The following is a 57671-nucleotide window of genomic DNA, read 5'->3' on the forward strand; positions in this document are numbered from 1 at the left end:
CCTGGAGAGCGTCCGCCGGTGGGCAGGATGCGGGTCGTTCTGGGCTGAGCGCGCCGTTCCCCGCGCCCCCTAGGGGGCGCCTGGTGGGGCCGTGGAGCCTCGGACTACCAGGTGTACTGGGATGTCGCCCTCGGTGGGGGCGCGGTTGTCCAGGACCGCCAGGAGGGCTTTCATGCCGCGTTCGCCGAAGAGGTCGGCGTCCAGGCGGACTGTCGTCAGTTCGGGGTCCAGGGCCGTGGCAAGGGCCAGGTCGTCGAGGCCGGTGACGGAGAGGTCGCCGGGGATGCGCAGGCCCAGGCGGCGGGCCGCCTTGTAGGCGCCTGCGGCCAGTTTGTCGTCGTCGCAGACCAGGGCCGTGGGGCGGGGGCCCGGGGCGGCCAGGGCGGCCTCGGCGGCGGCCAGGGCGCCCTCGATGGAGATCGGGGCGGGGGCCGTGCGGAGTTCTGTGCCGGGGACTGCCGACAGGCGCTCGGCGAGCTCGCGGGCGCGTACTTCGAAGGTCCAGGACGGGATGTCCGCCGCCAGGTGCAGGAAACGGCGGTGTCCCAGACCGAGCAGGTGCTCCGCGACCTGCCGTACGCCGTCGCGGATGTCGAGGTTGACGGTCGCCGCGCCGGTGCTGCCCGTCGGATCGCTGTCGAGCATCACCAGGGGCAGCTGGTCGCCCCGGATCGCCGTGAGGGCGTCGGCGGCCATGGAGGAGGCGATGACGCCGTCCAGGGCGGCCTGTGCGGAGGCGAACGGGTCCCGGGCCGGGCCGATGCCCTCGGGGGAGGGGTAGAGCACCACTCCGAAGCCGTGCTCGGCCGCAATCCGGGCCGCGCCGGTGTAGACGCCGGCGAAGAACTCGGTCGTCAGGGCGGGGACCACCAGCAGGACCGTACGCGTGGTGCCCAGTCGCAGGTTGCGGGCCGCCAGGTTCGGCCGGTAGCCGAGTTCCCGCGCGGCCTCCCGTACGCGCTCCGCCGTCGGCTCGGAGACCCGCCCGCGCCATTTGTCGCCGAGCACCAGCGAGACGGCCGCCTGGGACACTCCCGCGGCCTGGGCGACGTCACGGCTCGTGGGGCGGGGGCTGCCTGCTGCCACCGTCGACCTGTCTTTCTGCTGGACTCGCGGACAGCGCACATGGTACGTATGACCAGCGAAGTTATACGTAACACTTCGAGCGCTTCCGGCGGCGCGAGTGGGACGACTCGGGCATTCTGGAGCCGAAAGGGGCGGGCCATGGCCATCGGCTATCTGGAGATTCTGCGGGCGAAACACGCGGTGCGGCTGCTTGTCGGCACCCTGGTGGGCCGACTGCCGAACGCGACCTCCGCGATCGCCATCGTGCTGTTCATCCGTGCGGAGGGCGGCAGCTACAGCCTCGCCGGAGCGCTCGCCGGGGTCTACGGAGTGGCCAATGCCGTGGGGCAGCCGCTGCTCGGCCGCCTGGTGGACCTCTACGGGCAGCCGCGGGTGCAGCTGCCCAGCGCGCTCGTCTCCGCCCTCGCCATGACCGTGTTCGCCCTCACCGGCACCGGGACGCTCCCGCTCGCGTACGCCCTCATAGCCGTTGCCGGACTCTTCACGCCGCCCCTGGAGGGCGGTCTGCGGGCGCTGTGGCCCTCTGTCCTCCGTAAGGAGGACCAGGTGCACACGGCGTACGCGATGGACGCCGTGGCGCAGGAAGTCATGTTCACCGTCGGGCCGCTGCTCGTGACGCTGTGCGTGGCCCTGTGGTCCGCGGAGGCCGCGCTGATCATCCTGAACGTCATCGGCGTGCTGGGGGCTCTCTCCGTGGTCGTCTCGCGGCCCTCGCGCGCGTGGCGTTCGGCGCCGCGCGAGGCGCACTGGCTCGGCGCGCTGCGCTCGCCCGGACTCATCGCCCTGCTCGGCGCGTTCCTTTTCGTCGGTCTGGCGCTCGGCGCCATCACGGTCGCGAGCGTGTCGTACGCGGACGACCACGGCGGCGACTCGACGTACGGCTGGCTGATGGCGGCCATCGGGCTCGGCGCGCTCGTCGGCGGCACGGTCTACGGGGCACGGCAGTGGGGCGGCGCGCCGGAGCGGCGGCTGCGCGTGCTCGTCGCCCTCCTCGCGGTCTGCTATCTGCCGCTGATGCTCATGCCGGACGCGGTCGCCATGACGGCGCTGATGGCCCTCGCCGGGGTCTTCCTCGCACCCTGTATCGCCTGCGCGTTCATCCTCGTCGACCGGCACGCGCCGAGGGGCACGGTCACCGAGGCTTTCTCCTGGCTTGTGACGACGTTCACCGTGGGAGCGTCCGTCGGGACGGGCCTCGCGGGACCGGTCGTCGAGTGGGGCGGAGCCGTCCGGGGCTTCGCCGTATCGGGTGTCGCGGGGGGTGTCGCCCTGCTGGTTCTGCTGGCCACGGGGCGGGTCCTCGCAGCTACGGGCGGCGGCACGGTGGTTGAGGGTGGTTCGGAAAATGATCGAAACGGTGCCCCCGAACCCCGTTTCAGCACAGGCCATCAGGCGTAATGTTCAGTCATGGACCGCCGCATTTTCGGGCTGGAGAACGAGTACGGCGTCACGTGTACGTTCAGGGGACAGCGTCGCCTGTCTCCCGACGAGGTGGCGCGGTACCTCTTCCGCCGTGTCGTGTCATGGGGCCGCAGCAGCAATGTCTTTCTGCGAAACGGCGCCCGCCTCTATCTCGACGTGGGATCACATCCGGAATACGCGACACCGGAATGTGACAACGTGACGGAACTGGTCACCCACGACAAGGCCGGCGAGCGCATTCTGGAAGGACTCCTGGTAGATGCCGAACGACGCCTGCACGAGGAAGGAATCGCGGGCGACGTCTACCTCTTCAAGAACAACACCGACTCGGCGGGCAACTCCTACGGCTGCCACGAGAACTATCTGGTGGCCCGTCACGGGGAGTTCTCCCGACTCGCGGACATCCTCATTCCCTTCCTCGTCACGAGGCAGCTTCTCTGCGGTGCCGGCAAGGTGCTGCAGACCCCGCGCGGTGCTGTGTACTGCGTGAGCCAGCGGGCCGAGCACATCTGGGAGGGCGTCTCCTCGGCGACGACCCGCTCCCGGCCGATCATCAACACCCGCGACGAACCGCACGCGGACGCGGAGCGCTACCGCCGGCTGCACGTCATCGTCGGCGACTCGAACATGTCCGAGACGACCATGCTCCTCAAGGTCGGCGCCACCGACCTGGTGCTGCGCATGATCGAGGCGGGCACGGTGATGCGCGACCTGACCCTGGAGAACCCGATCCGGGCCATCCGCGAGGTCAGCCACGACATCACGGGCCGCCGCAAGGTGCGCCTGGCCAGCGGCCGCGAGGCCTCGGCTCTTGACGTACAGCGCGAGTACTACGAGAAGGCCGTGGACTTCGTCGAGCGCCGCGGTATCCGTACCGGCGTCGTCGACCAGGTTCTGGAGCTGTGGGGCCGCACGCTCGACTCGATCGAGGCCGAGGACCTCGACCGGATCGGTACCGAAATCGACTGGGTGATGAAGTACAAGCTCATCGAGCGGTACCGCGCCAAGCACAACATGACCATGTCGAACCCGCGTGTCGCCCAGATAGACCTCGCCTACCACGACATCCACCGTCGCCGGGGTCTCTACTACCTGCTGGAGAAGCGGGGCCAAGCCGCCCGGATCTGCAACGACTTGAAGATCTTCGAGGGCAAGTCCGTACCGCCGCAGACCACTCGGGCCCGGCTGCGCGGCGACTTCATCCGGCGCGCTCAGGAACAGCGCCGCGACTTCACCGTCGACTGGGTCCACCTGAAGCTCAACGACCAGGCACAGCGCACAGTGTTGTGCAAGGACCCGTTCCGTTCCGTCGACGACCGGGTGGAGAAGCTCATCGCCGGAATGTGAGCCAGGACGCGTCCGGAGAGATTCCGGAACGCAACGCGGGGCGCCGTACGTTTTCCGTACGGCGCCCTCTCACGTCGTAGAGTTGCGCGCACGCCATCAACCAAGATCGACCGATACGAGGCCCCCACCGTGCGCCGACGCTCACTTCTTCTTGCCGTCCCCGCTGGACTGGTCACTCTCGCCGGATGCGGTGACGACGACAAGTCGGACGAGGCACAGTCCAGCGACAGCCCGTCCCCTTCGGCCTCGCCCTCGGGCTCGGCGCCCCCGCCGCCGAAGATCGTCGACGGACCGCTGCCGGCCATCACCGCCGGTGAGAAGTTCGGTGAGAAGCCCACCGTCGCCAAGGGCAGCGGTGACCCCTCGAAGGACCTCGCGGTCGAGACGGTCATCGTGGGCACCGGCCAGACGGTCGCGGAGAACGACTTCGTCCAGGCCCACTACCTGGGCCAGATCTGGTCCTCGGGGGAGGTCTTCGACAACTCCTACGACCGCAAGACGCCGCTCATCATCCAGCTCGCCCAGGGCCAGATCATCGACGGCTGGCGCTATGCCCTCGCGGGCAAGAAGACCGGCAGCCGTGTCGAGATGGCGGTCCCCCCGACCTGGGGCTACGGCACGTCGGGCAACTCGCAGGCGGGTATCAAGGGCACCGACACGCTGGTCTTCGTGGTCGACATCCAGAAGACGTTCAACGGCAAGAGCTCCGCGAAGGGCACGTCCGTCGCGCAGGACAACACCGACCTGCCGAAGGTCGGTACCAACACCGACGGCAAGGCCCCCTCCATCGACGTGCCGAAGAAGACCGCGCCGACGAAGCTCGTCGCGAACTACATCCTTGAGGGTGACGGGGACGTGGTCGGCAAGGACGACAGCCTCCTCGTGCAGTACAAGGGCGTGCTGTGGGCGGACGGCAAGGAGTTCGACTCCTCGTACAGCCGCGGACAGCTCACCTCGTTCCCGCTGGCGCAGGTCGTCAAGGGCTGGGCGCAGGGCCTGACCGGCAAGAAGGTCGGCAGCCGGGTCCTCATCGTCGTTCCGCCGGCGCTGGGCTACGGAGACAACCCGCCGCAGGGCAGCTCCATCAAGAAGGACTCGGTGCTGGTCTTCTCCGTCGACATCATCGCGAAGATGTAACCCCTTCGGGGATGTAAGACTGTCCGCGTTGCCTTGTCACACAGAGGCGTCGCAAACATGTGCCGCAAACAAGCAGGAGCCAGAAACGTGAGCATCGACAAGCCCGAGATCGACTTCCCGGGCGGCGAGCCCCCGGCGGACCTCGAGATCAAGGACATCTGGGAGGGCGACGGCCCGGTGGCCAAGGCGGGCGACACCGTCTCCGTCCACTACGTCGGCGTGGCCTTCTCCTCCGGCGAGGAGTTCGATGCCTCCTGGAACCGCGGTACGCCGCTCAAGTTCCAGCTGGGTGCCGGCCAGGTCATCGCCGGCTGGGACCAGGGCGTACAGGGCATGAAGGTCGGCGGCCGCCGTCAGCTGACCATCCCCTCGCACCTCGCCTACGGCGAGCGTGGCGCCGGTGGCGGCCGGATCGCGCCCGGCGAGACGCTGATCTTCGTCTGCGACCTGGTCGGGGTCTGAGTCTCCCCGGAGGGCGTCCGGGGGAGCCCGCGGTGACCGTGTGGGGGAGACCTGCGGTGACCGGCCGGAGCAGACCCACGGTCCGATCTTCGTATGCCGTGTGATCGTGGTTCGACCGGACCCGATCACTTGGGGCCCATGCCTGTGCGGGCATGGGCCCTCGGCTTTTGCCACGGGACCCCGGGGCGGTACGGTCATCGGTCGGAAGCACCATAGGGAAGGGCATCGATGGCCATTGCCAAGGCAGAGCGGCTGATGAACCTGGCGCTGTGTCTGCTCGGGACGCGGCGGCCGCTCAGCAAGCGCGAACTCCGCGAGTCCATCGAGGCCTATCTGGAAGCCAGTTCGGACGACTCCTTCAACCGGATGTTCGAGCGCGACAAGGATGATCTGCGCGAACTCGGCCTGGTCATCGAGACGGTGGAGAACCTCGACGGCGAAGTCGGCTATCTGGCCCGCCGCGACAGCAACCGGCTGCCTCCCATCACCCTCGACGCCGAGGAGGCCGCGGCCCTCGGCCTCGCCGCCAAGGTCTGGCAGCAGGCCCGCCTCGCGGGCGCGGCGAGCGGGGCCCTGCAGAAACTGCGCGCCGCGGGCCTCCCCGAGGACGTCGATCCGTACGAGGCGCATGGCGCACTGGAACCGCGGATCCCCGTGCACGAGGCCGCGTTCGAGCCTTTGATGCTCGCCTGCCGCGACCGGCGGCCCGTCGCCTTCGACTACCGCAAGGCGACCGCGGCCCGGCCCGAGCCCCGCCATGTCGAGCCCTGGGCCCTGGAGTGCTGGCGCGGCCACTGGTACCTGGCCGGCTGGGACCGCGACCGGGGCGCCGAGCGGGTCTTCCGGCTGTCCAGGATCACCGGCAAGGTCCGTACGCGCGCCGGGAAGTACACGGCCCAGGTGCCCGACGTCGTCACCGTGCGGGAGACCGTCGCGAGCTGGGCGGGAGACATCGCCGACCGCTCCGCGCTGATCCGGCTGCGGTCGGGCTCGGGCTACCCGCTGCGCGCCAAGGCCGCCTCCGTACGGGAACTCGGTGGCGGGTGGGACGAGTTGGAGATTCCGTACGGGCACGGTCTGGACGCCTGGCTCGTCGAGTTCGGGCCCGACGTGGTCGTCCTGGAACCGGCCGAGCTGCGGTCCGACGTCGTCGACCGGCTGCGCGCCGTGGCCAAGGGCTGAGGGGGAACGTAAGAAAGTGGCAGGAAAACCGGCCAGGCCGGGAAACGCGATCGACCAGACCCGGCGGATGCTCTCCCTCGTGACCTATCTGCGCGAGCGCCCCGGCGCGCGGATCGAGGACGTCGCGCGGGCCTTCGGGATCACCGAGGACGAGCTGATCTCCGACCTCGACGTGCTGCCGCTGTGCGGGACCAGTTTCCGCGGGGGCGATCTGCTCGACATCGACACCGACGGCGACCGCATCTGGTGGCACAACCCGGACGACGTCGCCGAGCCGCTGCGGATCGCCGCCGACGAGGCGACCGCGCTGCTGGTGGCCGCACGGGCCGTGTCGACGCTGCCCGGACTGCGTGAGGGCGACCGGCAGGCGCTGCTGCGCGCCACCGCGAAGGTGGAGGCCGCCTCGGGCGAGGCCGCGGGAGCCAGCGCCCGGCTGTCGGTCACCTTCGAATCCGAGGGCGGCGTCTTCGCCGATGTCGACCGGGCGATCTCCGAGCGGCGCAGGCTCTGGATCCGCTACTACTCGCCCTCGCGGGACGAGCTCACCGAGCGGGAGATCGACCCGATCCGCCTGGTCAGCGTCGGGCACACGTACGTGGAGGCGTGGTGCCGCCGCTCCGAGGCGCGGCGCACCTTCCGGCTGGACCGGGTCGCCGAGATCAAGATCCTCGACGAGCCGTCCGCGCCGCCCGAGGTCGAGCTGCGGGACCTCTCCGAAGGGCTGGTGCAGCCGGCCGCCGAGGATCCAGAGGTGGTCGTGGAGGTCAGCCCCGGCGGGCGCTGGGTCGCCGAGTACTACCCGCACGACAGCGCCGAGGAGCTCCCGGACGGCGGTCTGCGCATCACCCTGCGCGCCCCCGACCCGGCGTCGCTGCGCCGCCTCGCGCTGCGGCTCGGCCGGGACGGCCGGATCGTCTCGCCGCCGGAGGTCGCGGACAGCGCCCGGCAGGCGGCCCGTGAGGCACTCGCGGCGTACGACGGACCGCGGGGAGCCCACGACGGCGGGGACCGGCCGCAGGGCGCTCCCGGTGCGCCGTCTCGCGAAGGCGGCCCCGCCGCTCCGGCCGACGGCGGTGAGGGAGCACGGCTCCACGGTGGTGAGGGAGCGCTCGGCGGCGGTGACGGAGTACTCGGCCGTGGTGACGGAGTACTCGACCGCGGCGAGGGAGCGCAGCGCCCGGACGACGGGCCGCACGGAGTTCATGACGGGCTGTACGGCAGGCAGGAGCAAGGGCTTTGAGCGGGTCGGCGATGTCTGGTATCAGTGAAATGTCCGTAGCATCCGCATTTTCTGGGATGACGAGGGTCGACCCCGTGGTGTTCAAGGCCGCGTGCCCCGACTGCCGGGCCGGCTTCGAACTCTCCGCGAACGCCCTGCGCCTGGTCATCGGCGCCACACATCGGACCACTTTCTACTCCTTCACCTGCCCCGAGTGCGGTGCGGGGGTGCGCAAGCCGGCCGGGGAGCGCATCGTCGAACTCCTCACCGGCGGAGGGGTGCGGGCCCTGCGGCTGCACGCGACGGTTCAGGGGGCTTAGGGTCGAGCCATGTTCTGGCCGATGTTCGCGATCGCTGTGGGTTTCCTGGGAATCGCCGTCCTCGGCGTACTCGCCGTCCGCGTCTTCCTGGAGGCGGAACGGCTGGGCAGGCAGGTCACCGAGTCCGCACGCAGGATCAATCGCGCGGCCGAGGACCTGGAGCACGCCACCGCCGGTGCGGCCCGCGCCGCGGACGCCTTCTGAGCCCTCCTGTGCGCACGCTTTGAGTCACTCTCACCTGTCGACCTCGCAGATTCGGCAGGTACGCTGCTGGTCGTGGCCCGGAGAGCGAGGCGCGGGCCGCAAACTGGGAGTACGCACAGGGATTGCCCCGCGTTTACCCCTGAGCGTTACGATCGCTGCCAGCACGGCTCTCGGACAAACGTCCGACCGGCCGGGCAGCAACCCAACCACGCCGCCTCGGTGAGAAGGTAAAAGCTTATGTTCGGAAGGCTCGGCGCTCCCGAGATCATTCTCATCCTCGTCGTCATCATCCTGCTGTTCGGCGCGAAGAAGCTTCCGGACATGGCCCGCTCGCTGGGCAAGTCCGCCCGCATCCTCAAGAGCGAGGCCAAGGCGATGAAGACGGAGGGCAAGGACGACAGTGCCACTCCCGCCGCCCCGCCGCACGACGACCAGCAGTCCCCGGTCCAGCGCACCATCCAGGCCGCACCCGGCGACGTGACCAGCTCGCGCCCGGTCACCGAGCCGACGGACACCACCAAGCGCTGACGCAGGGCCGGTGACCTCCGGCCCCCTGCACGAGATGGGAACGTGGGTTGCTGAAGTCCGCCCGCAAGCAGGAGAAGGATCCCGATGGGCGGATGCCCCTCGTGGAACACCTTCGCGAGCTGCGCAACCGGTTGGCGAAAGCGCTGCTGGCGATCGTCGTCATCACCATCGGTGCTGCCTTCTTCTACAAGGACATCATCGAGTTCTTCACGAACCCGATCCTCGATGCGGTGGGGTGCGACTCCACCTTCTCCGAGTTGGCGCAGCAGAAGAGCGGGACCTGTGCCCGTATCGTGCTGAACGGTCTGCTGACGCCGTTCACACTCGCGTTGAAGGTCTCGCTGATGGCGGGTGTCATCTTCGCCTCGCCGGTCTGGCTGTACCAGCTCTGGGCCTTTGTGGCTCCTGGTCTGCACCGGCACGAGAGGAAGTACGCGTACGCGTTCGTCGCCACGGGCGTTCCGCTCTTCCTCGGCGGCGCCTTCTTCGCGTACAAGACGCTGCCGACGATGGCGAAAGTGCTCATGGAGTTCTCGCCGGCGGATCTGGACAACCAGCTGCCACTGGACGACCTCCTGGACCTGATCGTCCGTATGGTGCTGGTCTTCGGCCTCTCCTTCGAGCTGCCCCTGCTGCTGGTGATGCTCAATCTCACCGGAATTCTCACCGGCAGGCGAATGCTCGGCTGGTGGCGCGGCATGATCATGGGCATCACTGTCTTCGCGGCCGTGGCCACGCCCAGCACCGATCCGCTGACGATGTTGGCACTGGCCGGGCCCATCTGGGTCCTGTACTTCCTGGCGACGTTCTTCTCGCTGGCCAACGACGGGCGCAGAAAGCGGCGTGACGCCGCGGGACCGGACGACGACGAAGCCTCCGAGCTCGATCTCACGCCCGAGGACATCGGCGAGATCGAGTCCGTGTCGGCGAGCCGCTCGCTTCCGGCACAGGCCGACGCCGAGCGCGACCGGATCAACGGCTACGACGACGTGACGTGACCTTGACCTGACTGAGGTGCCGGACGACCGCCGAGGACGCCCTCACGCGCGCGTGAGGGCGTCGACGACGGCCCGGGCGGACGTTCGTGAGCTGGTCGGACACCGGATCCACAACCTCCGATCGGATATTGATCGTCCTGTTGTCAGTGGTGGCCGGTAGTCTCGAAAGCACGATGACAGAGGACCTCTCACCGGCCGAGCGGTACGCGGCAGCCCGTAAGCGTGCTGTCGAGCAGGCCACCGCGCTCGCGGACTTCCGCGAGATGTACGAATTCGGCCTCGACCCCTTCCAGATCGAGGCCTGCCAGGCTCTTGAGGCCGGCAAGGGTGTGCTCGTGGCCGCGCCCACCGGCTCGGGCAAGACGATCGTCGGCGAGTTCGCCGTCCACCTCGCCCTCCAGCAGGGCAAGAAGTGCTTCTACACCACACCCATCAAGGCACTGTCGAACCAGAAGTACGCGGACCTGTGCCGCCGCTACGGCGCGGACAAGGTCGGCCTGCTGACCGGCGACAACAGCGTCAACTCCGAGGCACCGGTGGTCGTGATGACCACCGAGGTCCTCCGGAACATGCTGTACGCGGGCTCGCAGACCCTCCTCGGCCTCGGGTACGTCGTCATGGACGAGGTCCACTACCTCTCGGACCGCTTCCGCGGCGCCGTCTGGGAGGAAGTGATCATCCACCTCCCCGAGTCGGTGACCCTGGTCTCCCTGTCGGCGACCGTGTCGAACGCGGAGGAGTTCGGCGACTGGCTCGACACCGTCCGCGGCGACACCCAGGTGATCGTCTCCGAGCACCGGCCCGTGCCGCTGTTCCAGCACGTGCTCGCCGGGCGCCGGATGTACGACCTCTTCGAGGAGGGCGAGGGCCACAAGAAGGCCGTCAACCCCGACCTCACGCGCCTGGCGCGCATGGAGGCCAGCCGCCCGTCGTACCAGGACCGCAAGCGGGGCCGCGCCATGCGCGAGGCCGACCGCGAGCGCGAGCGGCGGCAGAGATCCCGGGTGTGGACACCGGGCCGGCCCGAGGTCATCGAGCGGCTCGACGCCGAAGGGCTGCTGCCCGCCATCACGTTCATCTTCAGCCGCGCCGCCTGCGAGGCCGCCGTCCAGCAGTGCATGTACGCGGGGCTGCGGCTGAACGACGAGGAGGCCAGGGAGAAGGTCCGCTCCCTCGTCGAGGAGCGCACGGCCTCCATCCCGACCGAGGACCTCCACGTCCTCGGCTACTACGAGTGGCTGGAAGGCCTGGAGCGCGGCATCGCGGCCCACCACGCGGGCATGCTGCCGACGTTCAAGGAAGTCGTCGAGGAACTCTTCGTACGCGGCCTGGTGAAGGCCGTGTTCGCCACCGAGACCCTCGCACTCGGCATCAACATGCCCGCCCGCTCGGTGGTGTTGGAGAAGCTCGTCAAGTGGAACGGCGAGCAGCACGCCGACATCACCCCCGGCGAGTACACCCAGCTCACCGGCCGGGCCGGCCGCCGCGGCATCGATGTCGAGGGCCACGCCGTCGTGCTGTGGCAGCGCGGTATCAACCCCGACCACCTAGCGGGACTCGCCGGCACACGCACGTACCCGCTGCGTTCCAGCTTCAAGCCGTCGTACAACATGGCGGTGAACCTCGTCGAGCAGTTCGGGCGGCACCGCTCGCGCGAACTCCTTGAGACGTCCTTCGCGCAGTTCCAGGCCGACAAGTCGGTCGTCGGGATCTCCCGCCAGGTACAGCGCAACGAGGAGGGTCTGGAGGGCTACAAGGAGTCCATGACCTGCCACTTGGGGGACTTCGAGGAGTACGCGCGGCTGCGCCGCGACCTCAAGGACCGCGAGACCGAGCTGGCCAAGCAGGGCGCGACGCAGCGGCGCGCCGAAGCGGCCGTCTCCCTGGAGAAGCTCAAGCCGGGTGACGTCATCCACGTCCCGACCGGAAAGTTCGCCGGACTCGCCCTCGTCCTCGACCCGGGGCTGCCCGCCGGGCGGTCCAACGGACACCGGGGCTTCGAGCACCACGACGGGCCGCGCCCCCTCGTGCTCACCGCCGAGCGCCAGGTCAAGCGGCTCAACACGACCGACTTCCCGGTGCCCGTCGAGGCGCTGGAGCGGATGCGCATCCCGAAGTCGTTCAACGCGCGCTCGCCGCAGTCGCGCCGCGACCTCGCCTCGGCGCTGCGCACCAAGGCCGGGCACATCGTGCCCGAGCGGCATCGCAAGCGGCGTGCCGAGGCCGCCGACGACCGTGAGATCGCCCAGCTGCGCACGGCGATCCGGGCCCACCCCTGCCACGGATGCACCGACCGCGAGGACCACGCCCGCTGGGCCGAGCGCTACCACCGGCTGCGGCGGGACACCGCACAGCTGGAGAACCGCATCGAGGGCCGGACGAACACCATCGCCCGCACCTTCGACCGCATCGTCGCGCTCCTCACCGAGCTGGACTACCTGCGCGGCGACGAGGTCACCGAGCACGGCAAACGGCTCGCCCGGCTGTACGGCGAGATGGACCTGCTCTCCAGCGAATGTCTGCGCGAAGGGGTCTGGGAGGGCCTCGGACCGGCCGAACTGGCCGCGTGCGTCTCGGCGCTGGTGTACGAGTCCAGGGTCGGCGACGACGCGATGGCCCCGAAGCTGCCGTCGGGCAAGGCGAAGGCCGCGCTCGGTGAGATGGTCCGCATCTGGGGCCGGCTCGACGCCCTGGAGGAGGACTTCCGCATCACGCAGACCGAGGGCGTCGGCCAGCGCGAGCCCGACCTGGGCTTCGCCTGGGCGGCGTACGAATGGGCGTCAGGCAAGGGCCTCGACGAGGTGCTGCGCGAGGCGGAGATGCCCGCCGGTGACTTCGTGCGCTGGTGCAAGCAGGTCATCGACGTGCTGGGACAGATCTCCGCGGCGGCGCCGGTTTCGTCCGGGGTGAGTCCGACGGTGGCGAAGAACGCGCGCAAGGCGGTTGATCAACTGCTGCGGGGAGTGGTGGCGTACTCGTCGGTGGGGTGAGTCGGCAGGTCGGGCCTCGGCTGCGGCTGCGGCTGTGGGGAGGAGGCGGTTGTCGGCCGCCTCCGGTGCCGTCGGGGTGACGGCGGTGGCCTCGGCGGAGTGCAGCGGTGCCTCGGTGGGGCGGTGAGGGCGGCAGGCATGGCGGGGCGGGGACTTCGGGGACGGCCTCGGTAGGTATCTCTGTGAATGTGCCGGGCCTTGCCCGCCCGGCCGTCGGTCGCTGACCGCGGTGACGACGAAGTCGGTGAACTGGGTGAACTGGGTGAACTGGGTGAACTCGGCGATGTCTGCGAAGTCGGCGAATCCGGCGATGTTGGCGATGCCGGCGATTTCTGCGGTGTCATCGGCCCTGCCCTCCTGGACGGTCGCTCTCGCGAAAGACGATCGTCTGGTGAGGGGCTAAAGGGTCGGCTGGGTTGAGGGCAGGGGCCGTGTCATCGCGCGGGCTAGGGCGACAGCACAGGTCGTGGCACTCGTGTCGGCCGCGTTGAGGCGAGGCCGTGGCGTCGCGTCGGCCCGGCTGACAGCAGAGGTTGTGGCACTCGTCGGCCGGTTGCGTCAGGGAGGCGTGTCACTCGTCGGGGGAGTTCAGGTACGCGCGCCATCCTCCGTACGCCGTGATGTCCCGCGCGCCGTCCAGGGCGCCCGGCTCGCACAGGAATCCGGGTACGTCGTCGCCGTCGGCCAGCGCTACCCTGCCCAGCGCCATCGGCCGGGGCAGCGCGGCGAGCAGTCGGCCGAGCCCCTCGGCGGGCAGCCGCCACACCTCGACCTCGATCGCGGCTCCGCCCTCGCCCACGTGGACGAGACCCGGCTTGGCGGGTTCGGTCGGCAGGGCGTGCAGCCGGTAGACGGGGGCGGTCCTGGTCGTACGGTCCAACTGGGCTCCCAGTGAGAGGAGTTGGCCGTTCAGCGGCTGGCCCGACAGGTGGGCGCCGACCACGGCGATCCGGGCCGTCGGGGCCTCCAGCGTGCGGGCGATCACGGCGAGGCGTTCATCGGTGAACGCCGGGCCGATCAGCATCACGCCGAACGGCAGGCCCGCCACCTCGCCCGCCGGGACGGCCACGGCCGCCAGGTCGAAGAGGTTCGTGGAGTTGGTGAAGCGGCCGAGCCGGGCGTTGGCGCCGAGCGGGTCGGCGGCGACCTCGGCGAGCGTGGGGTGGCCGGGGGCCGTCGGGAGGAGCAGGGCGTCCGCGTCGCCGAGCTCCGCCAGCGCGCGGGTGCGCAGGGCCGCCAGGCGGTCCTGGTCGGCGAAGAGCTGGTGGGCCGGGACATCACGGGCGCGGGTGATGATGCCGGCGACCGTCGGGTCGAGGCCCGCGCCGCCCCCGGAGAGCAACTTGTCGACAAAGCCCCCTACGGCGGTGTAGCGCTCGGCCACGAAGGCGCTCTCGTAGAGCATCGCGGCGGCCTCGGTGAAGGGGGCGAGGTCAATGGCGCGCAACTCGGCTCCCGCGGCGCGGAGTTGGCCGACTGCCTCCTCGTACGCCGCCGCCCAGCCTTCGTCCAGCTCGCCGAGCTGCTCGCGGGGCGGGACGGCGATGCGCCAGGGACCCGGGGTGCGCGGGGAGAGGGGCGGGAGGTCGCGGGCGGGTGGGAAGGCCATGTGGGCCAGGGCCTGTTCCGCCTCCTGGAGGGTGCGGGCGAAGACCGTCACGCAGTCGAGGGTGGCGCAGGCCGGGACCACGCCGTCCGTGGGGACGAGGCCTCGGGTCGGCTTGAGGCCGACGATGCCGTTGAAGGCCGCGGGGACGCGGCCGCTGCCCGCGGTGTCCGTGCCGAGGGATAGGTCCACGATGCCGAGGGCTACCGCTACGGCGCTTCCCGAGCTGGAGCCGCCGCTGATTCTCTCGGGGTCGATGGCGTTGCGGACCGCGCCGTGCGGGGAGCGGGTGCCGACCAGGCCCGTCGCGAACTGGTCCAGGTTGGTGGTGCCGAGGGCGATCGCGCCTGCCGCGCGGAGGCGGGCGACGACCGGGGCGTCCGCCTCCGGCCGGTATGCGTAGGCGGGGCAGCCGGCGGTGGTGGGGAGGCCTGCCACGTCGATGTTGCCCTTCGCCGCGAAGAGCTTGCCCGCGAGGGGGAGGTGTTCGCCTGCGGCGAGGCGGGTGTCGATGGCTCGGGCCTCCTCCTCGACCTCGGCCTGGGGGCGCAGGTCGATCCAGACCTCGGGGCGGGCTGTGGCCTCGATACGGGCGTAGGCCGCGCGAACGCGGGCCACTGCGTGGGGCTGAGGCTGGGTCTGGGGCGACATCGCTGCTCCTTGCTGGGGTTTCGTAGTCGGCTGCCGGCCGGTGGGTTGTCTGTGCCCACCCGTTCCGCCCTGCGGAACGCCTGCCCACAGACAGGCGGGCCTTTCGCTCAAGTCGTGGCGGGCCCCACCACCGCCAACGCCGTCCCCGCCTCCACCTGGTCGCCGGGCCTGGCCAGGAGTTCGAGGACCACGCCGTCCATGGGGGAGGGGACCCGGGACTCCATCTTCATGGCCTCCAGGGCCAGTAGGGGCTGGCCCCGGACGACCGTGTCGCCCGGGTTGACGTTCAGCTGCCATACCGAGGCGGCGAACTCGGCTTCCACCAGGCGGGCGCCCGGTGGCACCGTCACCTCCGCGGGGGCGGCGGCCGGAGCCGACGCCGCCTCCGCGCGGGTGAACTCGCCCGCCGCCTCCCAGGCGTCGCGCTCCGCGGAGAAGGCCGCGCCCTGCCGGGTGCGGAACTCCTCGATCGCCTCGGCGTTCTCCGTAAGGAAGGCCTCGTACGAGGCGAGGGAGAACGTGCCCTCCTCGATCCTCGGGACGAAACGGCCCGAGGTGATGTCGGAGCGCAGGTCCAGCAGTTGGTCCGCGTCCACCGGGTACCACTTGATCCGGTCGAAGAAGCGCAACAGCCAGGGCGACCCTGACTCGAACGCACCGCGTTGCTGCCACCCCGACCACACCTGCGTCGTACGGCCGACGAACTGGTAGCCGCCGGGCCCCTCCATCCCGTAGATGCAGAGGTACGCGCCGCCGATGCCCACCGAGTTCTCGGCCGTCCACGTACGCGCCGGGTTGTACTTCGTCGTGACGAGACGGTGCCGGGGGTCGAGCGGCGTCGCCACCGGCGCCCCCAGATAGACATCGCCGAGGCCCAGGACCAGGTACTCGGCGTCGAAGACCGTCCGGTACACGTCCTCGACCGAGTCGAGACCGTTGACGCGGCGGATGAACTCGATGTTCCACGGGCACCAGGGCGCGTCGTCGCGCACGCCCGCCATATAGCGGGCGATGGCCTCGCGCGTCGCCGGATCGTCCCAGGAGAGCGGGAGGTGGACGGTGCGGGACGGCACGACGAGCCGGTCGGCGGGCGGGAGGGAGGTCACGATCTCCCTTACCAGGGACAGGAGTTCGGGCTGCGGGAGCTCGTCCGGGTCCGTCTGGATCTGCAGCGAACGGATGCCGGGCGTGATGCCCCTGATCCCGGGCAGCCCGGCCGCCGACACTGCCTCCATCAGCGCGTGCACCCGCATCCGTAGCGCCAGGTCGAGCTGCATGGGCCCGAATTCGACGAGCAGATTGTCGTCGCCGCTGCGCCGGTACGTCACGTCGGCGTCCCGGGCCAGTACGCCGCCGTCGGCGATCTCCGTACGGTCGGCGACCGGTGCGGCAGCCGGTGTGCTCCGCAGCCGCGCGGCCTCGGGCACCGTCACCGGCACGAACCGCACCGTGTCCCCCGGCCGCAGCTGCCCCAGCTTCCAGCGCTGCCCCTTCGCGACCGTCGCCGGGCAGACGAACCCGCCGAGCGAGGGACCGTCCGGGCCGAGCAGCACGGGCATGTCGCCCGTGTAGTCGACCGCGCCGACCGAGTAGGGCGTGTCATGGATATTGGAGGGGTGCAGGCCCGCCTCGCCGCCGTCCGTACGCGCCCAGCGGGGCTTGGGCCCGACCAGCCGTACCCCCGTACGCGCCGAGTTGAAGTGCACCTTCCACTCGGCCGCGTAGAAGTCGCGGATGTCCTCCTCGGTGAAGAACTCCGGTGCGGCGTGCGGCCCTTCGAGCGCACCCACCCGCCACTCGGAACCGAACACAGGCCGCTCGCCGACAGGAACAGGGCCGCCGGCAAAACCACCACCAGGTACAGGTCCAGGAACCGGTTCACCGGTCGAAGACCCCGCGGCGTCACCAGCCACCACAGCACCCCCGTGCAGCACATCGCCGGTCCGCAGCGCCCGTCCGCCGTGCCCCCCGAACCGGCCCAGCGTGAACGTCGAGGCGCTCCCCAGGAAGGCCGGCACGTCAAGACCGCCGTCGGCGACGAGTACGTACGTCCGAAGCCCGTGTTCCGAGGGTGCTCCCACTTCCAGCACACCGCCCGCGGGCACCGTCACCGGCTCCCATTGCGGGACCGCCGTCCCGTCGACCGTCACAAGCGCGGGCGCACCCGTGACACACACGGTCGTCGGATGCGAGAACCTCAACGTCGGTCCCTGCAGGGTGCATTCGAGCCCGGGAGCGCCCTCGTCGTTGCCGAGCGCCCGGTTGCCGAGCCGGAACGACAGGTCGTCCATCGGCCCGCACGGCGGCACGCCCACCTGCCAGTAGCCGGTCCGCCCCGGCCAGTCCTGGACCGTCGTCAGCATTCCGCCGGAGACGACCTCGATCCGCGGTGTCGGATCGCTCAACGCGGCGAGCGTTGCCGTGGAGTGCGCGGCCGTCCGGAAGGCCGGGTCCGCCAATGCGGCCCGCACCAGGCCGAGGTTCGTCTCGATACCGTCCACCCGCGTCCTGGCCAGCGCCTCGTCCAGCCGCTCCAGCGCGTGCGCCCGGTCGGAGCCGTACGCGACGACCTTCGCGAGCATCGGGTCGTACGCGGTGGTGACCTCGGTCCCCGTCTCGATCCAGCCGTCCACGCGGACACCCCGCGGGAACTCGACCCGCGTCAACAGGCCCGCGCTGGGCCGGTGTTCGCGCGAGGGGTCCTCGGCGTACACCCGCGCCTCGACGGCGTGACCGCGCGGCGCCCCGGGATCGCGTACGACATCGGAGTCGCCGCGGGCCAGCCGCAGCATCCACGCGACGAGGTCGACGCCGTAGATCTCCTCGGTGACCGGATGTTCCACCTGGAGGCGGGTGTTGACCTCCAGGAAGTACGCCTCCTCGCGGGCCGCGTCGTAGACGAACTCGACCGTGCCGGCCGAGCGGTAGCCGACGCTCGCGCACAAGTCCCGTGCGGAGGTCACGAGTTGCTCCCGGACTCGGGACGGAAGACCAGGCGCCGGAGCCTCCTCCACGACTTTCTGGTTGCGGCGCTGGAGCGAGCAGTCGCGGTCGCCGAAGGTGACGACCCTGCCCTCGCCGTCGCCGAAGACCTGCACCTCGACATGACGGGCGTGCTCGACGAGCCGTTCGAGGAAGACCCCGGCCGAGGAGAAGGAGGCCGCGGCGACGCGCTGCACGCGCTCCCAGGCGTCACGGAGATCCGCCGCCGAGCGGCACGCGGACATGCCGATGCCGCCTCCGCCGCCGGTCGCCTTGAGCATCACCGGGTAGCCGATGGCGTCGGCCCGGCGCAGGGCCTCGTCGACGTCCGCGAGCAGGCCCGTCCCCGGTGCCAGCGGTACCCCGGCCGCCTCCGCGGCGGCCCGGGCCGTGTGCTTCGCCCCGAACAGCTCCAGCTGCTCCGGCGTGGGCCCCACGAACACGATGCCCGCGTCCCGGCAGCGCCGCGCGAAGGACGCGTCCTCGGAGAGGAAGCCGTAGCCCGGGTGGACCGCCCCGGCTCCGGTGTCCTTCGCCGCCCTCAGGACGAGATCCGCGTCGAGATACGACTCCTTGGCGGGCGCGGGCCCGAGGCGTACGGCCTCGTCGGCGAGCCGCACATGGGGCGCCGAACGGTCGGGGTCGGAGTACACCGCGACCGTGCGCAGCCCCAACTCCCGTGCCGTTCGGATGATCCGGACCGCGATCTCGCCCCGGTTGGCGACGAGGAGAGTGTCGAAGACCGTCCCTCCGTCGCCGCCCTCCGCGCCTTCGCCCGTTCCCCCGTCGCTCATTCAGGAGCCCCGATCGTCATCTCCACGGCGGTCGGCTCGAAGCCGTTGCAAGGGTTGTTGATCTGGGGGCAGTTGGAGACCAGCACGAGTACGTCGCGCTCGGCGCGCAGGGTCAGTGAGAGGCCCGGTGCCGAGATGCCGTCGACGATGCCGAGGGTGCCGTCCTTCTCGACCGGCACGTTCATGTACCAGTTGATGTTGGAGACCAGGTCGCGCTTGCCGAGGCCGTAACGGGCGCCCTCCGCCAGGAAGTTGTCCACGCAGGCGTGCTGGGACCAGGTGTGGTGCCCGTACCGCAGCGAGTTGGACTCCTTGGAGCAGGCACCGCCGACCGTGTCGTGCCGGCCCACGTCGTCCGAGACGACCGTCATCAGCGGGGTGTGCTCGTTCGACATGAGCACACTGCCCGTGGTCAGGAAGATGTTCCCCTGCGCCTGGATCGTGTCGGGCGCGCTGTAGCGCACGGCCGTGTCCTCGGCGTCGTACACGAGGAAGTCGACGGCCTGGTTGCCGTGCAGGTCGGTGATCGTGAGCGTGGCGCCCGCGCGGACGACGGCCGACCAGGCGGCCCGGGCCGAAACGGTGGTCTTCTGGACGGCCTGCTCGCTCATGCGATCCCCCTCGCGGCAAGGAACTCGGCGGTGTTGAGGAAGGCGCGGTGGCCCTCGGGCGTGGCCTCCCAGAGCGGATCGCCTGATCGGGTGGCCTCGGCACGCCAGGCCAGTACCTCCAGCGGGGTGCTCGTGTAGGCCTCGCGCGGGTCGGCCGGGTGCGGCACGTTGGCCAGCAGCACGGTGACGTCCTGCTCGGCGCGCAGCGTCACGCTCAGGCCGGGACCGGCCGAACCGGTGAAGTCCAGCGAGCCGTCGTCGCGTACCTCCACGCCCTGGAAGAAGGAGAGGGACGGCGGCAGATCACGCGGCGCCAGCCCGTTCTTGGCGGCCGCGAGCTTGAACAGCTCACGCCCGGCGGGCGATTCGGACTGCGGCGTGCCGTCCCCGTACCGCTCCGTGTTCCGTACGAGGCCGGAGGTGCCGCACAGCGCGTCGTGCCGCCCGGAGGTGTCGGCGATCACCGAGGCGAGGACGCGGCCCTGGTCGGAGAGGAGCAGCCGGCCCTCGCCGAGGTAGGCGTTCCACTGGACCTTGACCGTGTCGGCCACGTTCAGGCGTTCCCACGGCCGGTCGGCGGCGAAGAGGAGCAGATGGGCGCAGGCGTCGCCCCTCAGGTCGGTCAGCCGCAGCTCCGTGCCGCGGGCCAGCACCTTGTGCGTGTAGTTGCCGCCGGCCACCGTCTCCGCCCACACGAGGTGGCCCGCCTCGCACGGTGGCGCGGGCCAGGTATTCGCCGGGACGACGGGCATGGCCTCGGCGCGGGTGCCCTCCTGGGCGCGAGCGTGCGCGCGGGCTCCGTAAGTGGTCGCTGTCGCCATCGCGGGACCTCCGGCTCGGCAGTGGTCGGTCAGGGGTGCGGTGGAGCGGGTGCTCGTATTTCTGTCGCCCGACAGAAATTAGGAGCCGGGCGGGTCGCCGCCGTTGCCCGTGCGTTGCGGCCCCGTTACCGATCCCTCACCGAGATCGCCTGATGGGGCGGTGTGCGAGGATCGAACGCATGGGTTCCAGTGGACGACGGGTGGGCAGACCGCGCGCCGAGCAGCGGCCGGACAGCGGCCTCTCGCCGCGCGACGAACTGCTCGCAGCCGCCGCTGAGCTGTTCACGACGCGCGGGTACGCGGCCACGACCACCCGGGCCGTCGCCGAGCGGGCGGGCATGCGCCAGGCGTCCATGTACCACTACGTGTCCGGCAAGGAGGAGCTGCTCGCCGCGCTCCTGGAGTCCACCGTCACGCCCTCGCTGGTCTTCGCCCGGCAGCTCCTCGCCGAGGACGACACCCCCGCCGAGGACCGGCTCTGGGATCTGTGCCGCACGGACGTCGAGTTGCTCTGCGGCGGCTCGCACAACCTCGGCGGGCTCTATCTGCTGCCCGAGGTCACCTCGGAGCGCTTCGCCGGCTTCCATGCCGTACGGGCCGAACTCAAGGACGCCTACCGGCAGTTGCTCGCCGCGACCGAGGCGGGCGGTGTCCTCGCCAAGAGTGAGCTGGACCTCCGCACCGATCTCGTCTTCGGTCTCATCGAAGGGGTGATCCTCGTGCACCGCTCCGATCCGGAGCGGCCCGTCTCGGCCTTCGCCGAAGCCACCGCGGACGCGGCCCTGCGCATCGCCGGAATCTGAGCGAGTCCGGACTCGAAGCGGTGTCTCACCCCTTCTGATGAGGGGTTTTCGTACGCCCGTACGCCATCACGTACCGTGTTCGAATGATAGCGCAGCGTGTAAATGGGGCAGAGCGTACTCCTGTCGCGAGGGTGGTTTCAGGTGGTTGCTGAATATGACACGGCGATGATCCGGTCGGACTAAGCTCGCCCGCAGCGCACCGAGTTGAGGTGTATTCGTGCGCTTGTTCCCCAATGTTCTGTAGATCTAGATACCTCCCCCCCCCCGACCTCCAGTCGACTTGTCTCAGAGGGCATACATGGTGAGTGTTCAATCGCCTCCCGGTGGCCGAAAAGTTCCATACGCGCGCGTACTGCTGCTGCCGGCGATACTGATGGCCGCGGTGACCGGGACCGGCGTCGCCCTGGCGACGGGGTCGGCCCGGATCGCCGTCGGCTTGTGCGGAGCCGGCGCGACACTCCTGGTGATCGCGGTCGCGGCCGTCGCGGTGCGCCGCGGCCACATGATCCGTGACCTGCGGGTCGAGCAGGCTCAGCGGACCGCCTACCTGGAGCAGCGGATCGCTGCCCACGACGAGGAGTTCACCCGGCTGGGCGCGGAGATCCTGCCCGCCGCGCTGGACCACCTGCACGCCGGAGAATCCCCTGGCGAGGTGATTCGTCAAGACTTCCGAGGTGACGGCGAGTGGAGCCAACTCCCCAAGTCGCAGCGTGACTTGGTGCACATGGTGCTCGACATCGTCGACCGCGAGGAAGCGCTGCGCGACTCCTCGCAGCGGTCCTTCGTCAACATCGCCCGGCGTGTCCAGGCGATCGTCCACCAGCAGAACAACGAACTCCGGGAGATGGAGGAGGACCACGGGCGCAACCCCGAGGTCTTCGACGACCTCCTGCGCATCGACCACGGCACCGCGCTGATCGGCCGCCTCGCCGACTCCATCGCCGTCCTCGGCGGCGGCCGCCCCGGACGTGTGTGGCCCAAGCCCGTGCCGCTGTACAGCGTGCTGCGCGGCGCGATGTCGCGCATCCTGGACTACCGGCGCATCGAACTGCACTCGATCGCCAAGGCCAACGTCAACGGCGTCTCCGTCGAACCGGTCATCCACGCCTGCGCCGAACTCCTCGACAACGCCACGCGCTACTCGCCGCCGCACACCAAGGTGCACGTCACCGCCGTCGAGGTACAGACCGGCATCGCCATCGAGATCGAGGACGGCGGCGTCAGCCTCAGCGAGGAGTCCCGCGCCAAGGTCGAGGACATGCTCGCCAAGGCCCAGGCAGCCGTCGACATGCAGGAACTCGGCGACAGCCCGCGTCTCGGCCTCGCCGTCGTCGGCCGTCTGTCGACGATGTACAAGATGCACATCGCGCTCAGGCAGTCCGCGTACGGCGGGGTCCGCGCCGTGGTCGTCGTACCGCGCGACATGCTCACCGCCGATCCCGCCCCGGGGCTCGCCCACGGCATCGGCATCGCCGCCGTACCCACCATGGACACCGACGGTGTCGAGGGCCCCGAGCGCAAGCTCAAGCGGCGCCGCCCGACCACCGGACCGCGGGTCCCGAGCTCCTCGGAGGAGATGGACCTGGAGCTGGGCATGGGTGCGGGCATGGACATGGGCATGGAGGACGACGTCCCCGTCGTCACCGAGTGGACGCCGAACGGCCTGCCGCAGCGCCGCAGCCGGATGAAGGTCCCGCTCAGTCAGCGCATGGCCGAGGCCGCCGCCGCCGAGGCCGCCGCCGAGGCCGCCATGGCCGCCGCGCCCGTGTGGCAGCCCGAGCCCGAACCGGCGAAGGAGCTGCCCCCGCCCGGCATGTGGGTCGAGGCGTTCATGGCCGGACTCAAGCGTGACCCGGACCCGAACGCCTTCACCCGGAACCCGAACGACCCGACGGCGTCCACCGCTTCCGCCGCTTCCGCCGTGAACAACGAGCCGGCCCGCACCGACGCCGACGACGAGGGAGATCTCAAGTGATCCAGCAGCGAGCCAACTTCGACTGGATGCTCAAGGATCTGGCCGACGGCGTACCAGGCATCCAGCAGATCGTCGTGCTCTCCGCCGACGGCCTGCGGATCGCCCGCTACGGCGGCGATCCGGACACCGCCGACCGCGTCGCCGCGGCCTGCGCGGGACTGCAGAGCCTGGCCGGGGCCGTCGCCGGCGAGATCCCGCAGAGCGACGGCCAGATGCGGATGGTCATCATCGAGATCAACGGCGGCTACTTCTACCTGATGGCCGCGGGGTCCAACGCCTATCTCGCGGTGCTCGCCAACGAGACCGCCGAGCCCGGGCTGATGAGCAACCGCATGCGCGACCTCGTCGACCGGATCGGCTCCCACCTCACCAGTCCGCCGCGGCGGAACGGGCAGACCGTATGACGCCTCCGCGACGCCAGCGGCGCAAACCCAAACAGGAGCCGCCCTCCCCGCCGGCCGTGGAAGGGCCCAAGGACGGTACGGGGGAGCGGCCACCCGAGCGGCTGTACATCCTCACCGGCGCGGACTGCGAGCGGGCCCCCATCGACCTCGTCACGTTAATCGTGGCGCGCGCCGACCCGCCCCACTCCGCCGCACCGGAGCAGTCGGCGCTGCTCCGGATCTGCCAGGCCCCCCTGTCCGTGGCCGAGATCTCGGCTTATCTCAAACTGCCGATCAGCGTGGTGACCGTCCTGCTCACCGAGCTGCTGACGGCCGAACTCGTACAGGCGCGCGCACCGGTCGTCAGGCAGGCGCGGGCCGACCGTTCCCTCCTCGAAGCGGTGATGCATGGACTTCAAAAGCTCTGACACCATCACGGGTCCACGGACCGAGGACCACCTGCCGCGCACCGCGCAGGCCGCCGTGAAGATCGTGATCGTGGGCGGTTTCGGCGTCGGCAAGACGACCATGGTGGGCTCCGTCAGCGAGATCAGGCCGCTGACGACCGAGGAGACCATGACGCAGGCCGGCATCGGAGTCGACGACAACTTCGGCTCCAAGTCCAAGACGGCCACCACCGTGGCCATGGACTTCGGCCGCATCAGCGTCACGGACGAGCTGGTGCTCTACCTGTTCGGCACCCCCGGCCAGGAGCGCTTCTGGTTCCTGTGGAACGGGCTGTTCGAGGGCGCGCTCGGCGCGGTCGTCCTGATCGACACCCGTCGGCTGGAGGTCAGCTTCGACGTCATGGGACGCCTGGAGGAGCGCGGTGTGCCCTTCGTCGTCGCGGTCAACGACTTCCCGGACGCACCCCGATACGCCGTCGAGGACCTGCGCCAGGCGCTCGACCTGTCCGAGGAGATCCCGATCATCCGCTGCGACGTGCGACGCCGGGCCTCCAGCCGGGACGTCCTGATGACCCTCATGCGCTTCCTGCACTCCCTGACGATGACGGGGGCGTCGACATGAGCCCGGTACCAGTTCCACCACTTCCACCAGTTCTCTGAACCGCACGCTGTACGAGTCCCCAGGGCCGGGAGCCGTGTCGTCCCGCACGTCAGTCCCCTCCCGGTCCTCACCAACTCCCCAGACACCGGATCCACTTCAGCTCGGAGCGATCATCGTGACGCCTGAATCCCACTCCCTGACCGGTACGGACGACCCCTCGCTCGGTCCTCCCCCCGGTTGCCCCGCCCACGGCAAGGGCCCCGGCGGCGTGCGCCGGCTGTACGGCCCCGAGGCGGAGGACCTGGGAGCCGTGTACGAGAAACTCCGCGCCGAACACGGCACGGTGGCCCCCGCGCTGCTCCACGAGGACGTGCCGATCTGGGTCGTGCTCGGCCACAGCGAGAACATGCACATGGTGCGCACCCCCTCGCAGTACACCCGTGACACCCGGTTGTGGACCGCCAAGCAGGACGGCACCATCAAGCCCGATCACCCGCTCAGTCCGCACATCACCTGGCAGCCCATCTGCTGCCACGCCGAGGGTGACGAGCACCTGCGGCTGCGCGGCGCGGTCACCGGCGCCATGTCGACCATCGACCACCGGGGCATCCGCCGCCACATCAACCGCGCGACCCAGCACCTTGTCAACCAGTTCTGCGAGGAGGGCAGAGCCGACCTGGTCAGCCAGTTCGCCGAGCACCTGCCGATGATGGTGATGTGCGAGATCCTCGGCATGCCCGACGAATACAACGACCGGATCGTGCAGGCCGCCCGCGACATGCCCACGGGCACCGAGACCGCCATCGCCAGCAACGCGTACATCATGGATGTCCTGATGCGGCTCACCGCCCGCCGCCGGGCCGCGCCCAAGGACGACTTCACCAGCCACCTCATCAACCACCCGGCGCGGCTCACCGACGAGGAGGTCGGCCAGCATTTGCGCGTCGTCCTGATCGTCGCGTACGAGAGCACCGCCAACCTCCTCGCCAACGTACTGCGGGTGGTGTTCACCGACCCAGGGTTCCGCGCCCAGCTCAACGGCGGCCAGATGACGGTGCCCCAGGCGGTCGAGCAATCCCTGTGGGACGAGCCGCCGTTCAGCACCATCCTGGGCTACTTCGCCAAGCAGGAGACCGAGTTGGGCGGCCAGCGCATCCGCAAGGGCGACGGCCTCATCCTGGGCATCGCGCCGGGCAACGTCGACCCGCTCGTCCGTCCCGACCTCAAGGCCAACATGCAGGGCAACCGCTCCCACCTCGCCTTCAGCGGCGGTCCCCACGAGTGCCCGGGCCAGGACATCGGCCGCGCCATCGCCGACGTCGGCGTCGACGCGCTGCTGACCCGCCTTCCGGACATCCACCTCGCCTGCGCAGAGGACGAGTTGCGCTGGCGGGCGTCCATCTCGAACCGGCACTTGGTGGAACTGCCGGCGAGGTTCGCGCCCAAGCCCCAGCAGGACGTCAAGGCGCGGCCCGCGCACCAGGTGCCGTCACAGCGTCCGAGCAACTGGCAGGTCGGCAGGCCACAGCCGCAGACAGCGGCTCCGGAGCCCGCCGCTCCGGTCGCTGCCCCGACGTCGGCGCCGGCACCGACGCCCGAACCGGCCCCCCGACCGGGCGTGTTCCGGCGCATCCAGCGCTGGTGGCGCGGCAATTGAGCCGACCGGGCACCGGGGCTATCCGGCCCACTCCTCGTACGACGACCAGGCCCGCAGCACGCGCGGGCTGATGAACCGATGCTCGCGCCCCGTGACCGGATCGGTGAACTCCAGTACTCGCGCCAGCAGTTGGAGCGGACGCCGGAAGTCTCCGCTCGCCACGGGGCCGGTCACCACGGGGTAGAGGGGATCGCCGAGGATCGGCACCCCCAAGGCGCTCATGTGTACCCGAAGTTGGTGTGTCTGCCCGGTACTCGGCATCAGCCGGTACCGGGCACGCCCGTTCCGGTGCTCCAGCAACTCGACCCGGCTGACGGCGTTGGGCTCGCCCTCGACCTCGCGGGCCGCCACCACCCCGCGCTCCTTGACGATCCTGCTGCGTACGGTGCGCGGCAGGGCCAGCGAGGGGTTGTACGGGGCCACTGCCTCGTACTCCTTCGCCACTCGCTTGTCGCGGAACAATGACTGGTACGCGCCGCGCTCCTCGGGCCGCACGGTGAAAAGCACCAGCCCGGCCGTCAGCCGGTCCAGCCGGTGCGCCGCACTCAGCGTCGGGACGTCCAGCTCCCGTCGCAGCCGCGCCAGGGCCGTCTCGGCGACATGGCTGCCGCGTGGCGTGGTGGCCAGGAAGTGCGGCTTGTCGGCCACCACCACGTGCTCGTCCCGGTAGAGGACGTCGACTGCGAACGGCACCCGCTCCTCGTCGGGCAGCTCCCGGTGGAACCACAAGAACATCCCCGGCACGTACGCCATGTCCCGCGGCACCGGACGCCCGGCGGCGTCCACGATCTGCCCAGCGTCCAGCATCCCGTCGATCACCTCGGCCCCAGCCGCGAGCCGCGCCACGAGATGGTCCCGCACGGTCGCCCACGCGTCCCCGGCGGGCAACCGCACGCGCACCGGATCAACCCCGTTGCGCTGCGGCAGGGGAGGGGGCGGGGATGGGGTACGGCGTCTCATCACGATCAAGCCTACGAGGGGGCGCTTACAGCGAGGGGACAAGTGGGTACACCCGGAAGGCGTTGCGCCCCCCTGCGCCCCCTCGGCAGGATGCCGAGCATGCCTTACCTCAACAGCGCGGCCCACTCCGAGGACGAGGTACGTGGCTGGATCGACGCGTACTGGACAGTTGCGGCGGCCCGAGGGTAGAGCGTCGCCGCACGCGCGATGCCGCCCTCAGCCGCTGGGCCCTGGACGAGATCGGCTTCGACCGGCCCCGAAATCCTGGACGCTGTCGGCCATGTGGCTCCTGCCACGTTGCAGCATTGGCCGGGGTGGCCAAGGCCGGAGGGCTGCCGGGATCTCTGATGTCCCGGCGCTGAGAGCACAGGCGCAGTGTCATTTCGGAGGGGCGTGTAAGGGGGGCGATGTGCCGATGTGAGCGTCCCGCGGGAGTACGTACAAAGTGCGGTCTTCTTCGGGGGCGCACGTCGTACGCATCTACGCATCAGTGTGTAGATGCGTGCGCCTCCCCCTCCAAAGGCTTGTGGCTGGCACAGTTGGAGAGCTTGTTCAGGTCTTACAAGCGGCCTTGGAGCGGGTGCTCTTCCTGTGGGCCGGGCACGTGGGGTGATGTCTGTGGACCAGGGACCAACTGCGGGCCAGGCGCTGTCGGCGATGTGCGCGCCAACCGCGGTGAAGGCATTACCCGCGGAGCGGCTTGTCGAACTGGCACCCGAGATCCGGGAGAATCCGGTGGCCAAGGTGTGCGCCGTGGGCGGGTATCGAGGCCCGAGCCTGGGCGTGGTCGGGCTTGCCTGTTCCAAGGCTGCCAAGTGCACGATCGAACGCCAGATGATCGCCCGGAGACACGACGCCGTCCTGGCCCTCCTCAACACCCTCACGTCCCGGCCCCCGGCCCCCGTCCCGCACCTGAGGCGTCTGGAGGACAGCACCACACGGAGGGCTTCATGACCCCATCGGGCAAACGCGTGTTGCTGGCCGCCCCCGCGGTTTCTGTGCTGGCGTCGTCCGCGTCATCCAGACCGTGGAGCGGACCCTGGAATGGCACGGGCCGCGCGTGGGAGCGGTCTCCGATGAGGAGATCGACCGGGTTCCCGCTGGGGCGGTCGTCGTCTTCTCTGCCTATGGTGCCGCTCGGGTCAGCAGCAGAGTGCAGCAAAGGAAGGTACGCAGTGACCGACAGTCCACGGCAGGGAAAGTCGTCCTGATCACTGGGGCCGGCTCGGACATCAGTGCCGCGAAGGGCCGCAACGGAAGAGAACTTCGATCGCGTTCTGGCCGTCCATCTCGAAGGTGTGTTTGGCTGTGTCTCAAGTACGAGACTGCCCACATGCTGCAGCGAGGGCACAGGCCCGTCGACGGTAGTTGGACCGCCGGCTGGCCCACCGCCGAGACCCCACCTACACAGCGGAGCGACCTCACCCTTACCGCCAGCCCATGCGCCAAGTCCTTGACCAGCAAGGGGTAATCCGGCTTTCAGTACCCGCTCTCAGGTTCTCTTGGAGATGATGGTGAATACCGCATATGACCTGTGGGATGCGAGGGGCGCAGGCCTTGTTACGCGTGAGACTGACGCCCTGTTGTCCAACGTGCACACGGTCGTCAACGATGACCGCCCAGCTGGGGACGGTGCGGCAACCTATCTGGTTCGCCAACCCGAGTACCGGCCGTACATAGACACGGAGGTGCCGTGCGACCGTGAGGGATTACGCATGGCTGCACATGGCCTGCAGATAGTCCGCTCACCGCATGTACAAGCCAGCCTTCAAGCCAGCCCGGCGGGCGTCACATTACGCCGGGTCACCACGAGGCAGGCCACCCTCTGGGCCCCGGAGGGGATACCCGCCGCGCGGCAGATGGCGCGGATAGGCGCGGCATCTCCGCGTAAGGGCAATGAAGCGAAACGGCTGTGGGCGGAGTACCTCAGGCGTAACCCGAACTCGGCCGACCTCGTCATGACCATGCGAGAGTACCTTGGCGCTGTCTTCTCCTGGACATTCCAACGAGGTACTGGCATTGAGCTCCGGGACCTGTTCGGATCGATGCTGACCTTCACGCTGGCCGCCGACTTCGTGGGCGCGGCCGACGGGTCCGGCGTGGACAAGGAGCATACCTATCTCATGGCGGCCAGCGAGGGGTATGCCTGTCTCTCGGGAAAGGCCGCCAATCGTATGGCGCGGGAGATGGCTCTGGGGGCCGGCCTCACGTTTGCGAAGAACGCATTTCGATCCGCCGCCGAAGAAGCCGAAAGCACCAGCGGCGACGAAGCCACGGTCACCCCAGCCCAGTTCGCCGTGGCCCGCTGGTGGGAGGGATTCTTCCCGCCGCTGTTGCGCGTGACCTTCGGGACCGCCCCCTACCGGCACCTCACCGACGACGCCGGCACGTATGTCCCCGCCCTGGAATGCCAGGCCATCGCCCGCGTTCTCGGCAATGTCCTGCGCTACAACGATGTCATCGACGCCATACCGGACTACGTCAACCATGAGACCGCCAACGAGTTCCTGCTCGCTCTCGCCTACGGCTCCACCGAAAGCACACTCGGGTTCGCTGACGCCCTCGCCGAGGCGACTGACGCCGCCCTGGCCTGTGAGTGCGGACAGCCCGGTCACGACGAAGCAGCCGAGCACACCATGGGCTTCACCTTGTTCTATCTCCTCGTCCCCCGCTACAACGCCCGCAGGCAACTCGTCGCGCTCACCGGCGCGGGAGGCGACATCCGCCGCGCGTTCACCCCGCCTCGCCCTGGCGAACGGCTGCGCTCCACCCAGTACAAGCTCGACCCCGGTCTTGCCCTGCACACCCCTGACTGGCAGCCGCAGTGGCAGCCCGGGACACGCAGCATCGACGAAACAGCCTTGAGGGCCGCTCGGCGCGCCCTCATCGGACCCACAAGCAGTTCATGCATCAAGGCAGCCGCCGATGTGCTGTCCCGCTGTGACCGCGTCGACAGCGCCGAATCGCTCAACTGCCTCGCCGAAGGATGGCAACGCCTGTTTGACACCGCACTCGCCACCAACGGCATCAGTCACCTTACGTACGCGGCACCGCTGCGTGATCTCGTCGGCCGCATCTGGCGGCACACCATCCTCGACTCCCAAACCGATCAGGACGCACTGCTGTTCATCGATACGGATATCGCCATCCGCAACACTTTCAGCCTTTCCGCCGATCATGGACTACGGCTGCGCCGCGCTTTCTTCGGCGTCACCACCAGCGCCGTCGAGTACTCCGGCTTCAGCCCTTACCGGCGTCTGGCCAACGGCATCAGCGCTCTGTGCCGATCAGAGGAATGAAACAGAACAGGACATGCGGCGCTCCGTCTCCCCTCAGCAGAATCGGAGTGATCATGAAGGAATTGCGTTCGATCCCCGTAGCCTCCAGCGCCCTTCCGGTGGCCGGTCATCTGGTGCCGCTGATACGTGACCCGCTGGTGTTCCTCAACTCACTACCCGTCTGCGGAAAGCTGGTCCGTATTCGTATGGGTCCCCTCACCGTGGTGGTGATCTGCGATCCCGAACTCACCCGTCAGGCTTTGCTTGACGATCGCGTCTTCGACAAGGGCGGCCCGCTTTTCGATCGCGTACGGGAGGCAATAGGGGACGGTCTCACCAGCTGCCCGCACAGCTCGCATCGTCGACTGCGGCGACTGGCCCAGCCGGCTTTTCACCCTGGTCGGCTCCCTGGCTACGCGCAGGCCATGACCTTATGCATCGACCAGGTGACCGGTTCCTGGCGAGAGGGACAGACCATCGACGTTCCCGCCGAGACGATGACGATCACCTCCAAGGGCACGGCCGCCACGCTGTTCTCGAACACGCTGCCCCCAGCCCGGCTCGGTCAACTCCTCAACGACGTCACCACTATCTTCGACGGCTTCTACCAGCGCATGCTCCTCATCCCCCCGCTGGACCGGCTCCCCGTCCCAGGCAACCGCGCGTACCTGAGGGCTCGCGCCCGCTTGCGCGACACCTGCGACCAGATCATCGCCCAACGTCGCGCCGACGGCGCTGACCATGGTGACCTGCTGTCGGCCCTGATCGCGGCGTGCGATCCCGAAGACGGCGGCCGCGGTATGACCGACGCAGAAATCAGCGACGCGATCCTTGCCTTCTTCCTGGCCGGGACGGAAACCACAGCCAGCGTCCTGGCCTGGGCACTGGACTTGCTCGCCCGGCACCCCGAGATCGAGCAGCGGCTCCACGCCGAGGTCGACACCGTCCTGGGCGGTGCCCCCGCCACCCACGTCGACCTGCCCCGCCTGACACTGACCGCACGCATCATCACCGAAACACTCCGGTTCAGTTCACCGGCCTGGTTGCTCACGCGCACGGTCACCGTCGACACCCGCCTGGGCGGGCACCTGTTGCCCGCCGGGACCAGCATCGCCTACAGCCCCTACCTCATACATCACAGGCCCGATCTCTACGATCAGCCCGAAACCTTCGACCCCGACCGGTGGGACGGAAAACGCTCCCAACCGCCCCGCCCCGCCTTCATCCCCTTCGGTACCGGCGCCCGCAAATGCATCGGCGACACGTTCGCCATGACCCAGGCCATCCTCGCCCTCGCCACCATCACTGCCCGATGGCGCCTGCAACACCTGCCCCGCCAGCAGGTCCGACCTGCCTTGGGCGCGGTGTTGAGGCCCCGCGAACTACGTATGCGGGCGACGCCTCGCACCGTGACGCACACGCCTGCCGCAGAGGTCCCCAAGCCCGCCCCTTAGAAGGGGACTTGGCATGCCGCCATGGAGCGTGGCAAACCCGCGCACAGCGGCCGCCATCGAGGCCGCCTGGGCGGAGCCGACGGCGACCGCCGAGAACGACCGTAGGGGCCATCAGACGGATTGTGTGGGAACTGCCGAAGCAGTGTGGCCCCGTTGTCCCCTCACAGCTCGGTACAGAAAGCCGAGTAGCAGTGTGGTCAGCAGAAATATGGCGGTGAACCACTGGAAGTACCAATGCCCGCCCGCCGGGTCGTACACGTCCGCCCGGGGCCAGGCCAGGTTGACGGCCATGAACAGGCCGTAGAGCAGGGCGAGTACGTTGACGGGGACGCCCCAGCGGCCGAGGGAGAAGAGGGGCTTGCCGGTCTCGTCGGTGCCCTCGACCGTGAAGTTGCCGCGCAGGCGCTGCCACAACAGGGGTCCGGTCACCATCGCGTACGCGAGGTACAGCATCACGATGCAGGTGGTGCCGATGGCCAGAAACGCTTCCGGCGACGCGAAGTTGAGGAGCAGCAGGGCCGCGGCGAGGACGCCGACGACCAGGGCCGGGGCGCTCGGCATACCGGTGCGCGGGTTGACCTTCGCGAGGCGTCCGGCGAACGGCAGCTGGCCGTCGCGGGCCATCGAGAACAGCATGCGGCAGGCGGACGTCTGGATCGCGAGGGTCGCCACCGCGATGGCGATCACCACGTCCGCGAGCAGCGCCCGGCCCACGCCGTCGCCCAGGCTGCTGGTCAGGACGTAACTCAGGCCCTCGACGCCCAGCCGGCCGTCGGTGAGGCTGGGCGCGGCGAGCAGACCGCCGAGGATGATCAGGCCGCCGAGCAGACCCGCGGCACCGAGCGCGGTGAGGATCGTGCGGGGCGCCGTGCGCCGGGGGTTGCGCGTCTCCTCGCTCATCTCGCCCGCGCTGTCGAAGCCGATCATCACGTACGCCGCCGTGAACGACCCCACAAGCAGCGCCCCGACCAGGCCCGACTCGGCGGCCGTACCGGTGTGGAAGGTGATGCCCGGGGTGCGCTCGGAGTGGGTGAACAGGAGCACGATGATCAGGGCGGCGCCGATGATCTCGGCGGTCACACCGACGCGGTTGACCAGGGACAGCACGCGGTTGTCCATGACGTTCACGACGGTTGTCAGGACCAGCAGGAGTACGCCCAGGACCGCCGCGTTGGCCGCGCCGCTCGCCGACGTCGGTGCCGGGTCGTCGCCGATCAGCTGGAAGCCGGACCAGATCGCGGGCATGACCACCTGCAGCGCGAGCGCCGCGGCGGCGACGACCACGATCTGGCCGATCACCATGATCCAGCCGGCGAACCAGCCGAAGGTGAGGCTGGAGAGCCGGGACGACCACTGGTAGATGGCGCCGGAGATCGGGTAGCGCGCGGCCAGCTCGGCGAAGCACGCGGCGACCAGCAACTGGCCGATCAGCACGGCCGGCCAGGCCCAGAAGAAGACGGGGCCGCCGAACGCGTACCCGAAGGCGAAGAACTGGAAGACGGTCGTCAGGACCGAGATGAAGGAGAAACCGGCGGCGAACGAGGCGTACCGGCCCAGGCTGCGGTGCAGTTCCTGGCGGTAGCCGAACTCCGCGAGGGAGCGGTCGCCGGACGACTCCGGCGGGTCGGGGCGTACGTCGGAGGGGGCGGTAGTGGTCACGGCGGCACCTGCCTTCGGCGCAGGGGAGCGGGATCCTGGCGGCGACCGCCGAATCCCGAAGCTGAATTCCTGTCGGGTGACAGAAATTAGGGAGAGCCTGTTTCGCCCGCGTGACGCGGCCATGTCGAGGCCGGGCCTAAGTCCTCACGCCCTTGCGCCGAAAGTGAAAACGCGATACATCGTGTATGTTGACGGCCTCCGTTGAGACGCGATATGTTCGGTCGCGGATATTCGTGGACGAGGGTATGGCGAGGTGATCCCGATGGCGACCAAGCGCCGCAAGCTCGGCAATCCGCTGGCGCTGGCCGTCATGGTGCTGCTCACCGAGCGGCCGATGCATCCGTACGAGATCGCCCAGACCCTGCGCAGCCGCGGCAAGGACACGAGCCTGAAGATCAACTACGGCTCGCTCTACACGGTCGTGCAGAACCTGGAGAAGTACGGATTCGTCGAGGTCGCCGAGGTGCAGCGGCAGGGCAACCGTCCGGAGCGCACCCTCTACGGCATCACGGACGCCGGACGCGAGGAGGCGACGGAGTGGCTGTCGGACCTGCTCGCCGTCCCGGCGCGGGAGTTCCCGATCTTCGAGGCCGCGCTGTCGCTGATGGGGGTGATCCACCCCGATGAGGTGGCGCGCCTGTTGACGGAGCGGCTGAAGATGCTGGACGTGCAGGCGGCGAGCGCACGCGGTGGTCTCGCGAAGCTCCGTGAGACGCTGCCGCGGATCTTCCTCGTCGAGAGCGAGTACCAACTGCACATGGTCGAGGCGCAGGCCGAGTGGGTCCGCGGGTTTCTGCGGGAGCTCCACTCCGGCACGCTCGACGGGGCCAAGGCGTGGCGGAGTTTCCATGAAACCGGGGAAGTGCCGCCGGAATTCGAGGAGTTGGAGGCCCGTCACCTCGAGAAGGAATAAGGCAGGAGCAAGAAGAACAGACCCCGGCAGAGCTGTTGGAGCAGCTCCGCCAGGGTCTCGAACCCCGAGCCGACTCCGCGGTGAGGCAGGCCAGGCGATCGAGGTGCGGCACACCCAGGATAGCCATGGCGCTCTTCACGCGGATCGGCCGTCATCCGCTCACCCCAGGAGAGCATCGTCATGAGCACCCGTGCGCCCGCAGTGCAGGCGCGTCAGCTGATCAAGACCTACCCCGGTGAGGTCACCGCCCTCAGCGGCATGGACCTTACCGTCGAGCCGGGCACCGTCTTCGGACTCCTCGGCCCGAACGGCGCCGGCAAGTCCACCACCGTCAAGATCCTCACCACCCTCGCCCGCCCCGACTCGGGCACCGCCACGGTCGCGGGCCACGACGTCCTGCGCCACCCGGACCGGGTGCGCCGCGCGATCGGCGTGGTCGCCCAGAAGTCCGGCGCCGACCCGGTGGCCACCGGCCGCGAGAACCTCCAACTCCAGGGCAGGCTCTACGGGTTGAGGGGCGCGGCCCTCCGCGACCGGGTGGACGAACTGCTGGCCCGCTTCCGCCTCGCGGACGCGGCGGGCCGCCCGGTCAAGGGCTACTCCGGAGGCATGCAGCGCCGTCTCGACGTGGCGCTCGGCCTGGTCCACCGGCCCGAGATCCTCTTCCTCGACGAGCCGACCACCGGCCTCGACCCCGAGGCGCGCACCGCGATGTGGGACGAGATCGCCCGCCTGGCCGGCGACGAGGGCCTGACCATCCTGCTCACCACGCACTACCTCGAAGAGGCCGACCGCCTCGCCGGGCACATCGCGATCGTCGACCGCGGCCGAGTCGTCGTCGAGGGAACCCCGGACGCCCTCAAGGGCGAACTCCGCGGCGACGCCGTCCATGTGGAACTGCGCCACCCGGCGGGCGAGGCCGGTCGTACGCTCCTGGCGGGCGCCCTCACCGCCCTGCCCGGCGTGTACGAGGCGCTCTTCGACGGCCGCCGTATCAGCGTCCGCGCCGAGGACGGGGCCGCGGCCGTGCCCGCCCTGCTAGCCACCCTGGAGCGCGCCGGGGTCGCCGTCGCCGCCGCCACCGTCGCCCGCCCGTCGCTCGACGACGTCTATCTGCGCTACGCGGGCCGCCGCTACGCCGAAGCCGAGGCGGCGGCCGCGGTTACGGCGGAGTCGGCCGACGACCTCGCGCTGACGGGAGGCGCGCGATGAGCACCAACGCCCTCACCCAGACCTGGTACATGACGCAGCGTCAGCTGACAGCGGTGCTGCGCCAGCCCGCGTACGTCGTGATGATGCTGATCCAGCCCGCGATCTGGCTGTTCCTGTTCGGCAACCTCTTCAAGGAGGTCGTCGAGCTCGGCGGCTTCGGCACGAGCAGCTATCTCGACTACCTCGTGCCGGGCATCGTCGTGATGAGCGCGCTCAGCTCCAACATGTGGGCGGGCATGGGCACATTGGAGGAGATCGAGCGCGGCACGCTCAACCGGTTCCTCACCACTCCGGTCAGCCGTGGCGCCCTGATGAACGCCAACGTCGTACAGCAGGCGCTCACCACGGCCGTGCAGTCCGCGCTGATCATCCTGCTCGGCAAGCTCGGCGGCGCGGACTATCCCGGCGGGGCCGCGGGACTCGTCGTGCTCGTTGTCGCGGCCTCGCTGCTCGGGACGGTCTTCGGCGCGTTCTCGAACGCGCTCGGCATGCTGGTGCGCCAGCGGGAGTCGATCATCGGCATCAACACCTTCCTGCTGCTGCCGCTGACCTTCCTCTCCTCGGCCTTCATGGCCCCGTCCCAGATGCCCGGCTGGATGCGCCACATCGCCGACTACAACCCGCTCGACTGGGCGATGGTGGCGGGCCGTTCGGCGATGTCGGACAACCCGGACTGGTCCGTCGTACTGACCAGGGGCGGCGCACTCCTCGCGCTGGCGGTGACAGCGGTGTGGCTGTCGATCCGCACGTTCAGGTCATACCAACGGTCGGTATAGCCGCCAAGGGGCGCGGGGCGGTGACATTTTGCGGCTCCTCCCCCACTCTCGGCTTCGCTCGAGCGGGGGGACCCCCATCGTGGGCGCGACCAGCTACAACGAACCCGCAGACTACGCACCGGCCTCCTGCGGAGCAACGGGCGGAGCAGTCGGCGGAGCCTCCTGCTCCGCCTCCACCCGCGCGTTCCAGTCCCGCTTCGCGGCCTGCCACCCGTCCTCGTTGTGCCCCAGCCGCCAGTACCCGGAGATGGAGAGATCCTCACGGGCGACCTCGTGCTCGACGCGGAGCAGTCCGCGAAGCTCCTTCACGAACGCGGCCTCACCGTGCACGAACGCGTGCACCCGGCCCTCGGGGAACGAAAGGCCCCGCACGGCCTCGACCAGCGCCTCGCCGATCGGCCGGTCACCGCGGTGCAGCCAGACGACCTCCACATCGGAGTCGATCTTCTGCTCCTCCTCCGGCCCCGAGACCTCCACGAAGGCGTGCACCAGCGCGCCGTCGGGCATCGACTCCAGCGAGGCGGCGATCGCGGGCAGCGCGCTCTCGTCACCGGCCAGCAGATGCCAGTCGGCCTCGGGATCGGGGGCGTACGCCCCGCCGGGGCCGAGGAACCGGACGACCTCGCCCGCCTGGACGCGCGTCGCCCACGGTCCGGCGAGACCCTCGTCGCCGTGGATCACGAAGTCGAGCGTCAGCTCCAGCAGTTCGGGATCCCAGGCGCGCACTGTGTACGTGCGCGTCACGGGCCACTGGTCGCGCGGGAACTCCTCGCGGATCCGGGACATGTCGAAGGGCTCCGGATAGGTCACGCCCTCGGCGCCGAACAGCAGCTTGACGTAGTGGTCGGTGCTTGTGCCCGCGGTGAATTCGGCGAGGCCGTCGCCGCCGAGGACCACACGCTGCATGTGGGGCGTGAGCCGCTCCGTGCGGACCACGCTCGCGGTGTGGGACTTCGGAGCCCTGCGGGCCGGACGCTCTGCCATGACAGCCTCCCGATTTAACTTAGGCTAGCCTAAGTTAGCATCTCGCCGGCCACTCGCGCCCCCTCTTGAGGAACCCGATCACCCTTTCTCGGGATCGAGTCACTGATTCACCTGCCGAGTGTCGACAGCAGTCGCGTCAGTGAGCCACCCAGGCCCCACTGTGTCGCGAGCTCCTCCAGAGCTGCCGGATCGCGCGGCGCGTGGGGCAGCGCGGTGGTCACGTCCGGCAAGGGTACGTCTCCGGCCACCCGGACGACCTTGGGGGCGACGGCGAGGTACGGCCGGGACTCGTCGAGACGCTTGCGCTGCGACGGCGTGAGCCTGGCCTTCGGGTCGTCGACCGCGGCCATGATCCCGGCCAGGTCGCCGAACTCGGCCAGCAGTTTCGCCGCCGTCTTCTCACCGATGCCCGGCACGCCCGGCAGGCCGTCGCTCGGGTCGCCGCGCAGCAGCGCCAGATCCGCGTACCCCGCGCCGTCGACGCCGTACTTCTCGCGCAGCCAGGTCTCGTCCGTGAGCTGGAGCATGCCGACGCCCTTGAGCGGGTACAGCACGCGCACCTCCCGCTTGTCGTCGACCAGTTGGTACAGGTCGCGGTCGCCGGTGACGATGTCGACCGGGCCCGTGGCGCGGCCGGCGAACGTCCCGATCACGTCGTCCGCCTCGTACCCCTCCACGCCCACGCGCGCGATGCCCAGCGCGTCCAGGACCGCCTCGATGACCGGCACCTGGGGCGAGAGCGTGTCGGGCACCTCCTCCTCGTCCGGCCCGGTCTCGGTCTCCTGGGCGACACGATGCGCCTTGTACGAGGGGATCAGGTCGACCCGCCACTGCGGCCGCCAGTCCGCGTCCATGCAGGCGACCAGGTCGTCCGGGCGGTGGTCCTTCACCAGGCGGTCGATGAATTCGAGCAGGCCCCGCACGGCGTTCACCGGTGTGCCGTCCGGGGCCCGCACGGAATCCGGGACCCCGAAGTAGGCCCGGAAGTACAGGGAAGCGGTGTCGAGGAGCATGGTTCGCCGGGGCTGCTGCGTCTGCTGCGTCACGCTTCGCATCATGCCGTACGCCACTGACAGTCACCGTCCGGCGCGGAGAGCGGGCGGAAGCGGATGCCCCGGCCTGTCGGATGTAAACGCCTTGTGAACTGGGACACGGTCGCGTTTGCGCCATCGGGGCGGGGGCAGGCGCCGGGGCGGAGCGAACCCGGTCGCATTTTCAACCACACCTGACATATGCGCACCGGACGAGCGGGCGGAACCCGCATCGCTCCACGGCCCGCCGGCGGGGGAGGCGGGCCGTCTTCGTTCTACCCGAGAGGTACTTGTGTCATCCAGGCTGCAGGCGGAACAGCTCTACAAAGTGTTCGGCAGACGACCCGGCGAGGCGGTCGAGCGACTGCGCGGGGGAGCCGACCGTGAGGAACTGCGCGCCGACGGCACCACCGCCGCGGTGATCGACGCGTCCTTCACGGTGGAACCGGGCCAGACCTTCGTCGTCATGGGTCTGTCCGGATCCGGCAAGTCCACGCTGCTGCGCATGCTCAACGGGCTCCTGGAGCCCACCGCGGGTCACGTGCGCTTCGACGGCCAGGACCTGACCGCGCTGAGCGCGCGTGAACTGCGCGAGGTCCGCTCGAAGAAGATCAGCATGGTCTTCCAGCACTTCGCGCTCTTCCCGCACCGCAGCGTCCTGGAGAACGCCGCGTACGGCCTGGAGGTACAGGGCGTGCCGCGCGCCGAGCGCCAGGAGCGTGCCGCCAAGGCCCTGGAGCTTGCGGGCCTCGCCGGCTGGGAGAAGTCCTGGCCCGACGAGCTGTCCGGCGGCATGCAGCAGCGGGTGGGCCTCGCCCGGGCGCTCGCCACCGACGCCGACCTGCTGCTGATGGACGAGTCCTTCAGTGCGCTCGACCCGCTGATCCGCCGCGACATGCAGGACCAGCTGATCGAGCTCCAGAAGAAGCTCAAGAAGACCATCGTCTTCATCACCCACGACCTCAACGAGGCCATGCGCCTGGGTGACCGCATCGCCGTCATGCGCGACGGCCGCATCGTCCAGATCGGCACCGCCGAGGACATCCTCGTCCGCCCCGCCGACGACTACGTCGCCTCCTTCACCCAGGACGTCGACCGGTCCCGCGTACTGACCGCCGCCTCCGTCATGGACGCGCAGACGCGCGGCGACGAGGCGGACTGCGGCTGCCCGACCGCCGCGCCCGGAACGTCCTTCGGCGAGCTGTGCGCCATCAGCGCCCGCATCACGCATCCCGTCGCCGTCGTCGACAAGGAGGGCACGCTCGTCGGTGTCGTGCCCCGGCAGCGGCTCGTCGGCTTCCTCGGTGACGAACAGGGCGAACCCGCACCGTGCGACACGCCCCGCGACAAGGTTGTCAAGGCGGTGAAGGCCGGTGCCTAGGGTCCCCTTCGGCGACTGGGTCAACGACACGGTCGACTGGCTGCTCAACCACATGGCGTGGCTCTTCGACTTCCTCAAGACCGTCTTCCTGGGGGCCTACGACGGCATCAACGCCGTACTCCAGGCCCCTGAGCCACTCCTCCTCGCGGGCATCTTCGCGGTCGTCGCGTTCTGGCTGCGCGGCACGTCCGCCGGTGTCCTCACCTTCGTGGGATTCGCCTTCATCGACTCCCTCGAACTGTGGGAGAACGCGATGGTGACCCTGTCGCTCGTCCTCGTGGCGACGATCATCGCGCTCGTCATCTCCGTGCCCGTGGGCATCTGGGCGGCGCGCTCGGACCGGGTCAGCAGCATCGTCCGCCCCGTACTCGACTTCATGCAGACGCTGCCCGCGATGATCTACCTCATCCCGGCCATCCTGTTCTTCGGCACCGGTGCCCCCGCGGGCATCGTGGCCACCCTGATCTTCGCCCTCGCCCCCGGCGTCCGCATGACGGAACTGGGCATCCGCCAGGTCGACAAGGAGCTGGTCGAGGCCGCCGACGCGTTCGGCACCACCCCCGGCAACACCCTGCTGCGCGTCCAGCTGCCGCTCGCGCTGCCCACCGTCATGGCCGGCGTCAACCAGGTCATCATGCTGGGCCTGTCGATGGCCGCCATCGCGGGCATGGTCGGCACCGGCGGCCTCGGCGGCGACGTGAACGAGGCCATCGGCCAGCTCAACGTCGGCCTCGGCTCCGAGGCGGGCGTCGCCATCGTCATCCTCGCCATCTACCTGGACCGCATGACCAGCGCCCTGGGCACCCAGGTCTCGCCCCTCGGCCGCCGCACCGCCGCCAAGCTGCGCGCCACACAGGGCCTGAAGATCTGGTCCTACCGGCCCCGGCCCTCCGTGGCCGTCATCGGGGTCGTCGTGCTCGCGCTCGTCGCGGGCGGCATGGGCATCTTCGGCTCCGGCGACAGCGAGACCACCGCGTCCGACGCCGGGAACGTCGGCCAGGGCAAGAAGATCAGCATCGGCTACATCCCCTGGGACGAGGGAGTCGCCTCCACCTTCCTCTGGAAGGAGATCCTGGAGCAGCGCGGCTTCGAGGTCGACGCCAAGCAGTTCGACGCCGGCCCGCTCTACACCTCGCTCGCCCAGGGCGACATCGACTTCGAGACCGACTCCTGGCTGCCGACCACGCACGAGCAGTACTGGAAGAAGTACGGCAAGCAGCTCGACGACCTGGGCTCCTGGTACGGCCCGACGTCCCTGGAGCTGAGCGTGCCCGCCTACATGACGGGCATCGACTCCCTGGAGGACCTCAAGGGCAAGGCGGGCGAGTTCGACGGCAAGATCACCGGCATCGAGTCCAGCGCCGGAATGATGGCCATGCTCAAGACCAAGGTCCTCAAGGAGTACGGGCTCGACAAGGAGTACAAGGTCGTCGACAGCTCCACGCCCGCCATGCTGGCCGAGCTGAAGCGCGCGTACGCCAAGAAAGAGCCGTTCGTCGGCACGCTCTGGTCGCCGCACTGGGCGTACAGCGAGTACAAGCTGAAGAAGCTCAAGGACCCCAAGGTCGCCTGGGGCAAGGGCGACGGCGTGCACACGCTCTCCCGCAAGGGCTTCGCCCAGGACAATCCGGTCGTCGGCAAGTGGCTCAAGAGCTTCAGGATGACCGAGAAGCAGCTGACCAGCCTTGAGGCCGAGATCAACAAAGCCGGCAAGGGCAAGCAGCAGGACGCCGTACGCACCTGGCTGAAGAGCAACCCCGGTGTCGTCGACAAGCTGGCCCCCGTCGAGGGCTCCTCGGCCGGCACCCCGGCCGAGGCGAAGCGCACGGTGGACGTCGCCTGGTTCCCCTGGGACGAGGACGTCGCCGTCACCTACCTGTGGAAGAACGTGCTGGCCCGGCGCGGCTACAAGCTGAACCTGAAGCAGATGGACGTCGGCCCGGTCTACACCGGCCTGGCCACCGGCGACATCGACCTCAACTTCGACGCCTGGCTGCCGTACGCGCAGGCGAACTACTGGGACAAGCACAAGAACAACCTGCGAGACCTCGGCACCTGGTACGAGCCGACGTCCCTGGAGATCGCCGTTCCCTCGTACGTGAAGGACGTCAAGTCCCTCGCGGACCTCAAGGGCAAGGCCGGCACCTTCGACGGGAAGATCATCGGCATCGAGCCCGGCACCGGCGAGATGAACCTCCTCAAGACGAAGGTCCTGCCGGGCTACGGCCTGGACAAGGAGTACGAGGTCGTCGACGGCTCCACGCCCGCGATGCTGGCCGAGCTGAAGCGCGCGTACGCCAAGAAGGAGCCCGTCGCCGTCGTCCTGTGGTCCCCGCACTGGGCCTACAGCGAGTACGAGCTCACCAAGCTCTCGGACGAGAAGAAGCTGTTCGGCGAGGGCAACACGATCCGGACGATCTCCAGCAAGACGTTCCCCGAGCAGTACCCGCAGCTCACGAAGTGGATCAAGAACTTCAAGATGAGCGAGGACGAACTCGGCAGCCTGGAGAGCGAGATCAAGGACCGCGGCCAGGGCCACGAGGAGGAGGCCGTCGCCGCGTGGCTCAAGGAGCACCCGGACATGGTGGAACGGATGACTCCGCAGTAAACACGTCTCCTGTGGGGGCCCATTTCCGAAAACGGGCCCCCACGCGCGCGTGACGTGACGATCACGCGCGGACGAGCCACCGCGAGGGGTGGGCAGCGCCATACGGCGAGGCCCACCCCTCGCTGCGTACCTGTGCATACGACCCGGGCAATGTCCACGCAGACCTTTCGGTACCGTGCACCCGCCGCGACGGCCGCGCCGGCTCTCCCACCGGCCCGAACCGTGTCGGTCGCTCACGCGATCGGTGCGGCGATGTTTACAGCGATGTGACGGGCGCATGAAACGGTTTGCCGAACACCCGTAGGGTGCAGACAAGACATCAAGAACTCGCGAGAAATTGGCGTGTGGACACAAGACAACGCCGCCGCCGCACCGTATGCACCGAGCAGCGCACCGACGACGCACAGGGGGGAGCCGAAGCGATGGACGAGAACAAGGAAACCCTTCGGGTGGGCGCGGCCGTCCGGCGGCGGCGCCGGGCACTGGAGCTCACACTCGCCGTTGTCGCCGAGCGCAGCGGCCTGTCGGTGCCCTTCCTGAGTCAGGTCGAGAACGAGCGGGCGCGGCCCAGCATGCGTTCCCTCCAACGGGTCGCCGACGCCCTGCACACCACCTGCGTCGAGCTCCTCGCCGCCGCCGACCCGGCGCGCAGCGTCGACGTGGTGCGCGCCGACGACTCCGAGTTCACCCACGAGCCCCGAGTGCGCCCCCTGGTGCGCGGTCACCACCAACTGCACGCCATGGAGTTCTCCGGCGACCACGACGCGGGCCGCGAATTCCAGCACCGCAACGACGAGTTGATGTACGTCGCCGACGGCGCCGTCGAGGTCGAGGCGGAGGGCCGCGCGTACCGCCTGGGACGCGGCGACACGCTGCATCTGACGGGCGGCGTACGGCACCGGTGGCGGGCGACCGACGCGGACACCCGCGTACTGATCGTCGCGGTCGCCGACCACATCGAGGCCGTGGAGGACGATCCACGCCGATGACCGGCATCCGGAGTGCTCGGCCATGAGGGTGGTGTCCCTGGTCCCGTCGCTCACCGAGGCTGTCGCCGTGTCCGCGCCGGGGGTCCTGCTCGGGGCGACCGACTGGTGCAGCCATCCGGCCGGCCTCGATGTCGTACGCGTCGGGGGCACCAAGAATCCGGACGTCGAGCGGATCGTCGGCCTCGCGCCCGATCTGGTGATCGCCAACGAGGAGGAGAACCGCGAGCCCGACCTGACCGCCCTGCGGAAAGCGGGGATCGAGGTGCTCGTCACCGAGGTACGGGACGTGCCGGGGGCCTTCCGGGAACTGGAGCGGGTGGTGCGCGCGTGCGGGCTCCGGAGGCGGCCACGGTGGCTGGACGAGGCCGAGGAGGCGTGGCGGGACCTGCCCCGCCCGACGAGGCGGCTGCGCGCCGCCGTGCCGATCTGGCGGCGACCCTGGATGGTGCTGGGGCGGGACACCTTCGCCGGGGACGTACTGGCGCGGCTGGGCGTCGACAACGCGTACGCGAGCCATGCCGAACGCTATCCGCGCGTCCCGGTCGAGGAACTGCGCGCCGCCGACCTCGATCTGGTCGTGCTGCCCGATGAGCCGTACCGCTTCACGAGCGACGACGGCCCGGAGGCGTTCCCGGGCGTGCCCTGCGCGCTGGTCGGCGGGCGCCATCTCACGTGGTACGGACCGTCGTTGACGGAAGCTCCGCGCGTGCTCGGCGAGGCGCTGCGAGCAGCCGTCCGCTGACCAGGCCGCGAGCCGTGTGGACGGCGGCCACCGCCCAGGCCGCGAGGAGCAGGGTGTACAGGGCGACCGTGAGCCCGTCGTAGACCACGAGCCCGGTGTGCCGCGCCAGCCCCTCGGCGCCCGTCACACACGTACCGACCGGGAAGGTGAACGCCCACCAGGTCATGCTGAAGGCCATGCCCCGGCGGCGGGCTCGCAGCACCAGGGCGGCGGCCAGCGCCAGCCAGAGCAGCGCGAAACCCATCACCGGGACGCCGTAGAGCACCGCCAGGACGGCGAAGCCCTGGTCGTACGGGGCGGGCACCACCCCCGGGGCGGCGACGGCGAACTTGTCGACGGCCGTCGTGGACTGGCCCAGCGGGCCCAGGACCAGGAACAGGGTCGGGGTGAGCGCGAGCGGCAGCGGACCGCCCGTGACGAGCCGGGCGAAGATCATCGGCAGCATCACGAGCGTGGCCAGCAGGCTCAGCCCGAACATCGCGAAGCAGGCGAGCAGCAGGGTCGCGCGGGCCTGGCCGGCCGGGAGATGCGGTACGAGCAGCGGGCCGAGCGCGGCGGAGACCATCGGCGCGACGAGGGGGAGCAGCCACACCGGGGTGGCCTGGGACGGGTCCCTGCGGTGACGTACGACCATCAGGTACGGGACGGCCACGGCCGCCGCCAGGCCGACCAGGGTGCCGGTGGAGAAGAGCACGGCGTCCAGGGCGACCGCCGCGGGTGTGCCGATCCAGTCCTGCCCGACGACGAGGGCGCCGCCGCCCACGGCAAGCAGGGCCATGGAGAGGCAGCCGTAGAAGGGCGCCATCGCCGGGTCCAGGAGGTGGGCCCGGGCCTGGTCCCGGTGGTGGGTCCAGTGGGCCGTCCGGGCGGCGAGCAGGACGACGAGCAGGGTCAGGGCGAGCGCCCACGTCGCGGTGCAGAGCGTGCGCAGGCCAGGGATGTCCACGGGGAGGCCGGCCCCGGCCGTGGCCACGATCGCCGTACCCATCACCGGGGCGTACCAGTTGGGACCGAGGTGACGGACGGGCGACGCCTTTGCCTTTGTGGGGCGGGCGTGGTGCGTGGTGGCGAGCGGGTGGGCCGGGTGGGCCGGGTGGACCGGGTGGGCTGCGGTGGCCATGGTTTCACCGTGCCTCGGTGGACGGGGGCTCGCCAGGGAGTGCCGGTCTATGAGGACATAAGGTGGGCTTATGAGCCGCGATGACCGGACGGATGACTGGACCGATGGCGGGACCGGTGACCAGGGGGGTCGCGAGACGGCCTCCGCAGTGGGGGCGGCGTCCACGCCGGGCGGCGGGCTGTCGCACCGGGTGCCCGATCTGGGTGCGCTGGAGCTGCTGCTCGCCGTGGCGCGGCTCGGGAGTCTGGGGCGGGCGGCCCGGGAGGTCGGGATCACGCAGCCGGCCGCCAGCAGCCGGATCCGGTCCATGGAACGGCAGTTGGGGGTCGCCCTGGTGGACCGGTCGCCCAGGGGGTCGCAGCTGACCGACGCCGGGGCGCTCGTGACGGACTGGGCGCGGCGGGTGGTGGAGGCGGCGGAGGCGTTCGACGCGGGGGCGCAGGCGTTGCGGGACCGGCGGGACTCTCGGCTGCGGGTCGCCGCGAGCATGACGATCGCGGAGTATCTGTTGCCCGGGTGGTTGATCGCGCTGCGCGCGCAGCGGCCGGACACGGCGGTGTCGCTGATCGCCGGGAACTCGACGGTGGTGGCCGAACGGGTGCTCGTGGGTGAGGCGGACCTCGGGTTCGTGGAGGGGGTGTCCGTGCCGAGCGGGCTCGACTCCGTGGTGATCGCGCACGACCGGCTGATCGTGGTGACCGCGCCCGGGCATGCGTGGGCGCGGAGGCGGCGGGCTCTCGATGCGGGGGAGTTGGCGGGGACGCCGTTGATTCTGCGGGAGAAGGGGTCGGGGACGCGGCAGGTGCTGGATGCGGCGCTTGGCGGGCTGGCCCGCCCTCTGATCGAGCTGTCCTCGACCACGGCGGTCAAGGCGTCCGCGGCGTCCGGGGCGGGGCCGGCGGTGCTGAGTGAGCTGGCGCTCGGGGAGGAGCTGTCCGCTCGTCGGCTTGTGGAGATTCCTGTGGAGGGTGTTCTGCTGAGCCGGGATTTGCGGGCTGTGTGGCCTGTGGGGCATCGGCCTACTGGGCCTGCGCGGGATTTGTTGGCCTTGACTCGGGGGTAGGGCGAGGTTCGTTTTCGGGTGCGGGTTCGTTGTGGCTGGTCGCGCCCACGATGGGGGTCCCCCCGCTCGAGCGAAGCCGAGAGTGGGGGAGGAGCCGCACAATGTGACAGCCCCGCGCCCCTGGGTTGGTGGGGGCTCGGGCTCGTCTCTCGGGTGCGGGGACGCGGCGGGACGTGCGTCCGCAGCCGGTGACGTAAAGCGCGGTTGCCGCACGGGAACTGCCCACTTGTGTCGTCGTACGCTGCGGACACACATCCCGCCGCGTCCCCTCGGCCGGGTGGTGGGTCACCGTTCCGACCGGGCGAGGGCCGCGGGGATCGGCGGAGCTCCCTCGGACGACGCGCACGCGATGAGGTCAAAGGGGGGACTGTGCGATCAGCCCCCACTCAGCCGCGCTCGATACGTGGCCGGAGGCGCCCCCCCCGTGGCACCCGTGGTGGTTAATGCGGTGGCGATGGGGCGCGTCCGGGGCGGACGATGTGGGGCATGTCGATGAGCGCACCACCGGCGACAGGTATCCGCACCCCGTGGGGAGAGGTCCCCGAGCCGGTGAGGCACGCTGTGGCGGAGTTGCTTGGCTCCCCTGTCGTAGAGGCGGTCACGCAGACCGGCGGATTCTCGCCGGGGCCGGCCGCGCGAGTGAGGACCGCGGAGGGCCGACGGGGATTCGTCAAGGCGGTGAGCGGCGAGGCGAACCCGGACAGCCCGACCATGCACCGGCGCGAAGGAAGGAACGCTGCCGCTCTGCCCGCCGAAGTCCCCGCACCGAGGTTTCTCGGAATGTACGACGACGGGAACTGGGTGGCGCTGGTTTTCGAGGACGTCGACGGGCGTCAGCCTCATGTGCCGTGGGACAGGAGGGAGTTGGCAGGCGTTCTGGACGCCGTCGGGCAGCTGAGCCGCACGCTCACGCCGTCACCCGTGGACGTCCCGCCGGTCGGCGAGGGCCTCGCGGAGGACTTCCGGGGCTGGCTGGAGATGCTGGACGAGGGGGACAGGGGCGAGGGCCTGGACCCCTGGACCGTACGGAATCTCCCCGCGCTCGCCGAACTCGCCGCACCCTGGGCCGAGTTCGCCTCGGGGGACACGCTTGCCCATGGTGACCTCCGCGCCGACAACATCCTCCTCACGGGACCCGAGCGCGGACCGCACCGCGTGCTCTTCGTCGACTGGCCCCACGCCCGCCTGGCCGCCCCCTGGTTCGACCTCATGGTGATGCTGCCGTGCGTCCGCGCACAGGGCGGCGCCGACCTCGAAGTGCTGTTCACCGAGCACCCGTTGGGGAGGGAAGCGGATCCGGCCGGAGTGACGGCCACCCTGGCGGCGCTGGCGGGGTACTTCGTCAGACAGTCGCGGCAGCCTTCGCCGCCCGGCCTGCCGACGCTCCGGGCGTTTCAGCGGGTCCAGGGCGACGCCGCCCTCGAATGGCTCAGGCAGAGGCTCGGATCAAGCCCGACATGACGCGTGTGTCCTCGGCCATCTCGGGGTGCCACTGGACGCCCAACACCCAGGTGGGGCCCGGGAGTTCGATGGCCTCGATCGTGCCGTCCGTTGCGTGGGCGGAAGGGGTGAGGTTCTTGCCCAGGCGGTCCACTGACTGGTGGTGGTAGGTCGGTACGGATGTTTCCTCGGGGATCAAGTCGGCGTAGCGGGAGCCCGGGACCGGCTTGACCGTGTGGTGGCCGAAGACGCCCACTGTTTGGGCGTGTCCGTCGATGTGCTGGACGAGTGTTCCGCCGAGCGCGACGTTCAGGAGTTGCATTCCGCGGCAGATTCCGAGGAGTGGGGTGCCGGAGGCCAGCGCGGCGTCTATCAGGGCCAGTTCCCAGCTGTCGCGGGCGCGGGCCTCGGGGCCGCATCGTGGGTCGCGGGCGGCGTTGTAGCGCGACGGGTCCACGTCGGGGCCGCCCGCGATCACCAGGCCGTCGAGCCGGGCCACGGTCTCGGCGGCGCGGGCCGGGGCGTCCGGCGGCAGCATCGCGGCCAGGCCGCCCGCCGACTGGACCAGTCGTGGGTAGCCGGCCGGTAGCAGCGTCGCCTCCAGCTCCCATGCGCCCCAGCGTGCGGACTCCAGGTATGTGCTGACTCCGATGAGTGGCCTGCCTGTCATCCCCCACGCTCCCTGTGTGTCGTGCGTCCCTCGGGAGAGGTCGTTGAGACCCTCGGGAGAGGTCGTTGAGATGAGGCTAATAGATCGGTCCCATACCTTTACAGGGTGCCCTGATCTTTACGGAAGGTGCCTTGTGTGGCTTTGTGGCGTGCCTCGTGGATTCCTATGCCAGGAAGCCGCGCAGCAGCGCCGCCGTGCCCGCGCAGTGTTCGCGCATCATTTCGCGGGCTCCGTCCGCGTCTCCGTCCAGTACCGCCTCGATCAGTGCCTCGTGCTGGCGCTGCGAGTGTTCCAGGTTCCGGACCAGCAGCGGGATGCAGTCGAGCAGGTCGTTCACCGTGGCGCGGACGGCCGCGTACTGGGCCGTGAGGGTCGGTGAACCGCACAGCTCGGCGAGGGTCAGGTGGAGGAGGGTGTCCAGGCGTCTGTAGTCCGCCAGCGGGGCGTCCTGGGTGTGGGTCAGGGCCTCGCGCAGGCGGGTCGACTGGGCGGGGGACAGGCCGTGTGTCGCGCAGAGGCCCGCCGCGCCCACCTCCAGGACCTCGCGGAAGCGCAGGACGTCCTCGATGTCCACCTCGTCGATTCGGCGGCGCAGCTCCGCCTCGCCGGGGGCGTCGGTCCGGGGGAGGACGAACGTGCCGCCGTAGCGGCCGCGTCTCGACTCGACCAGGCCCTGGTCCTGGAGGACCTTCAGGACCTCGCGCAGCGTCACCCGGCTGATCCCGAGCCGGTCCGCCAACTCCCGTTCGGCGGGCAGCCGTTCGCCCCCGGGCACCAGACCGAGTCGGACGACCTGGAGGATCTGCTCCAGGGCCTCCTCGAAGCCGTTGCCCGCGCGCACCGGACGCAGGACCGGCGTCAACCGGTCGTTCGGGTCGTGTGGATCCGGCTGCGACATCTGGCGGTACCCCCTTCCCAAGCAATGGTTCTCGGCAATACCTTATGGCTCTCGGCTGACCGAAGGAGGCCTTTCCCGTGGCAGACCGCACACCACCGCTCAGCGTCGAGGAATTGCACGCACTCGTCGCGGGCGGCGAGATCGACACGGTCGTCCTGGCTTTCCCGGACATGCAGGGTCGGCTCCAGGGCAAGCGGTTCGCCGCGCGCTTCTTCCTCGACGAGGTCCTGCACCACGGTACGGAGGGCTGCAACTACCTCCTCGCGGTCGACACCGACATGAACACCGTCGACGGGTACGAGATGTCGTCCTGGGAGCGGGGGTACGGCGACTTCGCCATGCACCCGGATGTGAGTACGTTGCGTCGGGTTCCGTGGAACGCGGGTACTGCGATGCTCGTCGCTGACCTGGCGTGGGGCGACGGCTCGCCTGTCGTGGCCGCGCCTCGGCAGATCCTTCGGCGGCAGCTGGAGCGGCTCGCCGAGCACGGGTTCACCGCGCAGGTGGGGACCGAGCTGGAGTTCATCGTCTTCAAGGACACGTACGAGCAGGCCTGGGACGCGAACTATCGCGGGCTGACGCCGGCGAATCAGTACAACATTGACTATTCGGTTCTCGGGACCGGGCGGATCGAGCCCCTGTTGCGGCGTATTCGCAATGAGATGGGCGCCGCCGGGCTGATCGTCGAGTCCGCCAAGGGCGAGTGCAATCCCGGTCAGCACGAGATCGCGTTCAAGTACGACGAGGCTCTGGTCACCTGCGACCAGCACGCCATCTACAAGACCGGGGCCAAGGAGATCGCCTCCCAGGAGGGCGTCTCGCTGACCTTCATGGCCAAGTACAACGAGCGCGAGGGCAACTCCTGTCACATCCACCTCTCGCTCGCGGACGCCGACGGCACCAATGCGATGGCGGGCGACGGGGTGGGCGGGATGTCGCAGGTCATGCGGTACTTCCTCGCCGGGCAGCTCGCCGCGCTCCGGGACTTCTCGCTGCTCTACGCGCCCAACATCAACTCGTACAAGCGGTTCCAGCCGGGGTCGTTCGCGCCGACCGCTGTGGCCTGGGGGTACGACAACCGGACGTGCGCGCTGCGGGTCGTCGGGCATGGGCGCTCGATGCGGTTCGAGAACCGGCTTCCGGGTGGTGACGTCAATCCGTATCTCGCCGTCGCGGGGCTCGTCGCGGCCGGGCTGTACGGCGTCGAGCACAAGCTGGAGCTGCCGGAGGCCTGTGCCGGGAACGCGTACACCTCGGGGTACGAGCATGTGCCCACGACGCTGCGCGAGGCCGCCGAGATCTGGGAGAACAGCGCCATCGCCAAGGCCGCCTTCGGTGATGAGGTGGTGGCGCACTACCGCAACATGGCGCGCGTCGAGCTGGACGCGTTCGATGCCGCGGTGACCGACTGGGAGCTCCGCCGCTCCTTCGAACGCATGTGAGAGGTTCTTCGTTGTCGCACACGCCTTCTCAGGCCGCTGAGCATGAGCTCCTGGTGCTCAATCCGGCCACCGAAGAGGTCATCGCCACTGTGCAGGGTGCCGGCGTCGCGGACGTCGACGCGGCCGTCGTACGGGGCGCGAAGGCGCAGGTTCGGTGGGCCGCCCTCGCGCCCGGCGAGCGGGCGCGGTTGTTGCGCCGGTTCGCCGTCGTCGTCGATGAACATCTGGAAGAGCTCGCCCAGTTGGAGGTCCGGGAAGCCGGGCACGTCGTCGGCAACGCCCGCTGGGAGGCGGGCAATGTCAGGGATCTGCTCGACTATGCGGCCGGGGGTGTGGAGCGGCTCACCGGGCGGCAGATTCCGGTGGCGGGTGGTCTCGATGTGACCATTCTCGAACCGTTGGGCGTGGTGGGGATCATCGCGCCCTGGAATTTCCCGATGCCCATCGCGGCCTGGGGTACGGCTCCGGCGCTCGCGGCCGGCAACGCCGTCATCCTGAAGCCCGCCGAGACGACCCCGTTGACGGCCCTGCGGCTGGCCGAACTCGCCCTGGAGGCGGGGCTGCCGGAGCATCTCTTCCAGGTGCTCCCGGGGGCGGGCCAGGTCACCGGAAACGCGCTGGTCGAGCATCCCGGAGTCGCGAAGATCGTCTTCACGGGGTCAACAGGCGTGGGCAAACAGGTGTTGGCGAAGGGGGCGGCGCTCCTCAAGCCCGTCACCCTCGAACTCGGCGGCAAGAGCCCCAACATCGTCTTCGCCGACGCCGACATCGAGGCCGCCGCGGTCGCCACCCCCATGTCCTTCCTCGACAACTCCGGTCAGGACTGCTGCGCCCGCAGTCGTGTTCTCGTCCAGCGGTCCGTCTACGACCGATTTCTCGAACTCCTCGCCCCGGCGATCGAGTCCGTCGTCGTCGGTGACCCGGCCGACGAGAAGACCGCGATGGGACCGCTGATCTCCAAGGCCCAGCTGGTGCGCGTACGGTCGTACGTCACCGATGCCACCGACAGTGCGGTCGGCATCCGGGGCACCGCCCCCGAAGGCCCCGGCTTCTGGTTCCCGCCCACCGTCCTGACCGGAATCGAGCCCCACGCGCGCGTGGCCGTCGAGGAGGTCTTCGGTCCCGTCGCCGTGGTCCTCCCCTTCGAGGACGAGGCCGACGCGATCCGCCTCGCCAACGCCACCGAGTACGGCCTGTCCGGTTCCATCTGGACCCGGGACGTGGGCCGCGCCCTGCGCGTGTCGAGCGCCGTCCGCGCCGGGAACCTCTCCGTCAACTCCCACTCCAGCGTCCGCTACTGGACCCCGTTCGGCGGCTTCAAGCAGTCGGGCATCGGCCGCGAACTCGGCCCGGACGCCCTGGCCGCCTTCACCGAAACCAAGAACGTCTTCATCAGCACGGAGGGCCCCGCACAGTGAGCGCATCGACCGACGACATCATCTGCCGCCGCCTGGTCGGCCGTACCGCCGTCATCACCGGTGCCGGCAGCGGCATCGGCCTCGCCACCGCGCGCCGGCTCGCCTCCGAGGGCGCCCACGTCGTCTGCGGTGACGTCGACGAGCCCCGGGGCAAGGCCGCCGCCGAGGAGATCGGCGGCGTCTTCGTGAAGGTCGACGTCACCGACCCCGAGCAGGTCGACGCGCTGTTCAAGACCGCGTACGACACCTACGGGTCCGTCGACATCGCCTTCAACAACGCGGGCATCTCACCGCCCGACGACGACTCGATCCTGGAGACGGGCCTGGAGGCCTGGAAGCGCGTCCAGGAGGTCAACCTCACGTCGGTGTACCTGTGTTGCAAGGCCGCGATCCCCTACATGCGGCAACAGGGCAGGGGCTCCATCATCAACACCGCGTCGTTCGTGGCCAGGATGGGTGCCGCGACCTCGCAGATCTCGTACACCGCCTCCAAGGGCGGCGTGCTCGCCATGTCCCGTGAGCTGGGCGTGCAGTTCGCCCGCGAGGGCATCCGCGTGAACGCCCTGTGCCCCGGGCCGGTCGACACCCCCCTCCTCCAGGAACTGTTCGCCACGGATCCGGAGCGGGCCGCGCGCCGCCTCGTGCACATCCCGCTCGGGCGCTTCGCGAAGGCCGAGGAGATCGCCGCGGCGGTCGCGTTCCTCGCCAGCGACGACTCCTCGTTCGTCAACGCCACGGACTTCCTGGTGGACGGCGGAATCTCGGGCGCGTACGTGACGCCCCTGTAGGTCTGTTGAGGAGGCGGCCATGTGCCGGGCGCCGGGCGGCGCCTAGAGTGCCTGGATGAGCATGACGCCCCCGCCCGGCTGGTACCGGGACCCCTCCGCCCCGCACGTGGAGCGCTGGTGGGACGGGACCGCCTGGACCGAACACCGGCGCACCCCCGAGGCACCGACCCCGCAACAGCCGTACAGCCAGCCGCAGTTCGCGCCTTCGACGCCGACGGTGCCACTCGGGACCGGCGGCTTCGGCGGCCCCGGCGGCGGCTCCGGCGGTGGCTCCGGCCGTGCGAAGGCGATCGTCCTCACCACGGCGGCGGTCGTCCTGGTCGCCGCGATCGTCACGGGCGCCGTCGTCCTGAGCGGGGATGACGGCGACCCGCAGACGCGGACCGCGCCGACGTCCGCGCCCACGAGCGACTCGCCCGCACCCTCGGAGTCCGCCTCGGAACCGTCCGCCGACGACCCCTCCGTCGTCGTGGACGAGCTCAACGGCATCACCCTGCCCCTCCTCGACGGCTGGGCCAGAGCCGAGAACGTCACCGAGACCGACATCATGATGACCACGCCGGGGACGTACGACTGCCCGGGCGACGACGGCCTCTGCCGCCACGGCACGGTCATCTCGCGCACGGTGACCGCGAACGACGAGAAGTCCCCCGAGGCTCTCGCCAAGGACGACATATCCGAGGCGGCCGACCGGGCGTACGACCGCGACAAGCTCAACCAGCGCCCCTTCCACGGCATCACGTCCCACGAGCTGGTCGGGCAGGGGCCGGTGGCGGTCGCGGGGCGCACCGGGTACTTCGTGCGCTGGCGGGTCAAGACCGAGGTGGGGCCCGGCGGTTACGTCCAGTCGATGGCGTTCCCGTCCAGCGTCGGCTCGGAGTCGCTCGTCATGGTGCGGTACGCCTTCGACGCGGGCGAGGAGGGGCCGCCGCTCACCGACATGGACCGGATCACCAAGGGGATCCGGCCGGTGGGCGACGCGGGTACGAGCGGCGGCGTGGGCAGCAGCATCGGCCCCACCACCCAGTAGCCGACCTCGACTTCCCGGGCCAAGGTCGGCTACCGGCTACCGGCTACCGGCTACCGGCCATTGGCCATCGGCCGTTGGTCATCGGGCATCAGCCATCGGCCGTTGGTCATCGGGCATCGGCTAGAGGAACGTGTGGCCTTCCCCGCGATAGGTCGGGACCGTCGCCGTCACCGCGTCGCCCTCCACGAGGTGCAGCGCGTCGAACCGCTCGCACAGCTCCCCGGCCTTCGCGTGCCGGAACCACACCTTGTCGCCGATCAGCAGATCGTCCGCGGGCGAGCCGAGCAGCGGCGTCTGCACCTCGCCGGCCCCCTCCTGGGAGTCGTACCGCAGCCCCTCGGGCAGGTACGGCTCGGGCGACCGGTCGGGGCCCGCGACGCCCGACGCCGGGTAACCGCCGCCGAGGACGGTCACGACACCCACCCCCGGCCTGCGCACGACGGGCTGCGCGAAGAGCGCGGCCGGACGCCCGCTGAACGACGTGTAGTTGTCGAAGAGCCGCGGCACGTACAGCCCCGACCCGGCCGCGATCTCGGTCACCGCGTCCTCGGCCGCGGTGTGCTGGACGCTGCCCGTGCCACCGCCGTTGACGAACTCCAGGTCCGGCGCGACCGCCCGTACCGCCCGCACGACGTCCGCACGGCGCTGGGCCAGCTCCTTGCGGGCGGTGGCCTGCATCAGCCGGATCGCACGGGAGCGCACCGGCTGCCCGCGCAGGGCGTCGCCCACCCCCGCGATGTGCCCCTCGTACGCCATGATTCCGACGAGCCGGAAACCGGGCGTACGCGCGACCGTACGGGCCATCTCGGCGAGCTGGGCGGGGGAGCGCAGCGGCGAACGGCGGGCGCCGATCCGGATCCGGCCGCCGAGCATCCTCAGCGCCGTGTCCAACTCCAGGCAGACGCGCACCTCTTCGCGTCCGCCGTCCCGGGCGTCGTCGATCAGCCTCAGCTGCGCCGGGTCGTCGACCATGACGGTCACCGCGGCCGCGAGCTTCGGATCGGCGGCGAGCTCCGCGTACGCCTTGCGGTCCGTGGACGGATAGGCGAGCAGTACGTCCTCGAAACCGGAGCGGGCCAGCCACAGCGACTCGGCGAGCGTGAACGACATGATCCCGGCGAAGCCGTCCCGGGCGAGGACACGTTCGAGCAGGGCCCGGCAGCGCACGGACTTGCTCGCGACGCGTATGGGTTTGCCTGCCGCCCTGCGTACGAGATCGTCCGCGTTGGCGTCGAAGGCCTCCAGGTCCACGATCGCGACGGGTGCGTCTAGGTGAGCGGTGGCCCGGTCGTAGCGGGCGCGGTCAGCGGCGCGGGCAGTCATGGACGAAGCCTGCCAGACCTGATTACCGCAGGGTAGGGGGACGTTCCGGGCAGATGCCCCGGGCCTGTGGACTGGTTCCCACTCGCACAGCGTCAACCCGTAGAGTGACGCGCACGCAAGCAGGGAACGGGTCCGAGGGGTTCCTTCGGCGGGCCGGTCGCCGGGGCCGAGGAAACGGGGGGTGCATGAGCACGGAAGCGCGCCGCGCCTCCATTCCTCCACGGCCCTCGACGCCCCCCGATCCGCCCGCGGCGGAGAGCGCGGGAGAGCGGTCCGAGGGGTCCGAGGGGCCCGGAAGTACAGGACCTGGAAATACAGGGCCGGGAAACGCGGCGCCTGGAACTACGGGGTGTGGAACTACGGGGTCTGAAACTACGGGGCTCGGGCATCCGCGTACGCCGTCCGGTCGCGCCGCCTCCGGTGCGGCCGAGAGTTCGGACCGTCGGCCGGGGCGTGGCTCCGTCGGCCCTGAGAACCCCGGGTACGCCGAGCGCGGGTCCGAGGCCGCGGGTGTTCCGGCGGGACCGGAGCGCACCGACGCCGACAGCACGGACGACTCCCTGCCGAGGCGCGCTCCCTCGGACGCACCGCTGAGGCCCGGCGTCGCGGAGGCTCGGCCGAGCTCCGGCGCCCCGGCCACACCACGACGGCCGTACGTGTCCGACGGGGCCGGTCCCCGAAGCACGAACTCGGCCGCCGCACCCGAGTTCCCGAACCTCCGTCCCGCCGGCGAACGGCGGCACACACCGGAAACGCTCCCGCCTCCGCGTGCTTCGGCACGCTTCCCGGACGCGCCGCCGTCCGACACGGGTGCCCTGCCACGGCTGGACAAGCCGTCCGTTCCCCCGCGTCCGGCCACCGGACCGCGCCCCGCGCCGGCGGGCGCGGAGGGTGCGGCTCGCTCGCCGCGTCCTCCGGCCAGGGACCCCGAGGCGACCCCAAGGCGTGCCGAACAGACGGGAGTTCCGCCGCGTCCGGCGGGGGATCCGCGCGCCCCGAGAAGGAACGCCGCGGACACGACCGAGGTCCCGCCGCGCCCCGCGAACGCACCGGGAGCGACGGGAGCGCCAGGAACAACGGGAACAACGGGGACGACGGGGACGACGGGAACGGCCGACCGGGGCCCTCGGGGCATGGACGGTCCGCCGCGTTCCGCGAACGCATCAGGAGCGACGGGTACGACGGGAACGACGGGAACAGCTGACCGCGGTACGCGGGCAGCGGACGGTCCGCCGCGCCCCGCGGCCGCCCCCCGCGCCCCGATGACGAACAACGGCGAGGGCAGGTCCGCCCCGCCCCGTCCCGCCACCGAGCCGAGGACGGGCGGCAAGGGCACTTCCCAGGAGCGCCCCGGCCCCGGTCTGCCCCTGCGTCCGTTCGCCCCGCCGCGGCCGACGACTCCGGCGCCCCGACCGGACACCCCCGAGCGCCGCGTCGCGCCGCCGTCCGGTCCGGGCGCCGCGGAACGTCCGGCCAGGCCGCCCGTGCCGCCGCGGCCGACTACCTTCCATCCCTCCGCACCGCGAACCGGCGCACCCTGGGAAACCCCGTCGGAGACCACCACCAGGCTCCGGCCCCTCCAGGCCGACCCGCCCGCGGCGCCAGGCACCGGCACCCCGCGCAACGACATCCACCTGTCCAGCTCGGCGGAGTCCTTCACGGATCCCTTGCCGCACGCCACCCGGCCCCCGGACCCGGCACACCGGCCCTTCGTCTCCCTCGCGGCTCCCGACACGTACGACAGCGACACCGCCCACCAGCGCACGGCGGGCGCCCGGCCGCGCCCCCGCCTCGCGACCGTCGCGGCCTGCGTCGTGCTGGGGCTCGGGCTCATCGGCGGTGCGGTGACGGGCAGTTGGCTGTCCGGCGACAGCGGGGACGGCGCCGCGACGCCGAGCGCGTTCACGACGGCCGGGGAGCTGTGGCACAGCATCCCCGTGGACCAGCTCTTCCCGCCCACCGTCGACGGCGAGGGCGCGGGCCCCGGTGGCGCCGACCGCGTGTGGACCCGTATCGCCGTGGCCCCGGACAGTGGCTGTGAGGACGCCTTCGACACCCTCCTGCGCAAGGCTCTCGCCCCCGCGGGCTGTCTGCGCCTCCTGCGCGCGACCTACACGGACGCCACCCGCAGCCACCTCACCACGGTCGGCCTGCTGTTCACCAAGGCGGACGCCGCGGTCATGGGCACCCTGCGCACCCGGTTCAAGACGCAGGGCCTCGACCGGCGGAGCGACCTCGTCCCCCGCCCGTACGCGGCGCGGGGCACCCTCGCCGCCGGGTTCGGCGACGCCCAGCGCGCGTCCTGG

The 57671-nt window shown here is 70.2% G+C and carries 47 protein-coding genes (1 of these 47 only partly in view); 34 read left to right on the forward strand and 13 right to left on the reverse strand.

Annotated features, from left to right (window positions below):
- Positions 1-69: 69 nt before the first annotated feature.
- Positions 70-1086 carry a LacI family DNA-binding transcriptional regulator gene (locus OHA11_RS38530; RefSeq protein ID WP_266504356.1) on the reverse strand — a complete coding sequence of 339 codons (1017 nt, stop codon included), beginning with the start codon at positions 1084-1086 and terminating at the stop codon, positions 70-72.
- Positions 1087-1224: 138 nt separating this feature from the next.
- Between OHA11_RS38530 and OHA11_RS38535 the strand changes: the two genes are divergently transcribed.
- The 11 genes from OHA11_RS38535 to OHA11_RS38585 all read left to right on the forward strand — a co-directional run bounded on the left by OHA11_RS38535 (position 1225) and on the right by OHA11_RS38585 (position 12895).
- Positions 1225-2484 (forward strand): MFS transporter, encoded by a 1260-nt coding sequence (locus tag OHA11_RS38535; RefSeq protein WP_266504358.1) that lies wholly within the window; start codon positions 1225-1227, stop codon positions 2482-2484.
- A 9-nt stretch (positions 2485-2493) separates the two neighbouring features.
- Positions 2494-3855 carry a Pup--protein ligase gene (gene pafA, locus OHA11_RS38540; RefSeq protein WP_266504360.1) on the forward strand — a complete coding sequence of 454 codons (1362 nt, stop codon included), beginning with the start codon at positions 2494-2496 and terminating at the stop codon, positions 3853-3855.
- A gap of 129 nt (positions 3856-3984) precedes the next feature.
- Positions 3985-4992 (forward strand): FKBP-type peptidyl-prolyl cis-trans isomerase, encoded by a 1008-nt coding sequence (locus tag OHA11_RS38545; protein WP_266504362.1) that lies wholly within the window; start codon positions 3985-3987, stop codon positions 4990-4992.
- A gap of 87 nt (positions 4993-5079) precedes the next feature.
- Entirely contained in the window at positions 5080-5454 is a 375-nt protein-coding gene (locus OHA11_RS38550) for an FKBP-type peptidyl-prolyl cis-trans isomerase (protein ID WP_266504365.1), read from the forward strand.
- A 228-nt stretch (positions 5455-5682) separates the two neighbouring features.
- Positions 5683-6636: a YafY family protein gene (locus OHA11_RS38555; RefSeq protein WP_266504367.1), complete on the forward strand. Its 954-nt coding sequence runs from the start codon at positions 5683-5685 to the stop codon at positions 6634-6636.
- 16 nt (positions 6637-6652) lie between these two features.
- Complete coding sequence (locus OHA11_RS38560) at positions 6653-7876, forward strand: YafY family protein (RefSeq protein ID WP_266504369.1); 1224 nt, start codon at positions 6653-6655, stop codon at positions 7874-7876.
- An 11-nt stretch (positions 7877-7887) separates the two neighbouring features.
- A complete protein-coding gene (locus OHA11_RS38565) occupies positions 7888-8175 on the forward strand; it encodes a hypothetical protein (protein WP_266504372.1) in 288 nt (95 codons plus the stop codon).
- Between the two features lie 9 nt (positions 8176-8184).
- On the forward strand, positions 8185-8379 hold the full coding sequence (locus tag OHA11_RS38570) for a hypothetical protein (protein ID WP_266504374.1): 195 nt from the start codon (positions 8185-8187) through the stop codon (positions 8377-8379).
- A 237-nt stretch (positions 8380-8616) separates the two neighbouring features.
- Positions 8617-8907, forward strand: coding sequence for a Sec-independent protein translocase subunit TatA (tatA, locus tag OHA11_RS38575; protein WP_266504375.1), 291 nt, complete (start codon positions 8617-8619; stop codon positions 8905-8907).
- A gap of 47 nt (positions 8908-8954) precedes the next feature.
- Complete coding sequence (gene tatC, locus OHA11_RS38580; RefSeq protein ID WP_266504377.1) at positions 8955-9905, forward strand: twin-arginine translocase subunit TatC; 951 nt, start codon at positions 8955-8957, stop codon at positions 9903-9905.
- A gap of 128 nt (positions 9906-10033) precedes the next feature.
- Positions 10034-12895 (forward strand): RNA helicase, encoded by a 2862-nt coding sequence (locus tag OHA11_RS38585; protein ID WP_266504379.1) that lies wholly within the window; start codon positions 10034-10036, stop codon positions 12893-12895.
- A gap of 571 nt (positions 12896-13466) precedes the next feature.
- Here OHA11_RS38585 and atzF read toward each other — a convergent pair.
- The 4 genes from atzF to OHA11_RS38605 form a co-directional block, all read right to left on the reverse strand.
- Positions 13467-15152 carry an allophanate hydrolase gene (atzF, locus tag OHA11_RS38590; RefSeq protein WP_266504381.1) on the reverse strand — a complete coding sequence of 562 codons (1686 nt, stop codon included), beginning with the start codon at positions 15150-15152 and terminating at the stop codon, positions 13467-13469.
- 107 nt (positions 15153-15259) lie between these two features.
- Positions 15260-18928: an urea carboxylase gene (gene uca, locus OHA11_RS38595; RefSeq protein WP_266504382.1), complete on the reverse strand. Its 3669-nt coding sequence runs from the start codon at positions 18926-18928 to the stop codon at positions 15260-15262.
- A complete protein-coding gene (locus OHA11_RS38600) occupies positions 18925-19539 on the reverse strand; it encodes an urea amidolyase associated protein UAAP2 (RefSeq protein ID WP_266504384.1) in 615 nt (204 codons plus the stop codon). Before OHA11_RS38600 ends, uca begins: the two co-directional genes overlap by 4 nt.
- Complete coding sequence (locus OHA11_RS38605; protein ID WP_266504386.1) at positions 19536-20360, reverse strand: urea amidolyase associated protein UAAP1; 825 nt, start codon at positions 20358-20360, stop codon at positions 19536-19538. Before OHA11_RS38605 ends, OHA11_RS38600 begins: the two co-directional genes overlap by 4 nt.
- Positions 20361-20539: 179 nt before the next feature.
- On the opposite strand from OHA11_RS38605, the gene OHA11_RS38610 reads away from it, so the two are divergent.
- The 6 genes from OHA11_RS38610 to OHA11_RS38635 all read left to right on the forward strand — a co-directional run bounded on the left by OHA11_RS38610 (position 20540) and on the right by OHA11_RS38635 (position 26186).
- Positions 20540-21163: a TetR/AcrR family transcriptional regulator gene (locus tag OHA11_RS38610; protein WP_266504387.1), complete on the forward strand. Its 624-nt coding sequence runs from the start codon at positions 20540-20542 to the stop codon at positions 21161-21163.
- A gap of 298 nt (positions 21164-21461) precedes the next feature.
- The gene (locus OHA11_RS38615) at positions 21462-23138 is read left to right on the forward strand and encodes a sensor histidine kinase KdpD (RefSeq protein ID WP_266504389.1); all 1677 of its coding nucleotides are present in this window, start codon (positions 21462-21464) and stop codon (positions 23136-23138) included.
- Positions 23135-23542 carry a roadblock/LC7 domain-containing protein gene (locus OHA11_RS38620; RefSeq protein WP_189839990.1) on the forward strand — a complete coding sequence of 136 codons (408 nt, stop codon included), beginning with the start codon at positions 23135-23137 and terminating at the stop codon, positions 23540-23542. Before OHA11_RS38615 ends, OHA11_RS38620 begins: the two co-directional genes overlap by 4 nt.
- Positions 23539-23949 (forward strand): DUF742 domain-containing protein, encoded by a 411-nt coding sequence (locus OHA11_RS38625; RefSeq protein ID WP_266504391.1) that lies wholly within the window; start codon positions 23539-23541, stop codon positions 23947-23949. Before OHA11_RS38620 ends, OHA11_RS38625 begins: the two co-directional genes overlap by 4 nt.
- A complete protein-coding gene (locus OHA11_RS38630; RefSeq protein WP_266504393.1) occupies positions 23930-24550 on the forward strand; it encodes an ATP/GTP-binding protein in 621 nt (206 codons plus the stop codon). The genes OHA11_RS38625 and OHA11_RS38630 overlap by 20 nt, the downstream gene beginning before the upstream one ends.
- 154 nt (positions 24551-24704) lie before the next feature.
- Positions 24705-26186 carry a cytochrome P450 gene (locus OHA11_RS38635; protein ID WP_266504394.1) on the forward strand — a complete coding sequence of 494 codons (1482 nt, stop codon included), beginning with the start codon at positions 24705-24707 and terminating at the stop codon, positions 26184-26186.
- An 18-nt stretch (positions 26187-26204) separates the two neighbouring features.
- Here OHA11_RS38635 and OHA11_RS38640 read toward each other — a convergent pair whose 3' ends face one another.
- Entirely contained in the window at positions 26205-27146 is a 942-nt protein-coding gene (locus tag OHA11_RS38640; RefSeq protein WP_266504396.1) for an RluA family pseudouridine synthase, read from the reverse strand.
- Positions 27147-27764: 618 nt separating this feature from the next.
- Between OHA11_RS38640 and OHA11_RS38645 the strand changes: the two genes are divergently transcribed.
- The 3 genes from OHA11_RS38645 (at position 27765) to OHA11_RS38655 (ending at position 31878) form a co-directional block, all read left to right on the forward strand.
- Entirely contained in the window at positions 27765-28100 is a 336-nt protein-coding gene (locus OHA11_RS38645; RefSeq protein ID WP_266504398.1) for a 1-deoxy-D-xylulose-5-phosphate synthase N-terminal domain-containing protein, read from the forward strand.
- Positions 28101-28861: 761 nt separating this feature from the next.
- Positions 28862-30445, forward strand: a complete 1584-nt coding sequence (locus tag OHA11_RS38650) for a hypothetical protein (protein WP_266504400.1) — start codon at positions 28862-28864, stop codon at positions 30443-30445.
- Between the two features lie 53 nt (positions 30446-30498).
- The gene (locus OHA11_RS38655; RefSeq protein ID WP_266504402.1) at positions 30499-31878 is read left to right on the forward strand and encodes a cytochrome P450; all 1380 of its coding nucleotides are present in this window, start codon (positions 30499-30501) and stop codon (positions 31876-31878) included.
- A 111-nt stretch (positions 31879-31989) separates the two neighbouring features.
- On the opposite strand, the gene OHA11_RS38660 is transcribed toward OHA11_RS38655, so the two are convergent.
- Complete coding sequence (locus tag OHA11_RS38660; protein WP_266504405.1) at positions 31990-33537, reverse strand: amino acid permease; 1548 nt, start codon at positions 33535-33537, stop codon at positions 31990-31992.
- A 262-nt stretch (positions 33538-33799) separates the two neighbouring features.
- Here OHA11_RS38660 and OHA11_RS38665 point away from each other — a divergent pair, with 262 nt between their 5' ends.
- The 3 genes from OHA11_RS38665 to OHA11_RS38675 all read left to right on the forward strand — a co-directional run bounded on the left by OHA11_RS38665 (position 33800) and on the right by OHA11_RS38675 (position 36438).
- Positions 33800-34450 carry a PadR family transcriptional regulator gene (locus tag OHA11_RS38665; protein WP_266504407.1) on the forward strand — a complete coding sequence of 217 codons (651 nt, stop codon included), beginning with the start codon at positions 33800-33802 and terminating at the stop codon, positions 34448-34450.
- A 180-nt stretch (positions 34451-34630) separates the two neighbouring features.
- Entirely contained in the window at positions 34631-35662 is a 1032-nt protein-coding gene (locus OHA11_RS38670) for an ATP-binding cassette domain-containing protein (protein WP_266504410.1), read from the forward strand.
- A complete protein-coding gene (locus tag OHA11_RS38675) occupies positions 35659-36438 on the forward strand; it encodes an ABC transporter permease (protein ID WP_266504411.1) in 780 nt (259 codons plus the stop codon). The genes OHA11_RS38670 and OHA11_RS38675 overlap by 4 nt, the downstream gene beginning before the upstream one ends.
- 111 nt (positions 36439-36549) lie before the next feature.
- Here OHA11_RS38675 and OHA11_RS38680 read toward each other — a convergent pair whose 3' ends face one another.
- Positions 36550-37422 carry a siderophore-interacting protein gene (locus OHA11_RS38680; protein ID WP_266504413.1) on the reverse strand — a complete coding sequence of 291 codons (873 nt, stop codon included), beginning with the start codon at positions 37420-37422 and terminating at the stop codon, positions 36550-36552.
- Between the two features lie 107 nt (positions 37423-37529).
- Complete coding sequence (locus OHA11_RS38685) at positions 37530-38477, reverse strand: 5'-3' exonuclease (protein WP_266507750.1); 948 nt, start codon at positions 38475-38477, stop codon at positions 37530-37532.
- A gap of 268 nt (positions 38478-38745) precedes the next feature.
- Here OHA11_RS38685 and OHA11_RS38690 point away from each other — a divergent pair, with 268 nt between their 5' ends.
- The 4 genes from OHA11_RS38690 to OHA11_RS38705 all read left to right on the forward strand — a co-directional run bounded on the left by OHA11_RS38690 (position 38746) and on the right by OHA11_RS38705 (position 44173).
- The gene (locus tag OHA11_RS38690) at positions 38746-39834 is read left to right on the forward strand and encodes a glycine betaine/L-proline ABC transporter ATP-binding protein (RefSeq protein ID WP_266504415.1); all 1089 of its coding nucleotides are present in this window, start codon (positions 38746-38748) and stop codon (positions 39832-39834) included.
- Positions 39827-42442 (forward strand): ABC transporter permease/substrate binding protein, encoded by a 2616-nt coding sequence (locus OHA11_RS38695; protein WP_266504418.1) that lies wholly within the window; start codon positions 39827-39829, stop codon positions 42440-42442. Before OHA11_RS38690 ends, OHA11_RS38695 begins: the two co-directional genes overlap by 8 nt.
- 422 nt (positions 42443-42864) lie before the next feature.
- On the forward strand, positions 42865-43431 hold the full coding sequence (locus OHA11_RS38700) for a helix-turn-helix domain-containing protein (protein WP_143635589.1): 567 nt from the start codon (positions 42865-42867) through the stop codon (positions 43429-43431).
- 22 nt (positions 43432-43453) lie between these two features.
- Positions 43454-44173: a helical backbone metal receptor gene (locus OHA11_RS38705; RefSeq protein WP_266504419.1), complete on the forward strand. Its 720-nt coding sequence runs from the start codon at positions 43454-43456 to the stop codon at positions 44171-44173.
- On the opposite strand, the gene OHA11_RS38710 is transcribed toward OHA11_RS38705, so the two are convergent.
- A complete protein-coding gene (locus OHA11_RS38710) occupies positions 44100-45293 on the reverse strand; it encodes a TDT family transporter (protein WP_266504422.1) in 1194 nt (397 codons plus the stop codon). The genes OHA11_RS38705 and OHA11_RS38710 overlap by 74 nt on opposite strands.
- 70 nt (positions 45294-45363) lie before the next feature.
- On the opposite strand from OHA11_RS38710, the gene OHA11_RS38715 reads away from it, so the two are divergent.
- Both OHA11_RS38715 and OHA11_RS38720 read left to right on the forward strand, forming a co-directional pair.
- Positions 45364-46356 carry a LysR family transcriptional regulator gene (locus tag OHA11_RS38715; RefSeq protein WP_266504424.1) on the forward strand — a complete coding sequence of 331 codons (993 nt, stop codon included), beginning with the start codon at positions 45364-45366 and terminating at the stop codon, positions 46354-46356.
- Positions 46357-46842: 486 nt separating this feature from the next.
- Positions 46843-47817 (forward strand): phosphotransferase family protein, encoded by a 975-nt coding sequence (locus tag OHA11_RS38720; RefSeq protein WP_266504427.1) that lies wholly within the window; start codon positions 46843-46845, stop codon positions 47815-47817.
- Here the strand turns inward: OHA11_RS38720 and OHA11_RS38725 are convergent.
- Together OHA11_RS38725 and OHA11_RS38730 are read right to left on the reverse strand one after the other, a co-directional pair.
- Positions 47786-48466, reverse strand: coding sequence for a gamma-glutamyl-gamma-aminobutyrate hydrolase family protein (locus OHA11_RS38725; protein WP_266504430.1), 681 nt, complete (start codon positions 48464-48466; stop codon positions 47786-47788). The two genes, OHA11_RS38720 and OHA11_RS38725, sit on opposite strands and share 32 nt — an antisense overlap.
- Before the next feature lie 163 nt (positions 48467-48629).
- Positions 48630-49364, reverse strand: a complete 735-nt coding sequence (locus OHA11_RS38730; RefSeq protein ID WP_266504432.1) for a FadR/GntR family transcriptional regulator — start codon at positions 49362-49364, stop codon at positions 48630-48632.
- 77 nt (positions 49365-49441) lie between these two features.
- Between OHA11_RS38730 and OHA11_RS38735 the strand changes: the two genes are divergently transcribed.
- The 4 genes from OHA11_RS38735 to OHA11_RS38750 all read left to right on the forward strand — a co-directional run bounded on the left by OHA11_RS38735 (position 49442) and on the right by OHA11_RS38750 (position 54042).
- Positions 49442-50806 (forward strand): glutamine synthetase family protein, encoded by a 1365-nt coding sequence (locus OHA11_RS38735; RefSeq protein WP_266504434.1) that lies wholly within the window; start codon positions 49442-49444, stop codon positions 50804-50806.
- 11 nt (positions 50807-50817) lie between these two features.
- Positions 50818-52224 carry an aldehyde dehydrogenase gene (locus OHA11_RS38740; RefSeq protein ID WP_266504436.1) on the forward strand — a complete coding sequence of 469 codons (1407 nt, stop codon included), beginning with the start codon at positions 50818-50820 and terminating at the stop codon, positions 52222-52224.
- Positions 52221-53012: a 3-oxoacyl-ACP reductase gene (locus tag OHA11_RS38745; protein WP_266504438.1), complete on the forward strand. Its 792-nt coding sequence runs from the start codon at positions 52221-52223 to the stop codon at positions 53010-53012. Before OHA11_RS38740 ends, OHA11_RS38745 begins: the two co-directional genes overlap by 4 nt.
- A gap of 61 nt (positions 53013-53073) precedes the next feature.
- Positions 53074-54042, forward strand: coding sequence for a DUF2510 domain-containing protein (locus OHA11_RS38750; protein ID WP_266507753.1), 969 nt, complete (start codon positions 53074-53076; stop codon positions 54040-54042).
- A gap of 120 nt (positions 54043-54162) precedes the next feature.
- Here the strand turns inward: OHA11_RS38750 and OHA11_RS38755 are convergent, their stop codons facing one another.
- Positions 54163-55365, reverse strand: a complete 1203-nt coding sequence (locus OHA11_RS38755; RefSeq protein WP_266504441.1) for an amino acid deaminase/aldolase — start codon at positions 55363-55365, stop codon at positions 54163-54165.
- Between the two features lie 1262 nt (positions 55366-56627).
- Here OHA11_RS38755 and OHA11_RS38760 point away from each other — a divergent pair.
- Positions 56628-57671, forward strand: partial view of a hypothetical protein gene (locus OHA11_RS38760; protein ID WP_266504443.1) — the 5' portion only. It continues 225 nt past the right edge of the window; the window shows 1044 of its 1269 coding nt (coding positions 1-1044); it begins with the start codon at positions 56628-56630; the stop codon falls past the right edge of the window.

It is taken from the genome of Streptomyces sp. NBC_00878 (assembly GCF_026341515.1).
Taxonomy (GTDB): Bacteria; Actinomycetota; Actinomycetes; order Streptomycetales; family Streptomycetaceae; genus Streptomyces.

Bases quoted from the DNA above. Each gene is read 5' to 3' on its own strand.
- OHA11_RS38535 (WP_266504358.1), top strand. From the start codon at position 1,225: ATGGCCATCGGCTATCTGGAGATTCTGCGGGCGAAACACGCGGTGCGG.
- pafA (WP_266504360.1), top strand. From the start codon at position 2,494: ATGGACCGCCGCATTTTCGGGCTGGAGAACGAGTACGGCGTCACGTGT.
- OHA11_RS38555 (WP_266504367.1), top strand. From the start codon at position 5,683: ATGGCCATTGCCAAGGCAGAGCGGCTGATGAACCTGGCGCTGTGTCTG.
- OHA11_RS38565 (WP_266504372.1), top strand. From the start codon at position 7,888: ATGTCTGGTATCAGTGAAATGTCCGTAGCATCCGCATTTTCTGGGATG.
- OHA11_RS38570 (WP_266504374.1), top strand. From the start codon at position 8,185: ATGTTCTGGCCGATGTTCGCGATCGCTGTGGGTTTCCTGGGAATCGCC.
- tatA (WP_266504375.1), top strand. From the start codon at position 8,617: ATGTTCGGAAGGCTCGGCGCTCCCGAGATCATTCTCATCCTCGTCGTC.
- atzF (WP_266504381.1), bottom strand. From the start codon at position 15,152: ATGTCGCCCCAGACCCAGCCTCAGCCCCACGCAGTGGCCCGCGTTCGC.
- uca (WP_266504382.1), bottom strand. From the start codon at position 18,928: ATGAGCGACGGGGGAACGGGCGAAGGCGCGGAGGGCGGCGACGGAGGG.
- OHA11_RS38600 (WP_266504384.1), bottom strand. From the start codon at position 19,539: ATGAGCGAGCAGGCCGTCCAGAAGACCACCGTTTCGGCCCGGGCCGCC.
- OHA11_RS38605 (WP_266504386.1), bottom strand. From the start codon at position 20,360: ATGGCGACAGCGACCACTTACGGAGCCCGCGCGCACGCTCGCGCCCAG.
- OHA11_RS38610 (WP_266504387.1), top strand. From the start codon at position 20,540: ATGGGTTCCAGTGGACGACGGGTGGGCAGACCGCGCGCCGAGCAGCGG.
- OHA11_RS38615 (WP_266504389.1), top strand. From the start codon at position 21,462: ATGGTGAGTGTTCAATCGCCTCCCGGTGGCCGAAAAGTTCCATACGCG.
- OHA11_RS38625 (WP_266504391.1), top strand. From the start codon at position 23,539: ATGACGCCTCCGCGACGCCAGCGGCGCAAACCCAAACAGGAGCCGCCC.
- OHA11_RS38630 (WP_266504393.1), top strand. From the start codon at position 23,930: ATGGACTTCAAAAGCTCTGACACCATCACGGGTCCACGGACCGAGGAC.
- OHA11_RS38640 (WP_266504396.1), bottom strand. From the start codon at position 27,146: ATGAGACGCCGTACCCCATCCCCGCCCCCTCCCCTGCCGCAGCGCAAC.
- OHA11_RS38650 (WP_266504400.1), top strand. From the start codon at position 28,862: ATGGCTGCACATGGCCTGCAGATAGTCCGCTCACCGCATGTACAAGCC.
- OHA11_RS38655 (WP_266504402.1), top strand. From the start codon at position 30,499: ATGAAGGAATTGCGTTCGATCCCCGTAGCCTCCAGCGCCCTTCCGGTG.
- OHA11_RS38665 (WP_266504407.1), top strand. From the start codon at position 33,800: ATGGCGACCAAGCGCCGCAAGCTCGGCAATCCGCTGGCGCTGGCCGTC.
- OHA11_RS38670 (WP_266504410.1), top strand. From the start codon at position 34,631: ATGAGCACCCGTGCGCCCGCAGTGCAGGCGCGTCAGCTGATCAAGACC.
- OHA11_RS38675 (WP_266504411.1), top strand. From the start codon at position 35,659: ATGAGCACCAACGCCCTCACCCAGACCTGGTACATGACGCAGCGTCAG.
- OHA11_RS38680 (WP_266504413.1), bottom strand. From the start codon at position 37,422: ATGGCAGAGCGTCCGGCCCGCAGGGCTCCGAAGTCCCACACCGCGAGC.
- OHA11_RS38685 (WP_266507750.1), bottom strand. From the start codon at position 38,477: ATGCGAAGCGTGACGCAGCAGACGCAGCAGCCCCGGCGAACCATGCTC.
- OHA11_RS38700 (WP_143635589.1), top strand. From the start codon at position 42,865: ATGGACGAGAACAAGGAAACCCTTCGGGTGGGCGCGGCCGTCCGGCGG.
- OHA11_RS38705 (WP_266504419.1), top strand. From the start codon at position 43,454: ATGAGGGTGGTGTCCCTGGTCCCGTCGCTCACCGAGGCTGTCGCCGTG.
- OHA11_RS38710 (WP_266504422.1), bottom strand. From the start codon at position 45,293: ATGGCCACCGCAGCCCACCCGGTCCACCCGGCCCACCCGGCCCACCCG.
- OHA11_RS38715 (WP_266504424.1), top strand. From the start codon at position 45,364: ATGAGCCGCGATGACCGGACGGATGACTGGACCGATGGCGGGACCGGT.
- OHA11_RS38720 (WP_266504427.1), top strand. From the start codon at position 46,843: ATGTCGATGAGCGCACCACCGGCGACAGGTATCCGCACCCCGTGGGGA.
- OHA11_RS38725 (WP_266504430.1), bottom strand. From the start codon at position 48,466: ATGACAGGCAGGCCACTCATCGGAGTCAGCACATACCTGGAGTCCGCA.
- OHA11_RS38730 (WP_266504432.1), bottom strand. From the start codon at position 49,364: ATGTCGCAGCCGGATCCACACGACCCGAACGACCGGTTGACGCCGGTC.
- OHA11_RS38750 (WP_266507753.1), top strand. From the start codon at position 53,074: ATGACGCCCCCGCCCGGCTGGTACCGGGACCCCTCCGCCCCGCACGTG.
- OHA11_RS38755 (WP_266504441.1), bottom strand. From the start codon at position 55,365: ATGACTGCCCGCGCCGCTGACCGCGCCCGCTACGACCGGGCCACCGCT.